Source organism: Aeromonas sp. MR19 (genome assembly GCF_963899305.1).
GTDB classification, from domain to species: Bacteria; Pseudomonadota; Gammaproteobacteria; order Enterobacterales; family Aeromonadaceae; genus Aeromonas; species Aeromonas bestiarum.
In genome coordinates this window covers 1-57,671 of sequence record NZ_CAWQWZ010000011.1, presented here as the reverse complement: position 1 = coordinate 57,671, position 57,671 = coordinate 1, and the positions used below count along the sequence as shown (strand labels likewise).

General features: G+C 53.1%; 56 protein-coding genes (1 of these 56 running past the window's edge). 39 read left to right on the top strand and 17 right to left on the bottom strand.

Annotation, left to right across the window (positions count from 1 at the left end; all coding sequences use genetic code 11):
- From AACQ95_RS06060 to AACQ95_RS06015, 10 genes are all read right to left on the bottom strand, one after another.
- Positions 1–1,119, bottom strand: the 5' portion of a protein-coding gene (locus tag AACQ95_RS06060) for an Arm DNA-binding domain-containing protein (protein ID WP_241278058.1). The gene continues 135 nt to the left of window position 1, outside the view; the window shows 1,119 of its 1,254 coding nt (coding positions 1–1,119); the start codon lies at positions 1,117–1,119; its stop codon lies beyond the left edge, outside the window.
- A 142-nt stretch (positions 1,120–1,261) separates the two neighbouring features.
- A complete protein-coding gene (locus AACQ95_RS06055; RefSeq protein WP_241278057.1) occupies positions 1,262–1,660 on the bottom strand; it encodes a hypothetical protein in 399 nt (132 codons plus the stop codon).
- A gap of 557 nt (positions 1,661–2,217) precedes the next feature.
- Positions 2,218–3,380 (bottom strand): IS3 family transposase gene (locus AACQ95_RS06050; RefSeq protein WP_241278056.1). Its coding sequence is split into 2 segments (ribosomal slippage): positions 2,218–3,125 and positions 3,125–3,380, totalling 1,164 coding nucleotides; the frame shifts between segments, so codons are not numbered across the junction.
- Positions 3,381–3,652: 272 nt separating this feature from the next.
- Positions 3,653–4,732: a PDDEXK-like family protein gene (locus AACQ95_RS06045; protein WP_241278055.1), complete on the bottom strand. Its 1,080-nt coding sequence runs from the start codon at positions 4,730–4,732 to the stop codon at positions 3,653–3,655.
- Between the two features lie 266 nt (positions 4,733–4,998).
- Positions 4,999–6,063 (bottom strand): RecT family recombinase, encoded by a 1,065-nt coding sequence (locus tag AACQ95_RS06040; RefSeq protein WP_241278054.1) that lies wholly within the window; start codon positions 6,061–6,063, stop codon positions 4,999–5,001.
- The gene (locus tag AACQ95_RS06035; RefSeq protein WP_241278053.1) at positions 6,060–7,727 is read right to left on the bottom strand and encodes a PD-(D/E)XK nuclease-like domain-containing protein; all 1,668 of its coding nucleotides are present in this window, start codon (positions 7,725–7,727) and stop codon (positions 6,060–6,062) included. Before AACQ95_RS06035 ends, AACQ95_RS06040 begins: the two co-directional genes overlap by 4 nt.
- A 2-nt stretch (positions 7,728–7,729) precedes the next feature.
- Positions 7,730–8,020, bottom strand: coding sequence for a helix-turn-helix domain-containing protein (locus AACQ95_RS06030; protein WP_241278052.1), 291 nt, complete (start codon positions 8,018–8,020; stop codon positions 7,730–7,732).
- 323 nt (positions 8,021–8,343) lie between these two features.
- Complete coding sequence (locus AACQ95_RS06025) at positions 8,344–8,643, bottom strand: hypothetical protein (RefSeq protein WP_241278051.1); 300 nt, start codon at positions 8,641–8,643, stop codon at positions 8,344–8,346.
- Between the two features lie 179 nt (positions 8,644–8,822).
- Positions 8,823–9,065 (bottom strand): hypothetical protein, encoded by a 243-nt coding sequence (locus AACQ95_RS06020; RefSeq protein ID WP_241278050.1) that lies wholly within the window; start codon positions 9,063–9,065, stop codon positions 8,823–8,825.
- Between the two features lie 536 nt (positions 9,066–9,601).
- A complete protein-coding gene (locus AACQ95_RS06015; protein ID WP_241278049.1) occupies positions 9,602–10,282 on the bottom strand; it encodes a helix-turn-helix domain-containing protein in 681 nt (226 codons plus the stop codon).
- A 64-nt stretch (positions 10,283–10,346) separates the two neighbouring features.
- On the opposite strand from AACQ95_RS06015, the gene AACQ95_RS06010 reads away from it, so the two are divergent.
- The 3 genes from AACQ95_RS06010 to AACQ95_RS06000 all read left to right on the top strand — a co-directional run bounded on the left by AACQ95_RS06010 (position 10,347) and on the right by AACQ95_RS06000 (position 12,211).
- Positions 10,347–10,574: a hypothetical protein gene (locus AACQ95_RS06010; RefSeq protein WP_241278048.1), complete on the top strand. Its 228-nt coding sequence runs from the start codon at positions 10,347–10,349 to the stop codon at positions 10,572–10,574.
- 38 nt (positions 10,575–10,612) lie between these two features.
- A complete protein-coding gene (locus tag AACQ95_RS06005; protein WP_241278047.1) occupies positions 10,613–11,011 on the top strand; it encodes a hypothetical protein in 399 nt (132 codons plus the stop codon).
- 384 nt (positions 11,012–11,395) lie between these two features.
- A complete protein-coding gene (locus AACQ95_RS06000; protein WP_241278046.1) occupies positions 11,396–12,211 on the top strand; it encodes a helix-turn-helix domain-containing protein in 816 nt (271 codons plus the stop codon).
- Positions 12,212–12,831: 620 nt separating this feature from the next.
- Here the strand turns inward: AACQ95_RS06000 and AACQ95_RS05995 are convergent.
- From AACQ95_RS05995 to AACQ95_RS05980, 4 genes are read right to left on the bottom strand one after another with little or no spacing between them, the layout of a single operon-like run.
- On the bottom strand, positions 12,832–13,527 hold the full coding sequence (locus tag AACQ95_RS05995; RefSeq protein ID WP_241278045.1) for a hypothetical protein: 696 nt from the start codon (positions 13,525–13,527) through the stop codon (positions 12,832–12,834).
- Positions 13,528–13,535: 8 nt separating this feature from the next.
- Positions 13,536–14,693 carry a hypothetical protein gene (locus AACQ95_RS05990; protein WP_241278044.1) on the bottom strand — a complete coding sequence of 386 codons (1,158 nt, stop codon included), beginning with the start codon at positions 14,691–14,693 and terminating at the stop codon, positions 13,536–13,538.
- A 4-nt stretch (positions 14,694–14,697) separates the two neighbouring features.
- Positions 14,698–15,762: a hypothetical protein gene (locus AACQ95_RS05985; RefSeq protein WP_241278043.1), complete on the bottom strand. Its 1,065-nt coding sequence runs from the start codon at positions 15,760–15,762 to the stop codon at positions 14,698–14,700.
- A gap of 52 nt (positions 15,763–15,814) precedes the next feature.
- Positions 15,815–16,585, bottom strand: coding sequence for an abortive infection system antitoxin AbiGi family protein (locus tag AACQ95_RS05980; protein ID WP_241278042.1), 771 nt, complete (start codon positions 16,583–16,585; stop codon positions 15,815–15,817).
- Positions 16,586–17,030: 445 nt separating this feature from the next.
- Here AACQ95_RS05980 and AACQ95_RS05975 point away from each other — a divergent pair, with 445 nt between their 5' ends.
- The gene (locus tag AACQ95_RS05975; protein ID WP_339357886.1) at positions 17,031–17,246 is read left to right on the top strand and encodes a DUF3955 domain-containing protein; all 216 of its coding nucleotides are present in this window, start codon (positions 17,031–17,033) and stop codon (positions 17,244–17,246) included.
- 202 nt (positions 17,247–17,448) lie between these two features.
- On the opposite strand, the gene AACQ95_RS05970 is transcribed toward AACQ95_RS05975, so the two are convergent.
- The 3 genes from AACQ95_RS05970 to AACQ95_RS05960 form a co-directional block, all read right to left on the bottom strand.
- Positions 17,449–17,847 (bottom strand): hypothetical protein, encoded by a 399-nt coding sequence (locus AACQ95_RS05970; protein WP_241278041.1) that lies wholly within the window; start codon positions 17,845–17,847, stop codon positions 17,449–17,451.
- A 356-nt stretch (positions 17,848–18,203) separates the two neighbouring features.
- On the bottom strand, positions 18,204–19,151 hold the full coding sequence (locus AACQ95_RS05965; RefSeq protein WP_241278040.1) for an HNH endonuclease: 948 nt from the start codon (positions 19,149–19,151) through the stop codon (positions 18,204–18,206).
- 80 nt (positions 19,152–19,231) lie between these two features.
- Entirely contained in the window at positions 19,232–20,020 is a 789-nt protein-coding gene (locus AACQ95_RS05960) for a hypothetical protein (RefSeq protein WP_241278039.1), read from the bottom strand.
- A gap of 408 nt (positions 20,021–20,428) precedes the next feature.
- Here AACQ95_RS05960 and AACQ95_RS05955 point away from each other — a divergent pair, with 408 nt between their 5' ends.
- The 35 genes from AACQ95_RS05955 (at position 20,429) to AACQ95_RS05790 (ending at position 57,147) form a co-directional block, all read left to right on the top strand.
- On the top strand, positions 20,429–20,869 hold the full coding sequence (locus AACQ95_RS05955; RefSeq protein WP_241278038.1) for a recombination protein NinB: 441 nt from the start codon (positions 20,429–20,431) through the stop codon (positions 20,867–20,869).
- Positions 20,866–21,183: a Ref family recombination enhancement nuclease gene (locus AACQ95_RS05950; RefSeq protein WP_241278037.1), complete on the top strand. Its 318-nt coding sequence runs from the start codon at positions 20,866–20,868 to the stop codon at positions 21,181–21,183. Before AACQ95_RS05955 ends, AACQ95_RS05950 begins: the two co-directional genes overlap by 4 nt.
- On the top strand, positions 21,180–21,605 hold the full coding sequence (locus AACQ95_RS05945) for a hypothetical protein (RefSeq protein ID WP_241278036.1): 426 nt from the start codon (positions 21,180–21,182) through the stop codon (positions 21,603–21,605). Before AACQ95_RS05950 ends, AACQ95_RS05945 begins: the two co-directional genes overlap by 4 nt.
- Positions 21,602–21,901 carry a Rha family transcriptional regulator gene (locus AACQ95_RS05940; RefSeq protein WP_241278035.1) on the top strand — a complete coding sequence of 100 codons (300 nt, stop codon included), beginning with the start codon at positions 21,602–21,604 and terminating at the stop codon, positions 21,899–21,901. Before AACQ95_RS05945 ends, AACQ95_RS05940 begins: the two co-directional genes overlap by 4 nt.
- A 21-nt stretch (positions 21,902–21,922) precedes the next feature.
- Complete coding sequence (locus AACQ95_RS05935; RefSeq protein ID WP_241278034.1) at positions 21,923–22,621, top strand: TIGR02642 family protein; 699 nt, start codon at positions 21,923–21,925, stop codon at positions 22,619–22,621.
- A gap of 794 nt (positions 22,622–23,415) precedes the next feature.
- Positions 23,416–24,435 (top strand): tetratricopeptide repeat protein, encoded by a 1,020-nt coding sequence (locus tag AACQ95_RS05930; protein ID WP_241278033.1) that lies wholly within the window; start codon positions 23,416–23,418, stop codon positions 24,433–24,435.
- Positions 24,436–24,580: 145 nt separating this feature from the next.
- On the top strand, positions 24,581–24,991 hold the full coding sequence (locus AACQ95_RS05925) for an H-NS family histone-like protein (protein ID WP_241278032.1): 411 nt from the start codon (positions 24,581–24,583) through the stop codon (positions 24,989–24,991).
- Between the two features lie 145 nt (positions 24,992–25,136).
- Positions 25,137–25,661 (top strand): type VI secretion system PAAR protein, encoded by a 525-nt coding sequence (locus AACQ95_RS05920; protein ID WP_241278031.1) that lies wholly within the window; start codon positions 25,137–25,139, stop codon positions 25,659–25,661.
- Entirely contained in the window at positions 25,661–26,527 is an 867-nt protein-coding gene (locus AACQ95_RS05915; RefSeq protein ID WP_241278030.1) for a DUF6402 family protein, read from the top strand. The genes AACQ95_RS05920 and AACQ95_RS05915 overlap by 1 nt, the downstream gene beginning before the upstream one ends.
- Entirely contained in the window at positions 26,524–26,943 is a 420-nt protein-coding gene (locus tag AACQ95_RS22600; RefSeq protein WP_445290527.1) for a DUF6201 family protein, read from the top strand. Before AACQ95_RS05915 ends, AACQ95_RS22600 begins: the two co-directional genes overlap by 4 nt.
- A 383-nt stretch (positions 26,944–27,326) precedes the next feature.
- Positions 27,327–27,635 (top strand): hypothetical protein, encoded by a 309-nt coding sequence (locus tag AACQ95_RS05910; RefSeq protein WP_241278029.1) that lies wholly within the window; start codon positions 27,327–27,329, stop codon positions 27,633–27,635.
- 326 nt (positions 27,636–27,961) lie between these two features.
- Positions 27,962–28,453, top strand: coding sequence for a lysozyme (locus tag AACQ95_RS05905; RefSeq protein ID WP_277604267.1), 492 nt, complete (start codon positions 27,962–27,964; stop codon positions 28,451–28,453).
- Positions 28,396–29,007 (top strand): DUF2514 domain-containing protein, encoded by a 612-nt coding sequence (locus tag AACQ95_RS05900; protein WP_339357885.1) that lies wholly within the window; start codon positions 28,396–28,398, stop codon positions 29,005–29,007. Before AACQ95_RS05905 ends, AACQ95_RS05900 begins: the two co-directional genes overlap by 58 nt.
- A gap of 43 nt (positions 29,008–29,050) precedes the next feature.
- Positions 29,051–29,221, top strand: a complete 171-nt coding sequence (locus AACQ95_RS05895) for a hypothetical protein (protein WP_241278027.1) — start codon at positions 29,051–29,053, stop codon at positions 29,219–29,221.
- Complete coding sequence (locus AACQ95_RS05890) at positions 29,222–30,094, top strand: terminase (RefSeq protein ID WP_241278026.1); 873 nt, start codon at positions 29,222–29,224, stop codon at positions 30,092–30,094.
- A gap of 79 nt (positions 30,095–30,173) precedes the next feature.
- The gene (locus AACQ95_RS05885; protein WP_241278025.1) at positions 30,174–30,755 is read left to right on the top strand and encodes a hypothetical protein; all 582 of its coding nucleotides are present in this window, start codon (positions 30,174–30,176) and stop codon (positions 30,753–30,755) included.
- Between the two features lie 37 nt (positions 30,756–30,792).
- Entirely contained in the window at positions 30,793–32,490 is a 1,698-nt protein-coding gene (locus tag AACQ95_RS05880) for a terminase (protein WP_241278024.1), read from the top strand.
- Positions 32,490–34,616, top strand: a complete 2,127-nt coding sequence (locus tag AACQ95_RS05875; RefSeq protein ID WP_241278023.1) for a portal protein — start codon at positions 32,490–32,492, stop codon at positions 34,614–34,616. Before AACQ95_RS05880 ends, AACQ95_RS05875 begins: the two co-directional genes overlap by 1 nt.
- A gap of 302 nt (positions 34,617–34,918) precedes the next feature.
- Entirely contained in the window at positions 34,919–35,854 is a 936-nt protein-coding gene (locus tag AACQ95_RS05870) for a hypothetical protein (protein ID WP_241278022.1), read from the top strand.
- A 66-nt stretch (positions 35,855–35,920) separates the two neighbouring features.
- Positions 35,921–37,138 carry a phage capsid family protein gene (locus tag AACQ95_RS05865; RefSeq protein WP_241278021.1) on the top strand — a complete coding sequence of 406 codons (1,218 nt, stop codon included), beginning with the start codon at positions 35,921–35,923 and terminating at the stop codon, positions 37,136–37,138.
- A 60-nt stretch (positions 37,139–37,198) separates the two neighbouring features.
- Complete coding sequence (locus tag AACQ95_RS05860) at positions 37,199–37,588, top strand: hypothetical protein (protein ID WP_241278020.1); 390 nt, start codon at positions 37,199–37,201, stop codon at positions 37,586–37,588.
- Positions 37,589–37,654: 66 nt separating this feature from the next.
- On the top strand, positions 37,655–38,098 hold the full coding sequence (locus tag AACQ95_RS05855; protein WP_241278019.1) for a hypothetical protein: 444 nt from the start codon (positions 37,655–37,657) through the stop codon (positions 38,096–38,098).
- Positions 38,098–38,742 carry a hypothetical protein gene (locus AACQ95_RS05850; RefSeq protein ID WP_241278018.1) on the top strand — a complete coding sequence of 215 codons (645 nt, stop codon included), beginning with the start codon at positions 38,098–38,100 and terminating at the stop codon, positions 38,740–38,742. The genes AACQ95_RS05855 and AACQ95_RS05850 overlap by 1 nt, the downstream gene beginning before the upstream one ends.
- A 13-nt stretch (positions 38,743–38,755) precedes the next feature.
- Complete coding sequence (locus AACQ95_RS05845) at positions 38,756–39,421, top strand: phage adaptor protein (RefSeq protein ID WP_241278017.1); 666 nt, start codon at positions 38,756–38,758, stop codon at positions 39,419–39,421.
- Positions 39,418–41,736, top strand: a complete 2,319-nt coding sequence (locus tag AACQ95_RS05840) for a tail fiber domain-containing protein (protein WP_241278016.1) — start codon at positions 39,418–39,420, stop codon at positions 41,734–41,736. The genes AACQ95_RS05845 and AACQ95_RS05840 overlap by 4 nt, the downstream gene beginning before the upstream one ends.
- Complete coding sequence (locus tag AACQ95_RS05835; RefSeq protein ID WP_241278015.1) at positions 41,733–42,248, top strand: hypothetical protein; 516 nt, start codon at positions 41,733–41,735, stop codon at positions 42,246–42,248. Before AACQ95_RS05840 ends, AACQ95_RS05835 begins: the two co-directional genes overlap by 4 nt.
- A gap of 9 nt (positions 42,249–42,257) precedes the next feature.
- On the top strand, positions 42,258–43,868 hold the full coding sequence (locus AACQ95_RS05830) for a hypothetical protein (protein ID WP_241278014.1): 1,611 nt from the start codon (positions 42,258–42,260) through the stop codon (positions 43,866–43,868).
- Positions 43,865–45,136: a phage tail tip protein gene (locus AACQ95_RS05825; protein ID WP_339357884.1), complete on the top strand. Its 1,272-nt coding sequence runs from the start codon at positions 43,865–43,867 to the stop codon at positions 45,134–45,136. The genes AACQ95_RS05830 and AACQ95_RS05825 overlap by 4 nt, the downstream gene beginning before the upstream one ends.
- A gap of 8 nt (positions 45,137–45,144) precedes the next feature.
- A complete protein-coding gene (locus tag AACQ95_RS05820; protein WP_241278012.1) occupies positions 45,145–45,504 on the top strand; it encodes a hypothetical protein in 360 nt (119 codons plus the stop codon).
- 9 nt (positions 45,505–45,513) lie between these two features.
- Positions 45,514–46,146 (top strand): hypothetical protein, encoded by a 633-nt coding sequence (locus tag AACQ95_RS05815; protein ID WP_241278011.1) that lies wholly within the window; start codon positions 45,514–45,516, stop codon positions 46,144–46,146.
- Between the two features lie 10 nt (positions 46,147–46,156).
- Positions 46,157–46,537, top strand: a complete 381-nt coding sequence (locus tag AACQ95_RS05810) for a hypothetical protein (RefSeq protein WP_241278010.1) — start codon at positions 46,157–46,159, stop codon at positions 46,535–46,537.
- Complete coding sequence (locus tag AACQ95_RS05805) at positions 46,537–46,776, top strand: bacteriocin (protein ID WP_096119240.1); 240 nt, start codon at positions 46,537–46,539, stop codon at positions 46,774–46,776. Before AACQ95_RS05810 ends, AACQ95_RS05805 begins: the two co-directional genes overlap by 1 nt.
- An 11-nt stretch (positions 46,777–46,787) precedes the next feature.
- Positions 46,788–48,188 carry a hypothetical protein gene (locus tag AACQ95_RS05800; RefSeq protein ID WP_241278009.1) on the top strand — a complete coding sequence of 467 codons (1,401 nt, stop codon included), beginning with the start codon at positions 46,788–46,790 and terminating at the stop codon, positions 48,186–48,188.
- A 148-nt stretch (positions 48,189–48,336) separates the two neighbouring features.
- Positions 48,337–56,874, top strand: coding sequence for an LPD38 domain-containing protein (locus AACQ95_RS05795; protein WP_241278008.1), 8,538 nt, complete (start codon positions 48,337–48,339; stop codon positions 56,872–56,874).
- Positions 56,875–56,943: 69 nt separating this feature from the next.
- Entirely contained in the window at positions 56,944–57,147 is a 204-nt protein-coding gene (locus AACQ95_RS05790; RefSeq protein ID WP_241278007.1) for a hypothetical protein, read from the top strand.
- Positions 57,148–57,671 lie beyond the last annotated feature (524 nt).

Below are 57,671 nucleotides of genomic sequence, written 5' to 3'. Positions count from 1 at the left end.
GAACGCAAGATTTCCGTGAGCAGTAATATTCCAACTGGCAAAAGTATGCCGAAGTTGATAGGCACGACGATACCGAACCCCTGACTTTTTGATTGCTGCTCGCCATGGAGCCACCAGGAAAACTGCGGAGTAAAACGGTGGTCTACCTGGTACAAGCTTGGTTGGACGAAATACTGGGCGCAATGTTTGGCGCACGATCATGCCACCTGGCAAGTGCATGTCAATCTTTGCGTCCGAAAGTGCCCCAGTTATCTTCAATTGTTCCTGTAATGCGGCCAGCGCCGGCGGCATCAGATGCACTATTCGTGTGCGATTGGTCTTCGGCAGTTTGAATTGCATCTTCTGCTGAGTGATGTTGCGCCGGATGTGGAGCACGCGCCGCTCTACATCGACATCCTCCCAGCTTAGAGCGCGTAACTCACCGGGGCGGATACCGGTATAGGCCAGCACCAGCAGCATGTTCCTGAATTGCTTATTAGAGGTCACCTCCAGCAGCTTTTGAAACTCCCAGTGCTCAAAAGGGTCTGCGCTCTTTCCTGCACTTAACTTTGCAGCATGGACGCGGACATCAAATTCTCTTTCGATAAGCTCATTTCTGGCTGCCCAGTGCAGTAAGTTCCCCACATGCCCTAGGTAGGTTTTGACTGATCTTGGTTGGCAATCACTGAGCAAGTCGTTGCGCAGTCTCTCGATATGCATAGGCAACAAGTCGGCGATACGCATTTCTTGGCCAAGCAGGAGGGTCATTCTGCGAAAGGCGCTGAGGTATGAGCGTTTGGTCGAGATACCGACTGTCGGGCCTACGCTCTCGATGAACGCTGTGATGGCTTCAGACAGGGTCATCCTGGTGGTATTTTTCACACCTAGGCGTATGAAGGACTTGGAGTTGGGGAAGTGCTTGGCATAGTCGAAATTGCCCAGTGCGATCTCGTGTTTAATCGCAGCAAGTTTGTTTGCTGCGAATTTGACGTTAGCCTTGGTCAGGGGGATATTGAGGACTTCACGGCAGCGGTGGCCCTTGTAGCTGAAACACAGTCGCAGTTTGTTGCCGTGCACCTCTATCCCAGTCAGTCCTGCTACCAGGGTGATCAGGTTATCTACTGCGTTGACTCTACCCACTTGTCGTACTCCTCAATGCTGTAGCGAACCTGTCCGTCAGGGCCATATTTCCAGATCACTCCCTCTGCCCATTCACCTTTAAGGCGACGGCCCTCGGCAGCCTTTTCTGTCATTCCTGTGAGTGCTTCGAATAGGCGCGGTCTTATCCATCGAGCGCAGGGGTAGATGTAGTTGTGTCGCATGTGGTCCTCGATTTAAGCATCTCCGCGAGCCGGTAACGCCCGCGGGTGTTGTAGTAGAAGGTTTGAACTTGTTTGCGTGAGTGTGACGCTTGGTCAAGGCGGAACTCTCCAAACTCCGGAGTTTTCAACTTGTGCAGGTTGGCGAGCCGGCCGATAGCTTGTGCGCTGACCCCCAGCTCGGTGGCGCTCCAGAGCTGGCCGGCAATCCGGGGCGCTTCGATAGGCAGATCGAAGTGAGCCAGGATGCGGCCGATCTCGGCGAGCTTGGCCGATCGGGAAAGGGTGGGGGAGCGTACGGTGCTGACCAGATCATTGAGCAGCTGGCTGTCTTGGTCGATGGTTAGTTGCAGTTGTTGCATGGCGTGGCCCTCCTGTTCTTGAGGATGGGGCGCCAATTGGATTGAAGGAAGGGCCGTCATTTGAGCTCCTGGAAATTTGGGAACTCAAAGCTGGTTCTCTAGCTATGCCCTCCAGCCGCGGTACCCGATATAACCAGGATCCCGCACTCGCCGAAATGGTAGGACAGGGAGATGGGCAATCAGGATCTTTAGCTGGGGGTTATCTGGCTGGCTGTCGATAGTGACTTTGGCTCCGGGGTTGATGCGCATGTATCGTTCCCGTACATCTGTAGCTTCTTCTCGGGTCAACCCAGGTGGGATGATGGGCTTTCTGTAGCGCATGGCTCACCTCCGAAGCCTTTGGTGGCTCTGTGTTTGCAGGAAGTGAATCTTGCAGGCCGCGGCTTCGGCGGTTTGCCGATCGCATATCGTGCCTCCTGGGAGGACGAACATGTCGGGCTGCTTGGGGTGAGGCATGACGACGCCAAACCCAATAACTACTGCACCGCAGTAGGGGCTTTCTGTCTTTTGCATGAGAGTCCTATGAGTTATCCACTGTTTCTGTGTGGCTGTAGTGGTCAACTAAATCCGGACACACAGTTAAGCCGATTCTCGGCCTCTGCTGGCGGTATCCCATCATTGTGTTGATGTGGACGCCGCCAGTTATAGTAATCCATCAGGTAGGAACTGATATCCCGCTTCGCTTCCCGCAGGCTCATGTACCCCGTGGTCGGAAGCCATTCCGTCTTAAGGCTCCTGAACAGCCGCTCCATCGGCGCGTTATCCCAGCAGTTGCCACGCCGACTCATGCTCTGGGTCATGCGATAGCGCCACAGCCGTTGCCGAAATACCCGACTGCCGTATTGGCTCCCCTGGTCGGAGTGAAACAGCACACCGGACGGACAACCTCGTTGCTGATACGCCATCTCGAGCGCTTTCACGGCCAAGTCAGCATCAGGTCTGTCAGACATTGACCAGCTCACGACCCGCCGGGTATGGAGGTCGAGCACCACCGCCAAGTATTGCCAGCGACCGCCGGCCCACACGTAAGTGATATCGCCACACCACACCTGATTGGGCTGTGGGACAGCAAATTCACGCACCAGCAGATTCGGGATGTCCGGTCGTTCAGCCCGGGCGACCTTGTAGGCATGAGAGCCGGGTTGCTTGGAGGTCAGCCCGGCTTCCTTCATCAGACGACGCACCTTGAACCGGCCAATCTGATGCCCCAGCTCCCGCATCATCGACATCAAGGCCCGGCTGCCAGCTGAGCCTCTGCTCTCGTTGAACAGGCGCCGCAACTCACTTCTTTGTTGCACCCGCTCACGGTCAATTGTGCGCCTGCGAGCCAGATAGTCGTAAAAACAGGCGGTTGGGATACCGAAAGCGCAACAGACCAGCGTGGTGGGGGCTTGCTCCCTTAATCGGTCTATCAGCGCGTACGTTCGAGCTCGTCCGCCATCAAGAGAGCCGTAGCCTTTTTTAAAATGGCCTTTTCACGTTCAAGCCGGTTGATGCGGGCTTCCAGCTCCTGGATTTTCTGCTGCTCTGGGGTCAGAGCCTTGCTGATAGGGGTTGTGCCAATTCGTTCGGATTGAAGTTGCTGAATCCATCGGCGAAGCACGGTTTCGCCGACATCCAGTGAACGGCTGGCTTCGGGGACGGAATAGCCTTGGTCGAGCACCAGGGATGCGGCTTCCAGCTTGAACTCGGCAGTGAATGAGCGACGTAATCTTGTCATTGAACACCTCTGGTCATGGTGGCGACTGTACCACCTAAAACGGTGTCCGGGATGATTAGACCACTACAGGCTATCGGTGGATTGTTTGGGGGGATCAGGCTACAACGCTGATGGGCTCTGCTCCGGCAAGTAGCAGGGTTGATTCACTGGGGTTGAGAGTAGTGGTAATGGGTTGGTCTTCGGTTGCTGAAAATAAAAAAACCGGCACGAGGGCCGGGGTTAAGTGGAATGGTCAGCAATTAATGACAGTGCAAATCATAGGCTTCTGGGGGTTATGCCCACTTTGAGCGAATCTTTGATTCAAAGATATCTAGCATTGCTAGGTGTCGAGCCACCTCGACAAACATGGCTTCTGGGGTAATGTCATTGAGTAGCAACTTGAAGCAAGCAACGGTATTGGCACGCTCTTGCCACTGTTCGCTGCATTCGACTTGATATAATGCTTCATAAGCTGCTTGATGCTGTATATCTCCCTTCAAGTCACAGGCATAGTAGTTGATGGCAAAACGATGTCCTTCACGACCATCGAGAAACAACACCACATCAGAGTCACTTACCCAGTGTTTAAAGCCGAATCGTAAAGCGGGGTAACCACTCCAAGTGTGAATTTTTGTACCGACATCAAGTTCTTGTTCGCTGAAGTGTTGTTCCAGATAACGTACACATTGAGCTTGCAGATCCTTGACCACACTGTTCTTCAGATCCTGTATCTGCTGAATCTCGTTGAGATGGGAGAGAACAAAATTCGTGGTAGGCGTTGGGATATCGGATACGGCCATCAATGACTCCAGATGCAATAGAAACTCGCGCAGTAGGATAAGCCACTTGTTAAACGGGGTGGTTACGAAGGCTTGTCCTAGCTTGGGAGATAGGCGGTTTAGAAAATCGTGGTAGGCAACACCATACCAACCGATGGGTGATTTGCCTGAGGGAGATAGCACCAATAGCAGCTTCCGTTTGTCTCTGTAGTGCTTCGCAAGAAACGCCTCATAGTCGGAAAATGGGTTATTTTGGTGATGCCATATCTTGTTCTCAAGTGCCATGACCCATTCTTCAGATTCGAGCAGCAGGTCCAGCCTGCTGTTGGTATGGGTCGTGACCTCCCGTTGGGGTTCATTGATCAGTGATGCCGATAATTGCGCCCCTTCAGGTAGGCATTCCAGCAGGGTTTCAAGCATTAGGCTATCTAGATTGTGATCCGCATTCGGGCATAAGAAAAAGGCGAGCAGGTCACTGATTGGATTTTCATAGTGTCCTCTAGCCCCAATGGAAAAGAGATTAGGTTCTCGTTTAACGGGGGCAGGCACCATGCTAAGTTCGTCAAGCAACGAACGAAGGCGTTCTAATTTCATGGCTACTGTGTAAAAAATGAATGGGTGGCGTTAATGTAACCCTCATCATTAATGAATACGAGAGAACCATCTTCGCACAAGCATCGCTATCCGGTACCAAGTTGGTTGTCTTGTCCTAAATTTCCTCAAGTAGGGTATAGGGCTACGGCGGTTGTGGGTTCGATAACAACCAGCTGGACTTGAACGCTGTTGCTTTTGGCTTGTTTGGTCATGTTGGGTTCTTGTTTAAAACAAAGCCCGCTGCTTAGCGGGCTGATATAGAGGGGTTATGCAGCTTTCTTGGTGCTGAGCCCCAGACGGTCAACGTTTTTCTGGTAGATACCAGATGCAGACTTCTTCTGCTCATTGGTTAGCCGGGGGCCGAGCTGGCTGACTTCGGCGACAAGTGCTTTCATCTCAAACCCCGACTGAGCGAGATCCATCTTGAATAGGATATCGGCGAGTAGGTCTTCTGCTTCGAGATCCTTCGGCTCATCATCTTGTTCGCTTTGACCGCGTGCTCCCTCTGTGGAGTTAGCCGTTGGCTCATGCTCGGTGGTGACCACCTGCGCCTCTCCTTCGATCACTTGTCCCTTCTGTTGTTGGGCACGCCGTTCCGCTGCTCTGCGTGCGAGGTCAGCTTTCGCATCTGCACCACCTTGTGGGCCTTCACCTCGAGGTGTTACGTCGATCTCTTCCAGCTCATCGACCGAGTAGACCCCCAGGATAACGTCTGGCGTGTAGAGACGCGCCCACCGCTTCACACCTAAATAGGCAAGTTGCTGTTTTGGGTCATCCGCCCAAAGGGTGGAGTTCCGGGTTCGTGCCTGCTGTAACAGCAGCGTCACCTCGCGCGTCTGACCGCTGGCAAGATGCGCAATGACCTTAACTCCGCACCCTGCCTCATCCGCAAAGGTCCAGTCAGGTACGCGATACTCAACCGGTTTCCCATCCTTCTCTTTTCGGATGACCTTGAATTTGCCGATCACTCGTTCCCACGGCCCGAAAAACTCGTAGTCAAAGCGCCCCTTGATCGCACCAGAGTTGACCACCACGGCGTTGACTAACTGCGCCTCATAGCCAAGTGTGCCATTAACCAGGTGGGTTTTCTGGGCGACAGGGAAAGGGTTCATTCCCCATTGGATTGCCTGCAGGCAAATGGCGAAGCAGTCAGCCTGGTTGCCGCGTAAATGCTGGGGAACGGTTGTCTTACCGCTTGCCATCATTGTGGCCATCTTGTCGATACTCGCCATGAAGTCGACGTTCATCATCAGGCTGAGCATGTTGGCTTGGCCACGCTCATTGGCCAACACGGGGTTGGTTTCTTGGTGTGCTACTTGGTTGCTCATCATGCTGCCTCGCTACCAAAGAGATTGTCTGGGAGGGCGTCAAGCGGTTGTTCCACCTCTGGGACTTGAGTTGGAGAAAGACCACTTTCATCCTCATTGAGGGTGCTGCGCTCGGCATTGGCTTGGTATGTCGGGACTATGATTTCGCCCATACCATCATGACCTGGCCAGTAGTTGTCTTGGCTCCAGCGCACAACGTTTCGTACTGCCATATCGCGCAACTCAATTGCACGGCGCTGGTCATCTTGGCCGTAGTAGTAAACGCCGACCAAGATGGGTTTGAACACGTCCCGACCCAGGGGGCCGTCTTTCTCGACTGCGACAAATACAAAGCTCGGCTTGTGGCCAGTCAGGGTTTCATAGCCATCACAGTAGTGAGCGTCCTGTATGTGGTAGTTGTGGGCGCTGCCATCACGGGCGAAACCGCTGGGGCTGGCATTGCGTACAAACTTCAGATCAACCAGAACGTGATCGGGGCGCATCCAGTCTGGCCGGCACTTGAGCAGAGCTTTGGTTTCGGGGTGATGCCAGTAGAGGCTTGACTCAGCTACCCCTTCATCCAGCAGCACCGCAGCTTCAGGATGAGCCAAGACTGCCTCGCGATAACGCAGGGCGTGCTGATACTCATTGGCCGTCAATACCTCGCGGCCGCCAGCCTCTTGCATGAATTGCTCTTTGAGCTCTTCAAGGAGAACTGCGTCGGGGCTGAAGGTACGGATCCGCTCAGTCATTTCAGCCTTGGTGCCATTCAGAGGCAGAGGGGTGGGCAGGGCATGGATATGGGCCGCACGCTCTGCTTGCTGGATGCCCAGCAGGGCATAGTTCTCGAGCACCGCTTGATAGCCACCTGATGTTTTAATGGGCTTGGGCAGGCTGTCGTTGTGAGCTTTGATGCAGGCTTTGAGCGCGGTGGCTGTTCGTTTGTCATCTTCTCCCAGGGTTTGGAATGCTTCGGGCAACACTTCATAGGCTGCTTCGTATTCCCCCATGCTTTTGCCTGCGTCAATGGGCTTTGGCAGTTTGGCGTTGTGTTCCTCGATCGCCTGGATCAGTTCCTCGACTGCAGGCTTCTGCTCGAGGTCATCGTTGTAGGCCTGAATGATGGCCTTCATCTGTTCGGCACCACTTATGGCATCTTCTGGCCACTCAGGTTCAACAACGAATTCGCTATGGAAGTCCTCAAACTCCAGCACGACCTTGTGCAGGATCCGACCTTCACGTAGTGCTGCAGTGAGCTTCTGGTCGTTACCTTCTACTTGGTAGTAGTGATAGTGCTGGCCAGATACCAAAGCCCAATCCAAGCCGCTCTTAGATAAACCTGGCCCACCGTGGTAGGCCTCGCCGGGGATCCCGGGGTAAATGCCAGGGCCCGCAGGCTCGAACTTGGTAACAACAGCTTCGGCAATCTGGGTTTTCTGGTTGATGTTTTCCATGGTTGGTCCTCGTTTGTTAAATAGTGCGTCCATGGCAGCCAGCGCCTTATCCATAGCGTTCGCTTTAGCTGTGTCCATGCGAGCCCTGAATTCGGTGATGATGCGAAATTGACGTTGGTTGATGATGTGGAGCGGAATGGGTGGCCCAACGAGCACAGGCTTTGGAACGTCGCCTGACATCGGTTCAGGCTCTGGCCCTCGCTCGGAATAGCGATATTCGATGCCAAGGGACATGGCTAAGACTCCGTTGATCCATCTACTGGGAGTTGCTCCGCCACTTGGCCGGTCGTCAGCCAGATGAAGTGGCTAGAGAGCTCAGGGTGCTGTGCGATCAACAGCAAGGTGCCTCCGCCAATCTCCCGGTAGTTCAGCTCGTAGTTCTTGAGCGTGGTGGCTGGAATGCCCAGCATGTCGGCGAACTTCGGCCGGCTCAGCCCTAAGCGCTCCCGCAGTTGGCGCAGGCGTTTGCGGCATTCGTCATTGAGTTGGGGGATTGTCGGGTTGTTCAGTTCGGTATGCTTTTTCATGGTTGGGTCCTTTGGTGATTATCCGAAGGCGGCCACAGCTTCAACGCTATGGTGTTGCAAGCTCCACTGGAGCCGCCTTGGGATACCGGCTCGCAAGCCGGTGCCCTGTCACCTTCCTGCCCCACATTCCGGTTTGAACGGGTTAGCGGGGATCTGCCGGGCCAGCAGATTACGAGCGGTGACTGCCCAATCCTGGTTGTTAAAGAGCGAGCTCAGCCGAATTTGGCGTGAGCGAAGCCAAAGCATCCTTGCGGTGCTTGAGAAAGAGGCTTTGGCTACGGCGCTATCAGGGAAGCGCCAGGCCCGGATTCTGTGAGTGAGGCCTATGTGTAGGCTGCACCTGGGATGGGGTAATGCTGTTCAAGTTCATTCTCTTTGGGATCAACGTTGCAAAGCTCGCCTTCCCAAGATGCAATTTTTTCCAGACGGTTTAGTAATGTTGACTTGATCTCATTTAGGTCTGAAGCACCTTCGATTTTGTTTATAACCGCATTCAGGCCCATGAATACACGCTGTTTGGGAGTGTAAAACGCGATGAAAGAACGCCCATCTGTTGGCCCTGGTGACTGGATCACCGTCATGCCTGACTCGATCGATTGTGTTGTTTGCTCTGTCTTTGCCACCGGAACGTCCCCCTATGATTGTGAAGTCGTAAAGAACCCTAATAAGCCTGGAAATGTGGAGGTCGTTTGGAAAGATGGTGCTTGGTATTTCCATGACCCTGATGATTTCGGTGGCTATGCAGAGCGGTATTCACGCCTGGCTCCTTTTGTTTCGATATTGAAGTCCGGCCGTCGCTGAATCAGACGGCGTTGCGGTGGAACTCGGCGCGCCAGTGGAGGAGGGCGCAGTGCTTGGGTATGCCAGTGCGTTTCTGGGCAGCTCGGGCGGCAACGATGTGGTGTTGCTCGGCGGCCAACATCGCCAGGTGCAGACGCTGCTTAAGTGCACGACGGCGGCCGGCATTACCGTTGAACCGGTCCGCAATGCTGGTAATGATCTGGTCGGCGCGATGCGCGGCTCTGGAAAAAATGCTCTTGGTCATGGTACATTTGCTCCTGTTGACGAGTTGGTCCTCGTTAACTCCAGCCCGCTTTGGCGTGGTTGGGTCCTGTTGCTGGGGTTGGTCCCCTGGCGATATGACTAGGGGTGGTACCCTGGTCCTTCGAAGCCCGCCTTGTGCGGGCTTTGTCGTTCTTACGCGCTGGTCAGGCGCTGCCCTGGTGAAAGGGCTGGTCCTGCTGCTGGTGGTCTAAATTTTGTTGGAGCGACAGGGGTTGAACCTGTAACGCCCCCATCTCAATGAGGTGGCATGCTGCATGCCGTATCTCCAATGCTGCTGGTTACGTCTCCCGTCCGGGCTCTCATCTTTCGTGTTGCATTTCCCAAGGCTGGCCGCCTTCCTCGTTGCACTGGTTTTGGTTGCTCATCGGAATCGAAATTCTCAAGTGGTTGTCAATCAGGAACAAATCCATTGTTGCCAAAAGACAACTAGATGTCAATGGTGACTCCAAAAGGAAACTGTTTTTTTTAGGCAACAAAAAGCCCGCTCGAGGCGGGCTTGTTTTCAATGGGGGATGATTATCTGCGGACTTCTACGACCTTGCCGAGTGTTATCAGCTCTTTAGCTGTAAGACTGCCGACTCTTGGGTCATCAACGCCATATCTCCAGCAGTCCAAGCCCTTAATGGCTCGTAGCAGGCGGAACTGGTCACTGGATAGTATCTTTACCAGCATGATGTCGTTGTGCTCTGGGGTTGTGTCACCTAGATCAACAAGGCAGGTAACGCCATTGATGATGCCTGAATCTTTCAGCTGATCATCATCTGCCTCAAGGGCAAAAATGTGACCATCACGCTCTGTAGCCAGCGACTTTCCTGTGTTGGCATGCGGCCAGGCATCGCTTATATGGTCTCTTTGCAAGGCCGCCATGGTCCAGACCGGCACAAGTCCAGGTCCTGTCTCAATGTCACTGATCAAGCTATCTGCTGAGCGTCCCAAGAACAGCCACACCGGGTCTATCCTGAGTGCTTTTCCAATGGACATAAGGCTGCTGGCTCTTATCTCGCGCCCGGGCTCGTTCAGCATGCGACTGATAACCGCCTTGCTAACCCCACTCTTTCTGCTGAGATCGGCAGGGGTAACCCCCATCTCCTTCATCCGAGCCTCAAGGCGTTCAGCAAAATTCTTCATTACTTCACCAACGTTGCTTTCATGCACCAAGTCTAACGCGGTGCTGATTGTCAAAGGGTCACCGTTCATCTTGACTTTAATTTCCTTTTGGCAACAAAATGAGGTTCAAAACACCAACCATGAGGACCAAGCTATGCGCATTGAAGATGTCGAAAATTTTTTCGGCAATGCTGCCAAGGCCTGCGAAGCGATTGGTATTGACCGCTGCAACTTCTCCAAGTGGAAAAAGCAGAACAAGGGCATCGTGCCCGCCAACCATGCCGTTAGTTTTGTCATCGCCAGCCATGGTGAGCTGCGTCTTGGATTGGAGGATTACCCCCTGGACAAAGAGCTGCAACTGCCTACTCAACAGGCCGCCTGACCACCGGCTTTTATGACCACACCAAAAGGACCTGACCAATGGGACGACCAGCACTGCCTGATCACGCAAAAATGGACTCTATTTCTCCGCTACGACTACGCGGCAACCCAGCGCAACGCTGTGTATGGCAAGAAGTCGGGGCCGAATTTGGCATGACTGAGACCGCCTTCGCGCGTACCTCACTTCTGATCTTGCTCAATTCCATATCGAAACATGAACCCCTGATCTTGGCGAGAGCCGTCAAACGGGCCAATCGGAGCCTTATCGAGCAGGGGTTTCCACCTGTGACCGTCGAAGAGATCCTGAACGGTACTGGCCTTCCTGAGCGGGGATTGCTGATCTTTTTACCCTCTGACGAAATCACCTATGACGAGGAGCGCCCTAAGAAGCCGCTCCAAAAGCTCGTTGGCCTGATCAACTTCATTCTTGGGAGATAACAGCATGCCCATTTTTACCCGACCGCCACGTCCGGCATCAGAACGCGTCAACGAACGAGACAACATCGTGTTGAAAGCGGTTATGCATGAGCTGGCATTAGCGATTGATGAACCTTTGCTCTCAACGGCCCAGGCTGCAGGGACTGACCGGCAGGCTCTTCGCTTGGCGCGAGAGCTCCAGGCCCGCGCCGTTGAGCGTGAAGCGGGACAACCTAGCGCGTAACCAATCTGCCCGGCTCACCACCGGGCACTCTGACCGTCATAACAGGATCCAGACCATGACCAAACCAACTTGGCCAATGGGGTTTGCCCCATGCTGCATGCTTTTAAAAACGACACCGGTATTGAAGAACAGGCTTCCGAGAGTTTGGGGGGAGTGCAAGAATGAACATCAACTTTCTTGACCGTCCAATCGCCTTTCATCGCCCATTCGTAGCGATCACCGGTTCAGTCACCGCCGCTCTATTTCTATCGCAGGCCCTCTATTGGGCAAAGCGCTGCAAAGAGCATGAAGATGGCTGCTCATGGTTCTATAAGACCCAGGCGGACTGGGAGGAAGAGACGGGGCTGACTCGCTACGAACAGGAAGGGGCGCGTAAGGCGTTACGCAATCTTGGGGTGTTGAAAGAAAAGCGGGTAGGTTTACCAGCGCAGCTCTATTTCTGCATCGATCTGGTAGCACTCGAAGCTGTCATGAATGCATGTGATTTCATGCAACCTAGTATGCGGAAAACCAGCAAACAGGCTAGGGGAAAACCAGCAATCAGTAGTGCTGGAAACCAGCTATCTATTACAGAGATTACTACAGAGACTACTACAGAGATCCAAGATCCCCCTTTGGTCCCCCAGGGGAAAATGCGCCCTGAAAGCGAAACCACTCGGCGAGGTACCCGCTTGCCGAACGACTGGGGACTACCGGCAGAGTGGGGGAGATGGGCTATTCAGGAGACAGGACTCCCTAGAGAGCGGATCTTGATGGAGGCGGCTACGTTCGCAGATTACTGGCAAGCCTTGCCCGGAGCCAAAGCGGTGAAGCTGGATTGGGAGAAGACCTGGCGCAACTGGATTCGCCGGGCGGCCAGCTCGTTTCGAACCGCTGCCCAGCGCAAGCCATTGGCCAACATCCAGGCGGCCCAGCAGGCCGCACAAGCTCTGAGAGAGTCGGGGAGGGGGGACTATGACGACAGCACTCCGCTCTAACCAGGCAACCGCCCTGAGCGCTCCAGGGGACGCACTGCAGGTCAGTGCTCGCATGTCGGTATTCTTGGCCGAGGAGCTGCTGCCGCTGATGGCAGGGCTCTGGCCAGCCAGTTCAAACCAGCTGGACGGCAATGCCCGCGGCGTAGCGCTGGCTTGGGGGAGCCTGCTCAGGGGCTTCAATGCGCAGCAGATCCGGGAGGCGGTGCTACAGCTTGGGGAGGATGCCGATCGACAGTTTGCTCCGCGGCCGGCGGAGGTGCGAGCTGCCATCCTGCAGCGAAGCCCGGCTTTCCGGTATGCCCCGGCTGGCTGCCAGGTGTCGATGAGGGCGTGTGAGATGGAGGCCGTTGTGCGGGTGTTTCTCCGTGATCGATCAGTGCCTGCCGATGCTGTAGCCAGAGCGCTTGAGCAGGTACTAGCGGAGAAGCATCAAAGTTGTGTTGAGGTGACTCAGATGGAAACATGCTCAGAGACAGCGTAAAAATAGTCCCAGACAGGAAAGAGGGGGAAAGCTTCGGAGAGCTCTTGAAGAAGAGAGGATATATGCTGTTTAATTATATTTTTATATAATAGTAAGTCAAAGGCCGCGATAGCGGCCACTGATTATACTGTGAAAACTATCAGAATTTTTTGTCTTTGGTTATTGCTGTCATGACTAGTGTTGAAACATCACAGTTTGGGGTATTTATATAAATCACACCAGATTTGGATGCTTCAAAGTTTATGATGTTTTCATCAAGTGTTGTGCTACCTGCAATTCTATCAATTGAGGCTATTTCTTGTTTGGTATACTCGTTTAAATCTTTGATGGCGTCGTGCCTGGATGTTATCTCTATATTTGCAATAGAGTCCTTGTTGATTATTAATCCACTAGTCTTCACTTTTGTTATTTTGGTTAATGAAAAATGCTCTGAGATAGCTATGTTTTTTATGAAGTTTGATATGGATATTTCGATTGCGCTAATGCTTGACTGTGAATGAATTTCGCCACAGAAATTATTAATGAACTTTTTAATGTTTCTGGGCGGGTCAAAAACACACATAATAAATGAATTGTTTTCCAGCTTTTGTAACATGAATTTGAAATTGTTATAAACAGTTATTGTTTGTTCGTATGATTCACCTAAAGGGTCCATTAATTGTTGCTGGACAGTCTCCATTTCTATGTAAGTAGCAGATAGTTTTTCATTAGCCATATCGACATCTAAAAAGCCGAAAAGCAAACCGCTCTCATATCGACAACGTATTAAAATACTGTAAAGTGAATTTATTTCTAAGTTGGTTTTTAGCGTTAATAGTTTTAGACGTAAAGACATAACCACTCCTAAGACTTATCTATTGATATGATTGTGTCAGATGGGATTGTTGTTGGGTTATTAATTATTGAATATGCTGCATGTTCAATTAAACGGCATAGCTTCAAATCTTCTGATTTAGTTAGAGGAACAAAGTTTTTCGTGTGCTCCCCTTGGTTTCTGTATCTTTTCACACCTTTAGTTACATAAGAAAAACCAGAGCACTCCTCTTGATTATTAAATTGTGCCTCTAGTTCATATATATCATGATCATACGTTTTTTCTTTAATTCTCCATCGGATTTTACATATATAAAATCCCCTTTCATAAAGCTGTCTTAATTCCTCTGATTTTAATACACCTTCGCCCTTTAACGATGCTTTACTAATATGTACACCAATTTCAATGTCATCTCCATCTCCATCTCCATCTCCATCTCCATCTCCATCTCCATCTCCATCTCCATCTCCATCAAGTGTGGTTATGCTTGATGGTTTAGGATGGTATACATATGCATCCGTGACATCATCAAATTCATAACCATTGAGCTCTTTTAGCAATTTTATAAAAAAATTAGTTCTGGCAACTGCTGATGGAAGGTTTATTAATGTAACTTCGGAGATTGTTAAGGAGGGTGCTTCAGGCAGTAAGCTCTTTACATTAGTTTCAATTTTTTTCAGTAATGAAGTTTCATACTCTTCAAGTTGATCGTTATCAGGTCTTCTGATTGTTATTTTTCCATTGTCACATTCTAATTCTAACGTGGCTTCTTTATTTACAACTTGTCTAAAATCACTTTTAGTATAGTCAGTTGTGAGATATTTTATATTTATATAAATAGTATTGTCAATTTTCCTGACAGAACAATAGTCATCATGGGATTCAATCTCTTTCTTTAAGAGGTTTGCGGACTTGAGAATGTCATCTGGATTGATTTCTTGATGAATTATCTTAGACGTTACACGCTCTTTTCTAGCGTGCACACCAAGCTGCGCAGCTATTGTTTGATGGTCATAGTAGTCATGATAAAATCTCGAAAAGTATCTCGCAAGCTCTTTTCTTTCAGTTGTCCTAGATATTAAGATCCCTCTACTTAAAAATAACTCAGATAATTCACTCGAGGTTATTTTAGACTGACTCAATGCATCAGATATTGCCTTGTCAGTAACGCTATGTAGATTCTTCACTTAGTTACTCCCAGGATAATGCCTCAGATGAATAAAAACTCTTGACGGTAGGTACCAAAAATAGTTCGATATTATCTAAGTATTGTTTTGCATCTGAATCATAACCCCACTCATGTGCGTATTTTTCTACAGCGCGCTTATAATTTGATACAATAGTTGAGCTTCTATAGAATGATGCGATTCTAATTTTTATTTTATTCTTGAAATTTAAGATCTGATAGTTTGCTAATAGTTCAAATAGATACATGAACTCTAAATCTGTTTCGCCATTTCTATTGTAGTATACAATATAGCCCTCTGGGTTTTTCGACTCAACAGTCATTGTCTTAATATTGACTCCCATTACTTCATCATGCTTGATAATTAGGAATGGTGATGTTAATAGTTCAATAGTAGCTGGAAGGTGTTGCTCATTAACAAGTATCTTGTGGTATGTTAACTGAGGGTAGAAAAAACCATAGCCACCTTCACTAGGGAACTCACTCTTTGCAATTAAACTATCCATGTCAGACAGTAACGTCATTATATAATTAATAATACCAGGTTCAATAATGTGAATCTGCTGGTTTTCTTGGATATTAATTCGACTTGTGTTTATGGAGTTTGGTCTGCGAGCTTTACCGTCGGGTTTGGGGGGATTAAAGAAATGGTAAAAATTGTGTGTGAATTCATTATCGTGATTATAAATAAATAATAATCCTCTTATATCGTAACTACCGACTTCAGTTATGTACTTATTTTCCCAAAAATCACTATATCTTGCACAATCGATAGTGTTTGCAAGTGATATCAAAGCATCTTCTATTTTTTTTACTGTTATTGTTTTTTTAGAGTAACTTTTTAAATCTGTATTTAAGTAAATTATCTTATTAAGATATGGATCCTTATAGCAAAAAACGACGTCTACCGGGTGTGTATGTGTTTGTTCTTTATCTTTTGGTTTGTGTTCTGCTTCATTTACACAATGGAAGTCTTGATCTCCTGGTCCAACTCTTTTCCAAAGGAATCTATCGAATATTTCCTTTGATATGATTTTAGCTAGTTCTTCTATAGGTCCATTTTCAGCCATCACATAACCCTATTTATTCTATATAATATAAATTTATAGTTTCTTGATATTGCTACATATCACTTTCTATTTGCTCTGCTGTAAGAATTCGACTAGAGAGCCTCTCAATTACTGAAGAGTCAAAATGAATTTTTGCTTGGCGTAAATGTGCAATTAATTCATTTATTTCATTATCATTCTCTACAATTAAATACTTGATGTCATTAGGTTGAAAGTGTAATTTGTGATCGCTAATGAGGTGGTTGAATTGCTGTTTTTTCTGAGATGTATCTATTCTACTTTTAGCTATGAACGGAGGAATTCCCTTTTCAGTAATTGGAGGTACATATCGCCATTCTCGTTCGTCTGCAAACCTAAATCGATCTTCGCTTATATCATCTCTTTTCAGAGAGCCTTCATAGTTTTTTATATATCTATAAGCATCAAAAATCTTCATATTTACATCTGAAATTCCTTTGAAGTGATCATTCTCGGTGAGCTTGTTAAGCTTCTTGTAAATACTGTTTAATGCATTGTTGAAGTTGTCTGTAAATGGGCAATGTTTATTGATGTACATAACAGGATTTAACCCTTGTCGATTTGCCCAGTCCTTTGTTAAACCAATCCCATATCTTCCGTACTTGCTCATGTGAAATTTCAATTCTGACAGTCTCAGATCACAAAAAGATACCATTGGCACAGCGAACTCACGAACTGTATTTTTCCCCTCGATCTTTTCTCGCGCATAAGAAATATTGAAAGTTGAGTTCAAAATATTGAAAAGCGCCGTTTTATCTTGTGTGAAGTGAAATAGAATGTCAGGGTATAAACTCTTATTATTCATATTTTAAAGCCTGTCAAGAATGCTAATTAGACTATTGGTGGCATATGAGATAGATAAGGGAGGGGGGTATCACCAAAAAAAGAGGATTTTCTACACCAAAATTTATATTTCTTGAGCTGCTTTATAGATAGAAGACAGGCAAGCTACCGCCCTTAGGTTACAGTTCCCATATCCTGCTTTTGACCAGTGTTCAGATGACAGTTCCTTGTCATGGGTAGGCCTTGCGTGGAGCTTGGATACCTTAGGGGAATCGTAACTCATATGGTTCCGATTGTTGAGCAAAATGAGCACTGAATCAGGAGGGGATCACAGATTTTGTATGGTGGGCCTGAGGCATGGTGGACCGGTGTTGCGGAGGAATGTAGCTCTGAACGCGAACTTCATACTCGCTTCACTCTGACATGTGAGTCTGCCCTCTCTTCAAATACCACTAGAGGTCATTGTGATGGTACGGATTGGCGCGGTGTTCATGGTGCTAGGGCTTGCATGCTACATGGCATTCAACATGATCGGTTCCACAGTCGATGAAGCCGGTGTGCTGCATGAGGCGTTTGGCCTGCTACCTATAGGCTTCGGCCTACTTCTCATCGGTGTGTTGGTTGTGCTCTTTGGCTGGCTCAGGACATGCATCAGGCGTCGCCGGGCTGGAGTGGGGGGATAATCCGTCCAAACTATTGCACCAGGTTGCGACTGAAGAGGTGCTATGTGACGAGGGGTTTCCGACTCAGGAAGGGGGCAAAAAGGTAAGGGGAAGACACCGGTCTGGGGCCGGTGTCAGATAATAACTAGATCTATATACTCAGTAAATTTTATGTTGATGTGTCATGAATACTATTATCTATCATTCGGAATAGTTTAATGTGTTAAGTCAATTCTTCTTTTGTCGTTTCTGACCAAGGATGACCACAGCTTGAACACCGATAGTCATTTCGTATCTTTGCAAAAGTTGTAGTTACATGCCGGTCAGCGTACGTATCTTTCCCGACTTTTTCACGAACTTTTTTAGAGCCTACCCATCTGTCAATCTCCTCGGACCCTTCATATGAGTATTCATAATCTTGGCAACGTGGACAGCGACGACGAACAAATACATTCCAGAATGCGAAGATGAACCAAACTATTGAAATCGCATAAAACCACATTTCCCAATTTTGGAAAGTCTTTATTTGAAGAAAATTGACTCCATTTGTTGTTGCAATATAATATCTGATTAATGCAGATATTATAATAGCTATGAAGCCAAAATTATAAAACTTACTCATTTTTCGTCCTCATTAAAGTTATTGGCAATGTGGCTTATGGGAGCAATGTATACTCGATAGTTCATTGTCATATATTGTCTTTCAGTTTTCATGTGCTTTAGTCTGTAGACTTTTTGCTTCTTCCTCGGAGTTACAGTCCCCAGTTTGCTGCTTTTGACCTGTCATCAGATGACAGGTCCTTGTCATGGGTAGGCCTTACATGGAACTTGTCTACCTAGTTTGGAGTGTATCCCAAATGGTTCTGTTTGTTGAGCGAAATGAGAGGTAAGTCAGGAGGGGATCACAGATTCTGTGGGGTTGCTGTAGGGGAGGAGGTAGGTTGTGGAGCAGGGAACTAGTTCCTGCTCCAGGGGGTATCAATCACACATGACAGGGTCAGCCCTGAAAATCTCATCACGATGATCGGCGAGGAACTCAGCCTGTTTGGGGTTGAACGGGCCGACGTTCAGAGGTAGCTCAACGCCCCACTGCTGCAGGGCCTGCTCGATGCTGGGCTCGGCACACAGCAGGTCACCAGAGTCAGTGAAGGTAATCCAGCCCCGGTCGAACAGCTTGTCGATGTGAGGGGAGAGTAGAAGGCCGTTGTGTCCATCAAGGCGCTCGGCGTTGTTATCACACTTTGACCAGGGCTTGATGTGGCTGGCAATGAGCAGGGCCTTGTTGGTAACGCCGGTGACTCGGCAGGCGGGCTCTATCTGCTCGAGCCGACTACGGAAGAGGCCCTGGCCACGGCGAGCTTTGGTGAGTTGCAGCTTCTCTGTGTTCTCAAGGGCCGAGGCCTTGATGACCGCCTCAATGGCATCGCCTTCCAGTTCTGCCTGGTGCTGCTCAATGGTATCAGCAAAGAAAGGATTCACGTCATTGGCCAACGACAGCACCAGGTTGCCGAGCTCGTCGCTGATGCTGGCAAGGTAGCATCCCTGGTTACCGTTCCCAGTGACCTGCAAAGGCGAATTCTTCGAGGGGAGCAGGGGAGCAATCAACACCAGGTGGTCCTTCGGACGGATTGGCTTTGCGAGCACCTCCCAGTTGATGAGAACCTCCCAGCCAGCATCAGACCAAGCATCGCCGGCGCTACCAAACTCAGAGGGTTTGGATTTCTCACTGCAAGGTGCTGAAACCAGACCAATGGCTTTGATAAGCCCGCCAGCGTAGGAGATAACAATGTCTCCCGGCCGGGTCAGCGTGAGGTTAATATAGGTCTGATTCTTCGAGCCGTTGCGGTTCGCCTTGGGCGACCAGATGTAGCCGCCCCCGACTTCCGCACTGTACGTTTGCTTATGGTTTACCCACCAGAATGCCACTGTGAATTCCCCCTAGAGACTGATAAAAATGACTCTTGTATGATGCTAATTAATTTACAGATGGAGATACATGCGTATTTTTATTTGTATAACATAAATTTATTTCCGTTCTTACGTTGAAATCTTGGGGCCGTGTTTGACCAAAATGATGGATGCGTTGTTTTCTCTATTCTATAAGAAGGAGAGTAAACATTGTTAATGACACTCATGACCATTCCTGCTAAGTCAATGCTGCCATACATCTCTATTACATTTTGATAAGTATTGTTATGATGTATTTTGTAGCCAATTTCATTTTCTATTAATTTTAAAAAATGCATTTCAAAAGTGTTTCTTTTGCCCTGCTGAAAAGCACTTTCACCATTATTTATATAGAAATCTCCAACTGTACAAGCGTTAATGGTCAGAATAGGCTCTATGTTACTCAGTCTATTTATCAATATGCTTATTTTTGTTGGCCAGTCAGCGATGAAGTTTTTCGTTCTATGAAGTTTAGTATCCACTCCCAAAGAGCATTGCTCTTGTATTGCATTTATAACAATGACTGGATAGCGTCCTGTTTCTAGGGTGATATTTTCTTGTTTAAGTAGTTCTAATAAATGGTTCATGATATTTTGGCCGGTTGCACCATTTACTGGTCTTGAATTTACTGGCACACCACTTGTAAAGTCAATTATATTAATGTTGTTAAACTCTTCAATGTGAGGGCTTTCTGTAACTATAACTACAGGCGCGCTGTATTTATCTTTATGTAAATGATAAGAGTCTAAACCAACAAAGTGTGTATTATAGTTGAAAGTCCTTCTTATCCTCCAAGTAGTTTTACTAACTTCCAAGACGGCTATTACTTCATCATTGCAACTATTCACTATTATTCCCCGCTTCAACTGTTGGATTGCCTGAAGGCTGAAGATTCATTTTGAGGTTGCCAGCTCGACAGGATTAAACTTTCGTTTGTATATTATACGCATAACCCCAAATGGAGCTCAATGTGGTTTGCGCACCTACGGTATTTATATGGAGTCAAAAATACATTTGTTTGTTATGTAGCTTCATGGCTGCATGCTGCTGCGTGACATTGCTCGAACTTTGGCCGTAACATGGTCATGCCGGACCTAGACCACCCGGCTGTGTATGACCAAAAGGACCCAGACCATGACCAAACCACATACCCGAGATCTATCTGCAGTACGCCCACGCGGCTGTGCCGGCATCCACAGCATCAAGTCTATCCCCCCTCAGTTCAGCTCCGAGAAGCTGGTAGGGGAAGGCGTAGCTTGAGCGCCTATCCCAAGTATTTCCTCCGCAGTCCTGAAATCCGGTCCCGAGCTTGCCAGTTGGTCGCTGGCCTGCCGGTTGACCAGGACAAGCCGCTGGTTATCGAAATTAAGGAAATGACCCGGAGCCTGGCTCAAAACGCCCTGTTCTGGGCAGTCATGACTGACATCGCCGAGCAGGTGAACTGGCACGGCCGCAAGCTCGCCAAGGAGGATTGGAAGCACGTTTTCAGCGCGGCCCTTTACCAGCAGGACGTGGTACCGAACATCGATGGTACCGGCTTCGTGGTGCTGGGTAAGTCCACTTCCAAGATGACCGTGCGCGAGATGCGCGACCTCATCGAGTTGGCCCAGGCCTTCGGTGCTCAGCAAGGCGTGAAGTTCGGGGATGAATCCCGCCGCGGCTTCGACTGGGTGGCCGCCTACGGGAGGGCTGCATGAGCAAGACCAAGGCTGATAAGCAGTGGTTGGACGATGTGAGCTCTCTGTGCTGCATTGCTTGCCGGAATGCAGGCCTGGGGTCGAGCCTCGCGGAAATTCACCATGTGCGCTCTGGCGTCGGGATGGCGCAGCGCGCCGCTCACACCCGGGTGTTGCCTCTTTGCCCGCGGCATCATCGGGCTTGCTATCCCACAGGCTTCCATGCCGCACCCAAGAGCTGGCAGCAGGAGCACGGTAGCGAGGAGACCCTGCTTGCCCAGGTGGACAGAGAGATCATCGTACTGCGCAAGAACACCATCGGGAGGGCGGCATGATCCATCTTTCCGCCCTCGATGCTGCCCGTCTGCTGGGTAACAGCCCCAAGGTCAAGAATGCTGCCGGCCAAGTACGCAAGGCCCAACAAGTCACCAGCCTGCACGACAAGGTGCAGGCCCAGCTTGTCGGCTTCCCTGACCCGGTTACAGAGCTGCTGTTCCACCCCAAGCGCAAGTGGCGGTTCGACTATGCCTGGGAGGAGCAGATGATCGCCCTCGAGATCCATGGCGGGATCCACTCCGGCGGCCGGCACACCCGGGGGAGGGGGTTCGTAGAGGACCGGGCCAAGATGAACGAGGCCGCCCTGCTTGGGTGGACTGTATTGGAGGTTACCCCCGAGCACATTAAGACCAGCCAGCTGCGTGCCTGGCTGCTGAAAGCATTTGACCAGACCAATAACCAACCAAGGACCCGACCATGAACTTGACCACCACAACTAACACCTCGCTGACCATGACTAGCATCGAGATTGCTGAGCTCGTGGGGAAACGTCATGACAATGTCATGCGCGACATCCGGGCTATGTTGTTTGAGCTCCACGGAGCTGGGGGTGACCTCAGATTTGAGGTGACCCACCAGAACAAACAAAGCGAGAAGCCCTACGAGATCAATGGCTGGACTCGTCTTGCTTTCTCTCCAACGATCACCGGCAAAGGGCAGCAATGGTTGACCCACAAGCTTCTCGCTGCCGGCCACCTGCAAGCTCACGCTGCCTAGCCATCCTGAGGAGGACTGATTATGAGTAAGTCATTGGAAATGGCGTTGCGCCTTTTCTCACCTAAGGGGGCGCTCCATGAGCCATCACTCGGTAACGTCAGCAATCTGGGGCGTGACGAGTTTCTCGGTGCCCTGCAAGTGGCCGCCAAGAACAATCCTCAGGGGTATCAGTATCTGATGGCCGATCACCTGTTGGACATGGAGGCTTCTCAGGGGTTGCTGGCTCATTTCAACGAGACCCTGGGTAGTAGCGAGGTTGCGAGCATGGCTATGGCTATCCTGCTGCGCCGCCCGCTGCCAGAGCAGTTGGATAGACTGGTGCTGTCTCACCCGCACTATGACAAAGAGCGCCGCCGGGCCGCCGTGGTAATGGAGAAGGCCAAGCGGGCGCACCGTGCTGGGAATGACCATGAGTACCAGCGCCTGCGGGATGAGCGGAACGGGATCCTGGGCCTTGCCCGTGATAACTGTGTGGCGGAGATGATGCAGTCTGGGCGGTGCCCACACTGCAATGGGACAGGGCTGCGCCCGCGCAAGGCGGATGAGTGCCCGAAGTGCCACGGTACCGGGCGAGTGGTTCCTGATGCTGAGCTGGTGTCTCTCCGGTTCGGTGTGCAGATGGGGCAGTCAGTGGAGCATGCGGTGGATGAGGTGATTCATCAGGCGTCAGATCTGGCTAGGGTGATGGACCGGCAGGTGAGGGAGATGCGGGTTGCTTGAGTAAATGGTTGAAGCAATGCTATTCATTGTTGTGGCGTCACAACGCAGCTCGGTGAGGGGGAAATGGATAGTAGGCTGAAACCAATGGCTTTACAGGTCGCCGGATGGGGTTTGCTCTATGGCGACTTTTTCGATCTGCATTCAATCTCCGGTCTGCTTGGCGTATCGGATAGGGTAGCCGGCGAAGTATTGATCTACCTCCGCCGTCTTTGCTACGTGGATACAGTTGCCGAGACCAGGAGCTGCAAACGAGAGCCGGGCAAGCGAAGCCCCCGTAGGGTTTTCATCAAGGTGATAGCCATTCACCTTGAGCCGCTTCCTGAATTACAGTCCTTCAGGCTAAATGTGTTGCGGTCGAAGCTGGCCCGCCTTTCTAAGGCTATGCCTTCGCCGCGGGGAGCTCGCTGATGCTTGCTGTGTAGAGCGGGCTGAGCTTCTCTCACGTCATCATCTATTCCGTAGTGTCCCGGCCCCGGGTTGCAAAGTAGACCTTCCCCAGCCGTCCCTGATTAATCCTGTCGATCACCTGCATCAGCGCCTCGCTGCACGGGGATTGCTGTTCTGCGGCTAACAGGTCGCCCTGCTGCATGAATGTATAATGGCGAAATGGCGATGCCCATAATGAAGAGCATCTTGGATCGATAGGCTCCTTGCCCTGGTGCTGATGGGGTGGGCCCCGACTATGCTGGCGACACAGACTGTCACTTAGGAACTGACGGTGTCTGCAATAGACTCAAGTTGACGACTGTTAATGTGGCACAATTGAGGCTTTATTTGATCGTGTGGGCATAGGGATGAATAAGAAACTAGCGGTTTGCTTAGGTGCATTTCTGGCGTCGTGGCTGAATATCAGTCATGCCGATGAGGGCTTGGGGAAAGCCAAGGAGCTGATTGAAACGGGACAAGAACAGAATGATATCGCTCTATTACGAGAGGCCGTCGCCTTACTCGAACCAGCAGTGAAAAGGGGGGACACCAGCGCGCAGTTTGAGCTCGGTAGATTGTATGCCGATGGGCGTTATGACACTCGCAACGGGCCGGAAGCGCTCTCGTTGCTCACCGCAGCGGCTGAACACGGTAATGCAGATGCTCAGCTCTATCTTGGGCAAACCTATTCAGGGATTTCTCAAGGGATCATTGAGGTTGAGCGTGATAGTGGGGTCGGGCTGAAGTGGTATGAAAAATCAGCTGCCCAAGGCAACCAGCATGCCCAGTATGTATTGGGAGTCGAATACTCGAATGATTACGAACCCATTCATAACGATGAGACCGCTCTAAAGTGGTATCTCCGTTCGGCTGAGCAAGGATACGTGTACTCTCAAGAAGCTTTAGGCAAAGTTTATCTATTTGGTCGTCTAGGACAGAAGATAGATAGAAACAAAGCAGAACATTATTTGAAACTTGCTGCAGCCCAGGGTTCACAGGACGCGGAAGGAAAACTGAGGGTGTTACGTTGTTTGGATGGTGCAGGTCCCGATGGTGACATTAAAGCCTTAATGCCATTATGTGAAAATGAGGATGCAGATCGAGGGATCGAACTGTGGATCGGAATGAATTGTCCTGCGGCTGAGATTGATAGCTCTGTATCCGTCGATACCTGTTTAAATAAGAAGCCAAAAGAGGACCCAGAAGCTAATTTTATTCGCGCGTTTGTTTTTGCATTTGGCTACGGGCGTCCTGTAGACTTGGCTGCATCACATGCCTGCTTCTCATTGGCTGAATCTATACCAGGTGAGGAAGGGGAGCTTGCAACGACATATCGGCAAGCCATAGAGAAAGCTATATCCCCAACAAGGCTGTCAAAAGCCAAGTAATGGTTCAAGAAATACGCCTCAACTGGTCTTCGAGTCTGTGGGATGGGGGGCTGGGGAGATGTATGGCTTTCTTGGTGTCATATATTGACGTACGTATAGATGTTCCAATCAATTACTGAGCTCACTTCTAGATTAGGAAATGAAAATGGATGAATTTATCAAAGTATTCTTGAATCAACGTAGCCTACGCGCTGCTTTGCGTGAGCTGAGTTTTGAACAGCTCACAGAAGCAAAGGAGAAGCTGGACATGCTTTTCAAAGAGCGTGAGGAAGCAGAACTGAAGGTCATGGAAGAGCAGAAAGAGCGCCAAGCTAAACTGGCCGAGTTCCAAGCTATGCTGCAACAAGCTGGAATTGATCCAAGTGAACTGCTGGGTAATGGAGAAAGCAAAGGCGCCAAAGAATCAGCTGCTAAACGTACTCGTGCTCCCCGTCCAGCCAAGTACAAGTACACCGAAGATGGTGTTGAAAAAACATGGACTGGCCAGGGTCGTATGCCAAAGGCCATCGCTAAGGCAGTAGAAGGCGGTACCGCACTTGAGAGCTTCCTGATTTGATCCATTCCGTCTGAAGGCCAAGACTCATTCCTTGGCCTTTATATTTTATTGTGCGTCACACTATGTCATAGACAAGCGGTCTGGATGCTTCAAAAGTGAGCACCTTTCTTGTATGGTGATTTCCATTTGAGGCAGGAGATACCTAATGTCCAAGCATGCAGCCAAGGTCGGTAACATTGGCACTGACCATGATGGCTTTTACCCCACGCCCATCACTGCAGGTTCACCTGACGTTTTCATCGATGGTATCCCTGCTGCCAGGGTGGGAGATCCCCTCGCGCCGCATGACAAGCCGAACCACCCGCCACACCCTCGTAAGATAGCGTCAGGTTCATCAACTGTGCTCGTTAATGGTAAGCCACTTGCTATGACGGGTAGTGCCGTTGACTGTGGTGGGGTGATCATCGGTGCGGGAACGGTGATTGTTGGGGACATTGCTCCTCCTGTTACTACCCCATTAAACATCGCGGGTTTGTTTGATGAGCACTTTTGTATCATGGATAGCGGGACAGGCACTCCGTTTAAACATCTAGCCTATGGTATGACGTCTTCAACAGGAATGATTGAAGGTGTTGTAGATGCAAGTGGTAAGACTTCAAAAGTGAGAGGTAAAGCTGAAGAAGATTTAACCCTCGATTATGTATTCCAGATAAAGGTAGGACTTCGTTAATGACGGTCGCCAACACAAAGTTGTCACCCAGTGATAATACCAAAGGCCAAGAAGTAAAGGTTGATATATTTCATATTGATCAAATTCCCGATGCAATGGAAAACATGGGTTGGAAGATAGCCCCTCAGCTTATGCGTCATTGGTTTAGTTTAAAACCATCATACAAATTTACAGAAGATACAAAAAGAGTGCTACTGCGTAGTGATGCGAGAACGATCCCAAATGATCGATTCAATGACACAATAGTTAAAATGGAATGGGCTCGACCATTCATTAAGGACAAATTGCAGGAGCGAATGAAAAATTGGAACTCTCCTGCTGGTATCGCTGAACTACGCAATAGATTGAAATCTGCAGGGCATTCTCCAAATATGTGTGTACCATTAGGCATGAGCGATAGTGCTAGGGTGTTAGATGCCACAGCACATGTGAATACGATTAGTGTTGGTGGTCTATTAGATACCATTGATGACTGGTATGGTGCTATTGGGAATGCGAACTTGAAATATGCAGTGAGTGGTTACTCTGGAACTCATCAAAATCGGTCTGCTTTTTTTGTTGATCGAGTAGGTGTATATATAAAAGATACGTATGACTTTGTGGATGGTAATAGGGTTGCATCTGAGCCATTGGGCGTGTGGAGTAAAGACCGCGTACTTACTAAGGCAGAAAGCTCGGCGTACTTATCTTCTTACGGTGCAGGTCTTTTCGGGATCTTAGCACGTAAATGGAGTGGGTTTGTCCCTGTGTATAATAGTGATTTTAGAGAGTGGCAAGATAAACATAATGCGGGAGGTGACTTCATTGTTTTCTCCGATGTGCTTTGGTTACACCCGCTCCCTCATCAGAGAATTATATATTTATGAAGATCTTAGCTAAACTGATGGCGATGCTTTTTTTAGCATATTGGCTACTGCTTGCACATGTCTCGTTGACCTTTTCAGACAAGAGTGCTCCCATTAGTGAGGTCTCGAAAGATGGTCAGTACAAGGTCTTCTTGAAAGACATGTCTCCAATAAACCCAATAGGGCTGTATTGTCTGCTAACTACAGAGTCGCCAATATACTTTGCCTTATATAATGCCAATGGAGATTATATAGGGCAATCATCCCCCTTTACATGTTATGGGAAGTGGAATGATGTCCCTTTCCGATTCCCAGGGGAGGAGTTTACAACTGATAAAAATAGCTTTGTCGTTTTTGATGACGAGTATAATGGCGAGTTGAATATAAGCACGGTAAATAAAAGGTGGTGGAGTGTCTTGCTTTCACCATTCTATTAAAAGAGCAGTAAGATCCTAGATGTAATGGAGGGGTGACATTATGAGGTGAGCGCGATGCTTGTCTGATAATGGTATATAGTATGCGAACTTGGTGGAGAGTGATTTTTGATAAATTGATAGGGAAAAAGGGAGTATCTAGCCCTCTGGACATGGAATCAATCTTCAAGGGTTCTGGTGCCACTGCAGTGCAGGCTCAGGCGTACCGTGGGTACCCAGCCTCCCTGCCACTAGATGATGGAGTAGAGGCTTACCTAGTGCGCTTCTTGGTATCCGAAGGCTGCATAGAGAGGCTGACACTAGCACTTTCTCAGATAGGATATCTGGTGAGTCCTGGGCTGAATACGCAGGTCATAGAGCGATCAGATGATCCTTTGGATAGGAAGATGGTGCTATTCCTGCATCCTTCCTTTGCTGGAACGGTAGTCTCGTTTGCCAGTGATGACCTCGATGTGCTTGAAACGCTCCAGCAGACCAAGTTAGAGCCTCCTCTCCCCGCAGATTCATTCCCATGGATTGATCCCGAAGGCTTGGGATCACTGCAGGGCGACGTGGAATACTGGTGGATGCATCTTTGGCTGCCATTCTGGGTGTCATTGAACCAAGAAGAGCAATTAGCCTTGGATCTTGAACCCGAATGGCGTGAGTTCATAGCGATTCATCATCCCTCTGCTCCCTCGTCATCCGCTGGTTGAATCCCCGCCGCGCCAGCGTTAGTATTGCTTAAAGATGGCCAGAGTCCCCGTGACCCTGGCCGTTTTCATTTCTGGCCCGCCTCGTGCGGGCTTTGTCGTTTCTGGAGGGGAGGGTGCATGGCCAAAGAGGAAGGGTTCGCGACGGCTGCCGCAGCTGCAGGGGTGGCCAAGACGGTTCCGCCTGTCGTCGTGTCAGGTATGACATTGGCAGGGTACTCGCTTAATGACTGGGTTCTGGCCGCCACACTGACGTGGATTGCGGTTCAGATGGGGTGGTTCTTGTGGCAAAACATCATTCGGCCTCGGTGTCGGTTGGACGGTGAGTGATGAGCAAGGCCCGCATTGCGATCGCAGTTCTCACGCTGAGCGCCGCCGGCTTTGTGGGGATCTTGAATCGAGAGGGGTATGAGCCAGTGGCTTACCCCGACCCGGTACACGGCACCAAGCTTCCCACCATCGGTTTCGGGAGCACAGAAGGGGTTAGGATGGGCGACACCATAACACCAGTCGCCGCGGTGAATCGGAGCCTGCGGGAGGTGCGGATGTTCGAGGATTCCCTCAAGGCCTGCATCCAGGCTCCCCTCCATCAGTATGAGTTCGATGCCTATGTCGAGCTCTCCCACAACATCGGCCCTGGGGCCTTCTGCCGCTCCACCATCGTGAAGCGCCTGAACGTTGGTGACTATCCCGGGGCATGTGAGGCAATCCTGCTGTTCAAGAGAGCCGGTAATCAAGACTGCTCCGCGCCGGGTAACCGGGTATGTCCTGGGCTCTGGAAAGACCGGCTGCGCCTCAATGCCAAGTGCAAGGGGGAGTGATGGACCTGTTTCCACAAAGCAGAGCCTTGCCATTCCTGGCCGGCGCATTACTCATTGCAGGGATGGTCGGTGGAGGAATTGCTCTCTACCAGTCAGGTCACTCAGAAGGTGAGGACGGGGAGCGCAAGACCTGGCAAGCGAAGTGGGATGCTGAGACATCTCGCCTCGCCACTGTCAGGACCAAGGCAGAGCAGGAAGCCAGGACGGAAGAGAAACGCCGGCAGGCTGAAATTGATGAGGTGAGAGACAATGCACAGGAAAAAATCGACCAGGCACAAGCTGATGCCACTGCTGCTGGTATTGAGTCTGGCCGGTTGCACGAGCAAGCCCGCCGCTTGGCAGCCCGAGCAAGTCAGTGCGCCAGCTATTCCGGCACTGCCCAAGGAGGCCAGGCAGCCGGACAACCTGCAGTGGTGCTCGCCGACCTGCTCAGCCGGGCTGATGAAAGAGCGGGTGAGCTGGCAGCAGCGTATGACAGAGCTCGAGTATCAGGACTAGCCTGCGAACGAGCCTATGACTCCCTACGCACCGCGCCCATGAAACCCCGCCCATAACGGCGGGGTTTGTCTTTCTGTGGATGAGGAGAAGGAAATGCAGATGAACTGGCGTGGAAACGGTATCGATGTAACTGGGGTAATCGCCAGCGTAGAACATTACGACGGAGGTCAGGCCCTGGTTGTTCTTTCCTCCGGTGTTTCCGTTGTGGTTCTGGCTACTCATGAGCCGGCACCTGGTGACACCATCGTTGAAGGCGAGCTATCTCTCTAAATGGCAAAGACCGACTGGGCAGAGCTCAATGCAGAATTCCTGCTGGAGCATGAAGCGACCGGCATCAGTGCGAAAGACTGGTGCGATAGCCGAGGCCTTAACTACAACTCGGCGCGTCGCTATTTGAAATCTCGTGGGCAATCCCCTGCGCAACCCGATAAATCTCGCGTAGCTGCGCAAACTGCGCATCCCGAAGTGCGCAAAACTGCGCAATCTGCGCAAAGTGCGCAAGCAAAGAGGAATGAAGCCAAGGGCAGAGGGGGAGAGAGGAGAGGGGGAAGGTCATCGACATCACTGCAAACTTCGGCTGACTCCAGTCAGAACTCCGACTACAACGGCCGAGACCAGAAGGGGCGCTTCATTGAGGGCAATGCCGGCAACCCCAACCCGCCATCGAACATCAAGCCTGGCATGCAGCTGACCAAGACCCATGGCGGTTACGCCCAGTTCCTCGATGCTGATGAGCTGTTCGACCAAGCCGAAGCGCTACAGCTTAGGGATGAGCTGCTATTCACCCGGGCGCGAGTACTCTCTGTCACCAAAACCATGAAGTCCCTACAGCAAGATCTGGTTGAGGCAAAAGAGGTGACCGACCGGATCGCGCTTTATGACAAGATTTTGCGCGCTGAGCAGGCCCTCGACCGTAACATCCAGCGCATTGAGTCGATCGAGCGCACCTTGAGTGCCCTGCGCATCGATGAGGTGAGCGCCCCGAAGATTGAGGCCGACACCAAGCGCATTCAGGCCGCGACCCGCAAGCTTACCGCCGAGGCTGACCTTCTCGAAAAGGATGGCGGCAGTGATACCACCCCAGTGAGCGAGATGCTCTCGGAGCTCCACGGAATGGGGACTGGCGGACTCATGGCACGGTAGTTAGAATAATTAATTTTTAGGGAGGTACTCCGTGGAGTCCGCGTCTTCAAACGTAGAAGAAAGCTATAGAAAAAACCTAATGATTGTTGCTACCATCATCTCAATATACTCTATCGCAGGAGGTGGCTTCGATTCAGAATTAGCGATTGCAGGCGCTAAACTTAAGTTTAGTAACCCACAGTACTTAGAATATGCATCCATCGTTGTACTTTTGTTTTTTTTGTGGAGACATTGGTTAGTTAGTGTCGAACTGCGAGATGAGTTTAATGATCATGTCAATCGTCAGGTCCCCATCCCTAACTCCATTGTTCGGTCAATAGAAAAACTTGCCTACGGTGAGGATGTAAAACCATTTGATATAATTTCAGGTCAGCATTGGAATACTTTTCCTGAAATAGAAAGCGCATCATTTACAGAGATGTGTTTTTCACACTTTACGTATTCTCTTGCCCATGTGGATGACGAAGGTCGAAACAGGACTTATACGTATAAGTTCAGTTTTAAAAGTAATCCCAATAAGTTTTTGTTAGTGAATTATTTATATCGCAAATCCTGGTTGAAAGGTGTATTGCTAAACACCTGTTTTGGTGACGCTATACTCCCATCAATAATTGCACTTGTTGCGATAGCAACATACGCCATTAACTTTATAACAAGATAACCCGCTTCGGCGGGTTTTTTATTGCCTGAGATCCACGATGACCGAACCCGATATCTCCCTCATGACTGAGCCGGAGCAGATTGCCTACATCCGTTCGAAGCTCAGCGATAAGTGGTGGCGGATGAACAACCTCTACAAGGTGGAGAATGAGCAGGGTGAGCTGGTGCAATTCAGGTTGCGCCCAGCGCAAGAGCTGCTGTTCAAGACCATGTGGTGGCTCAACATCGTGTTGAAGGCACGCCAGATAGGCTTCTCCACCGCCATCGATATCTATTTGCTGGATGAGGCGCTGTTCAACAAGAGCATCAAGTGCGGGATCATCGCCCAAGACCTGACGGCCGCCGGCGAGATCTACCGCACCAAGATTGAAGTCCCATTCGATAACTTGCCGACCTGGCTCAAGGCCTGCTTCCCGGTGGCCTCTCGCCGCGGTGGAGCCAACGGTGGTTACATTCTGTTTCGTCATGGCTCCAGCATCCAGGTGGCCACCTCATTTCGATCCGGTACCGTCCAGCGCCTGCATGTGTCAGAGCACGGGAAGATCTGCGCCAAGTACCCGGAGAAGGCCAAGGAGGTGCGAACCGGTACCCTCAACGCTATTCACCCGGGTTGTGTGGCTTTCATCGAATCAACAGCTGAAGGGGTGGGCGGCGATTTCCATAGCATGAGCATGAAGTCTCTGGAGCTGGCGCGAGCTTCTGGTGAGCTGAGCCAGCTCGACTGGAAGTTTCACTTCTTCGCCTGGTGGCAAGACCCCAAGTATCGTGCCGATGTTCCCGCATCAGGCGTGGTGATGAGCAAGGCTCAGGCCGAGTATTTTGCCGCCGTCGAGAAGGCGATGGATTGCACCATCAGTGACGAGCAGCGTCAGTGGTACGTACTCAAGGAGGCGAACCAAGGCGCAGAGATGAAGCAGGAGTTCCCCAGCACGCCGCTGGAGGCCTTCTTGACCTCAGGGCGTAGGGTATTTGACCCCATCGTTACGATGGAGGCAGAGGGCGACTGCATGGCCCCGCTCATCGTCTATGACATGGACCCGGTTACCGGCAGAAGGGAGAAAGCGCACAAACCCGACAAGTTGGATAAGCAGGGTCAGCGTTCAGTCGAAAATATGCTGCTGGTCTGGGAGCTGCCAGACCCTGACGAGGATTACGCCATTGGCGCGGACGTGGCAGAGGGCCTTGAGCATGGTGACCGGTCCAGCTTTGATGTGGTTGCCAAGAGCGATGGCCGGCAGGTAGCCCACTGGTACGGGCACCTTGACCCGGGTCTCTTCGCCCAGCTGTTGGCTCATGTCGGCAAGTGGTATGGGACCGAGGAGTATGGCCCGGCTTATATCGGCCCCGAGCGTAACAACCATGGCCATGCGGTGCTGCTTGTCCTGCGAGATCACTACCCGGTGCGCCGAATCTACGCCCAGGAATACATCGACCGGGATCGGGATGATGAGACCCCGCGCCTTGGCTGGCTCACTACCCGGCAATCCAAGCCCATCTTGGTTGATGGGCTGAAAGACCTGCTGCGCGCTGGCCAGTCCGGGATCCACTGGATAGGCACAATCTTTGAGGCAACCACCTACGTCTATGACAAACGCGGCAGCATGAATGCCCAGACCGGCTGTTACGACGATCAGCTCGTCAGCTACATGATTGCCCAAGAGATGCGGGCCAGAATGCCTGCTCGCATTGTCAAATCCGGATCTACTCGTAAACCCAAGCACTGGATGGCCAACTGATGAACCAGACCCAACGCAAGGCCCCTGAACAGGGAGGCCTCGATACTGCACGCCTGCTCAACCTGATGAGCGACATCAATGGCCAGCCGGATTGGCGCTCCCTGGCCAATCGCGCCTGTGCTTACTATGACAATGACCAGCTACCGGCCAGTGTGAAGAAAGCGCTGGAAGAGCGCGGACAGCCACTCACCATCCATAACCTGATTGCCCCCACTATTGATGGGGTACTGGGCATGGAGGCCAAGAGCCGTACCGATCTGATGGTCATTGCTGATGATCACGATGATGAGCTGGAGCAGATGGCCGAGGCCGTTAATGCTGAATATGCTGACATGTGCCGCTTGGGTGGGTTAGACCGAGCACGGGGTGAAGCCTATGCCGGACAGATAAAGACCGGGATCGGTTGGGTTGAAGTACGCCGCCAAGATGATCCATTCGGTCCGCGCTACAAGTTTAGTAACGTTCATCGGGATGAGGTGTATTGGGATTGGCACAGTCGTGAGCCCGAGCTTACCGACTGCAGGTGGCTGATGCGTCGTCGCTGGGTTGATTTGGATGAGGCCAAGACCATGTTCCCGAGCAAAGCCAAGGCGTTGACGTGGGGCGTTAACGATTGGGATGGGGTTGTCAGCCTGAACGCCATCGAAGGAATGGATCCGGATCTTGTCAGTGCCTTTGAGGAGTGGAGCTCTTTTGACAGCAAACAGGTTGAGTGGTGTAGCCGAGAACGGGATCGGGTGCTGTTGCAGGTGGTGTATTACCGCACCTTCACTACACGCCAAGTGCTGATGCTTGATTCAGGGAGGGCATTGGAGTTCGACAAGAGCAACCCGTTACACATGGCCGCCATCACCATGGGACGGGCTAAACTGGAACGCCGCCCGGTGGCCGTGATCCGGGAGTCCTGGTTCGTTGGTCCCCATCATCTGGTGGATCGCCCTTGCAGCGCGCCCCACAACATGTATCCGCTCGTACCGTTCTGGGGGTATCGCAAAGACAGCTCTGGCGAGCCTTATGGTCTGATTGTCCGTGCCATGCCGGCACAGGACGAAGTGAACCTGCGCCGCATCAAGCTTACCTTCTTGTTGCAGGCCAAGCGGGTGATCATGGACAAGGATGCCACCAATATGACCCGGGAGCAGGTGCTGGAACAGGTAGAGCGTCCAGACGGTTTAGTGGAACTCAACCCAGACCGGGCGAACAAGACCAGCGTGAGTGATGCCTTCAAGGTAGAGCAGGACTTCAACGTTGCTGCCCAACAGTTCCAGGTAATGCAGGATTCAGTGAAGCTGATCCAGGACACTATGGGGGTTTATGCCGCCTTCTTGGGGCAGGGCTCCACTGGTCAATCTGGTGTGGCCATCAGCAACCTGGTTGAGCAGGGCGCTACCACACTATCCGAGATCAACGACAACTACCGGATGGGTTGCCAGCAGGTAGGCCAGCTGGCGCTCTCTTACCTGCTCGAGGACATGGCCGGCAAGCGCAACTACAAGGTGACAGTGAATCGTGACGATCCGCGCCGCCGCAAGGCGGTGGTGGTTAACGTGGAGCAGGAGGATGGCAAGCTCACCAACGATGTGACCCGCCTGCGTGCTCATATTGCCTTGGCACCGATCCAGCAGACTGCAGCGTACAAACAGCAACTGGCTGAACGGATGACCCAGGCCATGGCCCAACTACCGCCGGAGGCTGCTGCAGCGTGCTTTGATTTACTGGTTGAGCTGATGGATGTGCCACGCAAGGCTGAGTTTGTGGAGCGAGTTCGCAACGCCCTGAACATCCAGAAAGATCCAGAGGAAATGGACGACGAAGAGCGCGCCGCCGCTGAGCAGCAGGCCCAGCAACAACAGATGGAGCAGGAGATGGCCATGCGCGAGATGCAGGCCAAGTTGGCCGAGTTGGAGGGCAAGGCTGCCAAGTGGCAGGCAGAGGCTCAACGCATTACCAAGCTGACCGACTCTATCCGGTTCGAGGATGCGCTCAAGCAGGCTCAGACCGGGAAGACGTTGCAGGAGATGGAACTGCTGGTGGCAGAGCAAGAGGGGATCCAAGTCGAACAAGCTGCCCTGCAGGCTCAGCTGTTAGCCACCATTGAGCAGCAGATCGACGCCATTGCGCTCTGATAGTTGCTTTCCTAACCGCCCAGCGTTAGGATTTCCCCAACATGGCCCAGTCTCTCGAGATTGGGCCTTTTTCATTAGTAAATTTGACAGTAGAGCGATAGACGCAGTATCTGTATGGTTAATATTGAGTCTGTAGTGGACTCCCGTGCACATGTCCTTTATGCCCGCTTATTGCGGGCTTTTTTATAGACCAGCCTCGAGCTGGTTTTTTTGTGCCCAGCCCCAGCCGGGGAGTGCTTTCCCCGAGAACCTTCCCCCGCTTGGGCAGCGATACCACCCACTGAAACCCCACGAGGACAACCATGGATACGAACATCGACAACCTGACCGGGACTGAAACCCTGGAGGAACTGGAGGCCATGCTGGCGGAGATCGAGCAAGAAAGCGATCTCGAGCAAGAGCATGGCACTGCTACTGAGAAAACGGACGTAGAACCCGCGCCGTCGGCGGTCGAAGTCGCAGCCAGTACCGAGCCAGCTAAGGCCGAACAGGACGGTGGAGTGGCTGAGGTGCCTGAGAAGGTGATCTTGGCCAAGAGCGGTCAACACATCATCCCGTATGACGTGCTGGAGCAGGCGCGCCTTGATAACAAGGCCCTGCGTGAGCAGTTGAACCTGTCTCAACAGGCTCAGGCACAACGGGACACGCTGCAGGCGCTACTGGAAAAGCACGGAATTAATCCCGATGCAGATCCAGACCAGCTCAACCAGGATGAAGTCGAGCAACTGGCGAAGGACTTCCCGGAGATCGGGAAGGCAATGGCCGCTATGGCTCGGAAAATCCAGCAGCTGGAACAGCCTGTAGTGGTGCAACCGGTTCAACCTGTCGCCGATCCGGTGCAGGCCGCTCTGCAGGCGGTACCTGACCTGATTGACTGGCGGGACAAGGACCAAGACCGCTTCGACTTCGCCATCATCGTTGATGAGAAGCTTCAGGTAGACCCTGCGTGGCAAGGGAAGTCACTGGATGAGCGATTTGCGGAGGCGGCTCGGCGTACCAAGCTGGCCTTTGGTGATGTGGTGGAGACTGTGCCACCGCCTGCCAAGGCACCCAGCAAGGAAGCAGAGACGTCCGCCGACTTCATTCCGTCCAGTCCCTCGGCCCTCGGCCAAACCCATCAAGCTCCCGAAACCGGTGTTGCCCGTTATGGCGCCATGTCTCAGGCCGATCTGACGGCCGAGATGGGCGCAATGACGGATGCCCAACTCGAGGCATTGCTGGAGCAAGCCGGGTTTTAACCCACCCGTTTAAAGGCCAACCCCGACCACTGTGTCGGGGTTTTTGTTTTTATGTAGGAGAGGATCATGACCCAAGTCACCTCGGCGCAAGCCAATAAGATTCTGCAGGTTGCGCTGTTTACCTCAGCCAACCGCTCACATTCCCTGGTCAATATGCTGACCGAAGAGGCACCCAAGGGAGCCAAGGTTAACGGTGGTAAGCAAACCAGCGCTGGTGCGCCAGTCGTGCGTATCACGGATTTGTCCAAGAGTGCGGGCAATGAAGTTGATATGCAGTTGTTTCACCAACTGTCTGGTCGTCCCACCATGGGTGACAAGAAGATTGCCGGTCGTCTTGAAAGCCTGGCGTTTGCCGACTTTGGGCTCACTATCAACCAGACCCGTCATGGTGTGGATGCTGGTGGCAAGATGAGCCAGAAGCGTACCAAGCACGATCTGATCAAGACCGCGCGCGTGCTGTTGGCGGATGGCTACTATGGTCGCCTGACCGATCAGCGTGGCATGGTGCAACTGGCAGGGGCCCGTGGTGATTATACTGCGACGGATATCATCCTGCCGTTACTGGATGATCCTGAGTTTGCTGAGATCATGATCAACCCCATCACGGCACCGACTTATGAACGGCATTTCTTTGGTGGCGATGCCACCTCCTTTGAAGGCATTGATGCGGCCGACCGTTTCAACCTGGGCTGCGTGGACAATATGGCGCTGTTCCTGGCTGAGATGGCTAACCCTATCCAACCCATCCGCATGGTTTCGGATCCGTCCGGTGGTGAGCCGCTCTATGTGCTCTACGTCACCCCGCGTCAGTGGCATGACTTTTACACCTCCAGCTCTGGTAAGGATTGGCAGGCAATGCTGCTCGCTGCCACGGTGCGCGGCAATGGCTGGAAGCATCCCATCTTCCGTGGCGAAGGCGCTATGTGGCGCAAGATCCTCGTTAAGCCCTACGAGGGAATGCCGATCCGCTTCAACCAGGGCAGCACAGTGAAGGTGTGCGCGGCCAACTCGGCAACCAGTGTGGAAGCAGACAAAGTAGCCGGTACTACCATCGACCGGGCCATCATGCTGGGTGGCCAGGCGCTGGCCAATGCGTTCGGCTCTGGTGAGCAGGGTGGTTCCTTCGGTATGCACGAAGAGAAAACCGACCACGGTAATGCCACCGAGATGTCTATTAGATGGATGAGTGGCTTGCAGAAGATCCGCTTCAAGCAGAAGAACGGCAATCTGCAGGATCATGGTTGTATGGCATTGGATACTGCAGTCAGCCCGGTAGGCCGCTAATCAAGGTGAGCCCTGTGCTTGAGGCTCCCTTCCATCCCCATTTGAAAGAAGGACCATATCATGGCCAAGATTAACCTCATTGCCACTGCTCGCCGCTGGTTTGTCGGCGCGTTCGGCAACCTCTCCATCTCCCCAACCTTTATCGCCAAGCTGGCAGCCGTGCCGGCTGGTGATGTGGTCGTGTTTGGCGACAAAGTGGAACCGAACCTCAAGGTGGTGGGAGTATCCCTGATCACCGGGGCGCTGGGAGCAAGCACCACGCTTACCGTGAAGGTAGGTACCACCACCATTGTGAATGCGGAGAACACGGTCGCAGCCGCGACCAGGTACATTCCGGTGGATGACGTTGTGACCGAGGAGGGGCAGGAGCTCACCCTCATTGTCGGCGGTGGTGTCGCAACGGGGGCCGCCAAACTCAAACTGCATTACGAGGTGGTTGGCAACCTCTAAGCCTGTCCATCACCGCGTGCCCGGCCAAGTGCCGGGCTTTTCTTTTTCAGGATTGGAGTGACAACCGTGAGCGACAAGATTGCTGTGGTTTACATCGGCAACAAGCCGAGCAAGAAAGATACCGTCACCGGTTCCCGCCTGGTGTTTCCACGCCATGTGCCGGTAGATGTGGAAAGTGATCTCGCGATGCAATTGCTGGAGTTCCCCAGTGTCTGGATCCGCGCCGAAGCCTTGGCTGGTGAGATAGAGCGCCAGGAGGCCATCGCCAAGCTGGCTGTTGAGCAGGCCGAGCACCAAGCCAAAGAGGCCGCCTACCTTGCCGAAGAGCAGAGCATGGTGGCCGGTGATCGGGATCTGACCAAGCTGACTTCGGCACAGCTTGCGACCCTGGTCGAAGGGGACGATCTGAATATCGCCCCGCAAGGCCCGCAGGAGAAGGTTGGCGACTTTCGGGGGCGGGTACGTGACGCGCTGAAAGCCAAGTTGGCTGCTGAGCAAGGTGATGAGTAATGGTGCCGGTGCAAGATTGCCGGTTGGTTAGTACCTCTACCCTGATCCCGCTGGTACGCCAGCGGGTTCTCCACTTGCCGCACACGGAAGGTGCTGACGCATTAGTGCATAGCTACCTCATCGAGGCGGCCATCATTTTCTGTAAAGAAAGCGCATTGATTCATATGGAGCGCCATTTTGATGAGGTACTTGAGGGGCAAACAGTTAGCTTTGCCAGAGCCAGCAGTATCAATCGTCAGGCGAGACAGGATGTGCAAGAGCCGCAGGTGACCGGATCGGTGCTTCATCGCATCACCGCAGGCGGCATCATTCTGACGCCTGGCATGCACTATCACGCACAGTCTGCCGAGTCCATCCGCTTCCTAGCGAAGCTGAACAGTGTGTGCATCGTAGGGGCCATTGAGCCTCTGCCGGCCGCAACACTCATTCCTTTCGCGCTGGTTGAGGACTACGCACACGAACTGGCGTGTGGGGCGGCTTATCTCATGCAGCAGCTTCAAGCCAAGGCGTGGACAAATCATGAGCTGGCGCAGCTCAATCGCCGCAAGTTTTATGACGGGATCCGTGCTGCGTACCGATTCCGCATAGAGCAAACCGAAAGCGCAAGGGTTCACAACCCAGTCCGAAAACGAAACTTCTTCTGATTTGAGGTGAGCCATGCTGGTCAGTGAAATGTTGAATAGAGCATCTATTGAGTTAACGGATACGCAGCGGATCAGCTGGGGTCTGGATGATTTGCTCTCCTACTACAACAGCGCCATATCCGCTATCGCCAGCGCCAGACCGGACATCTTCATTAAGACGCAGCTCTTTGCTTGCGCCGCCGGCACTCGACAAACCGCCCCCGCGGGAACCATCAAATTGATAGATGTTGAGCGCAACACGCTGACCGGCAAGACGATCCGTTATGTGTCCCGCGCCGATCTGGAGAGCTTAATCCCGAGCTGGGCCAGCAGTACGGGTGGGGTAGAGACGGAGCTTTATGTCCACGAACCAACCAATATCACCGCTTTCTGGCTATACCCCGGAGTGCAGGCGGGGGTGAATGTTGATCTCGTGCTGAGCATTCTCCCTGCCACTGTAACCAAGGCGACGGTCGAGTCTGGCGTCAATGTCCAGGTCGATGACCGATATATCACCCCCTGTCTGGATTGGATCATGTACCGCGCGTTCATGCGTGACTCGGAGGTGACGGCCAATGCGTCAAGAGGACAGCTCCACCTTCAATCCTTCAAACAGGCGTTGTCCGTTAGCACTGAAACTGATGCCACCATGCTGGCGATGAGGGACGGTCAGGCCAGTACCAACGGGCGGCGTCAATGATCCAGATCCACGGTGTGATCACCGACCCGGCTGGCAAGCCTGTACCGGGTGCCATCATTGAGCTGCGAGCCTTAAGCACTACCGACGAAGTGTTAATGGGGTCGGTACTGACGTTCAAATGCGACCTGGCTGGTGGTTACCAATTTCAACTGGCTGCCGGTGCCTACGATACATATGCCCAGAACGATCTGTGTGGCGACATGGATTACATGGGGACCGGGCTAGTGACGGCGCAGAGCGTTGATGGCACGTTGAACAGTATCCTGGTCGATAGTGGCATCAGTTTGACGCCTCCGCTGCTGGATAAGGCGTTGGATGCCATGCACAGAGCGGAGTCTGCTGCTGATGCAACCGAGCGTGATCAACAGAAAACCGGTAGCGATGTGATCGCGGCCGAACTGGCAAACCAGTTGGCATCTGGGCAGGCTGCAGCCGCATCTGTATCCGCCGTGGCGGCTGGTAGTAAAGCGAGTGATGCGGCGACCAGTGCGACTGCGGCCGCAGGCTCTGACTCCCGTGCTCAGAAATGGGCAGAAAATCCAGTGGATGTGGCGGTGGTGACGGGGAAGCACTCCGCACTGCACCACGCAACCAAGGCGAACAGCTCTGCCGCTGCGGCAGTAGCGAGTGTCTCGACCTCTGCGGCCAGTGCCGCAACAGCCGTTGCCCAGGCTACGAATGCTAGCACGAGCGCGGCGACAGCTACCATCAAGGCGAGTGAGGCCACGACCAGCGCAAGCACGGCCACTTCTCAAGCGAATGCTGCCAGTCTCGCCAAGGCCGCTGCTGCTACGTCTGCAACCCATGCGCAGACCCATGCCAGCAATGCAGATCTGGCTGCTCAAGCGTCTGAGCGTGCCAAGGTGATCACGATTGAGCATGCTGGAAGGGTTACCACATTGGCCCTGCAGGTATCAGCAGATGGCGCTTTGGTTCAAGCGCAGACGGGGCAGGTTGCCGCCTATGCCGCGACTGTGGCGGGACAGAGTAAGGAGGTCAGCACAAATACCTCATCTGTGGCATTGGCGAAGACCGCTGTCCAGGGGATGCGGGATGTAGTGGTAGCGAAAACGGCTCTGGCGCTTGCTGCCGCAGACACCGCCAGTGATAAAGCAAGTCAGGCGGCGCAGGATCAAGCATTGGCGAATAGCAGTGCTCAACGAGCTAGCCAGGCAGAACTCATGGCCGAATCTTGGGCCAAAAACCCGGAAGGGAGCGACATCAACGGGTGCCCCGGGGAGTTTTCTGCTCTGCACTGGGCATTGCAGGCCCAGAAGTGGGCACAGGCCATCACATCACAGCTGGTGTGGGTCGGCCCGTGGAATGCTGCCGCTGGGGCACCAGTCATGCCTGCTGCGAATCAAGGCGTTCCGTTCTATCGGATATCTCATCCAGGGGTAATCTCGAACGTCACCTATGTTGCTGGTGATTACCTGCACTGGGATCCCGCTACTCGAACGTGGTTCAAAATTGATGGCTCGGATGCGGTGATCTCGGTCAATAGCATGACAGGGGCCGTTGTGCTCAGTGCGGCGGATGTCGGTGCTCGGCCGGCCAGCTGGGTGCCCGGGTGGACCGATATCACCAGTAAGCCGGTGACCATGCCGCCATCCGAGCACGGCCACCCATGGTCCCAGCTCTCCAACATCCCTGTTTACGCCACGCGGTGGCCGACGTTGCCAGAGGTTGGTGCGGCTGCAGCTAGTCACACTCACCCTTGGACGCAGCTGACAGGGATCCCCACCTATGCAGCGCGCTGGCCCAGCTATGCCGAGGTGACTGGCAAACCAGATTTTGCTGCTGCCAACCATAGCCACTCCTACATGGGGGATGGAGGAACTTATGGCACGCTTTACCTGAGCAGTTGGTTCCGTTCTACCGGAAACACTGGCTGGTATAGCCAGACCCATGGGGGCGGGATCTACATGGAGGACGCTACGTGGGTACGCACGTATAACGGCAAGAAATTCTATGTCGCCAATACCGAGGGTGATGCATTGAACACTGCGGGTGGTGTTTATGCTGCAGGCAATGGAAATTTCAACGATGTGTATATCCGCTCTGACCGTCGCCTCAAATCCAACATAGAGCCAATTCAGAATGCCTTGGCCAAGGTTAAGTGCCTCTCTGGCAATCTGTATGAAAAGGCCGGTCAGCGTGAAGCAGGTCTGATTGCACAGGAATTGGCTGAGGTACAACCAGAGTCAGTCTTCTTGAACGCCGATGCCACCTTGTCGATTGCGCATGCCGGGGTGTTGGCGCTGCTAGTTGAAGCGGTCAAAGCCCTTAATGAGAAGGTGGAGGCGTTGCAATGACCATCCCAGCCAAACCTCTCTGGCTTTCTGCTGCTTATAGCGAGTTTGGCGGCAATCGTTGGATGAGTGACACCGCCAATCGCGGTGGTCTACCGGCTCCTTGCTGGTTGGGTGAGCTGGCGGGGCGAAGCGCTTCAACGCATCGGCTCACTATTGGGTCATACAGTAATGGTGATGTGCTGCTTTGTGGTTTTTATGGTTCACAAGGCAGCATGGGGCCAACTAACCCGATAGGAAGCGTAGACCCTTCCTCATTTGATGGAAAAGCACTTGTCAGAATTTCAACCTCCAACAGGCTACCAGATAACATCTTTGTTGAGTGTCAGGGGAAGTTTGTCGCTGGACGTCGAGTACGTATTGTTGTGCTTGGGTTAGGCAGCGTAGAGGTAGGTGCCCTCAATTATGGCAACAATTATTGTTCGCTCCAGTTGGCCAAAATTGCTGGGGTTCATGGTTGGTTTGCTGCCCGAGTTGGCCAAACAGTGCCAATAGATCTTGTTGTGATCGCATAAGAGCTTCCTATGACATTACTCGATATCGTAACCATGCGCGGGATGGTACCGCGGGTGGCGGACCATCTATTGCCTGATGAGGTTGCTACCCTGGCGCAGGACTGCCATTTTGATCGCGGTGTCGTAGCCCCATTGATGGGGGACAAGCTTGTTGGCATGGCACTGCCTCTGGTACCCAAGACCTTGTTTCACTATTACGGGGATCACTGGTTTGCCTGGAACAAGTTGGTTGAAGTGATGCGTTCGCCGATCGCACAGGATCAGTACAATCGGATCTATTACACCGACGGCGAATACCCCAAGCTGACCTACGATGCGATTGCCACAGCGGGTACTCAAAAGCCCACGGCCTGGTTCCGTCTCGGTGTTCCTGCACCGGAGACACCGCCGAATATGCAGTCCATCACCCCGCCGGCGGGTGGGAAAGACGATGACCCTACCGATGATGAAACGCGGTTCTATGTTGAAACCTATGTAAGCGGTTTGGGGGAGGAGGGGGCACCAGGGGCTGCCAGTGTGAAAGTCACTATTACCATCCCGAACTCCACCGTGCTGGTGGGGTTGTCTCCAGCCCCAACCAGCAACAGCAATATCACCCGTCGTCGCCTCTACCGGTCTGTTTCTGGTGGCGGGATGGCGGATTACCTGCTGGTTGCCGATCTTCCCATTGCGACCGTGACCCACAGCGACAGCAAGAAGGATGGTGAGTTGGGGCCAGTGCTTGAGACCTATGGCTACACCATGCCGCCAGACGCCATGCGGGGTATTTGTCAGATGGCCAACGGTATCTGCGCTGGATTCACCGGCAATGCTGTGCTGTTTTCTGAGCCCTTCCTGCCCTATGCCTGGCCCGATAAGTACAAATTGACCACAGAGCACGACATCGTGGCGATCGCCGCTATTGATACCGCTCTGGTGGTCGGGACCAAAGGCTATCCCTACCTGTTTCAGGGCGCGTCCCCCTCAGCCATTACTGGGCAAAAGCTCTCATCGGTCCAACAGGCCTGTGTCAGTGCGAGATCTATGGTGGCGCTGGATGGCATGGTTCTCTACGCGTCGCCAGATGGTCTGATTGGGGTAGGTTCCGATGGTGGTGTCTTGGTTACCGAGGGCATCATCACCCGTGAGCAGTGGCAGGTGATGAAGCCTGAAACGCTGCGAGCCTGGTACAGCGAAGGCAAGTATGTCGCCCTGACAGACAGCCATGCGTTTGTGTTTGACCCGAAATCGGGAGACTTACGTTGGCTATCGGGTCGCTGGGATACCGCGGTGCCTGACATGCAACTCGATGCTCTGATGTTGGCCAAGGGCCTTGAGCTTTATCAGTGGCGGGGTGGGACGACTGCCTTGCCGATGATCTGGCGCTCTAAAGTGTTTGCACTGCCACCCGGCACCAGGCTTGGTTGTGCCAGGGTGATAAGTGATGTGATTAGTCAATGTCGCTTCGCGCTGATCATAGATGGGGTGCGGGTGTTTTCCCTCACCGAAGGCCAGGTACCTGCTGGCGTATTCCGCTTGCCTCCTTTGCGTGGCCGGCGGTGGCAGATTGAGGTAGCCGGGATCTCGGTGATAGAACGCATTACCTTGGGCAGCAGTATTGCAGAGGTCGCGGCGCAATGACTAAGAGCTCCTTTCGTGCCAGCGGTACTCAGCAAGGACTGACCGAGAACATGCAGATCCTGACCGGCCAGAAAGGGGATCGGCTGGACAAGGCGCTCACTTTGCGGGAAGCCGCGAGTCTCGGGATGGTGAGCTTACGCCGTAACAGTAGCGGGGCGGTCGTGCCGGAGTTGCCACCGGATAAGTCAACAGACCCTGAGTGGTCAGGCGTGCACCCCCCCGTTGCCCCGACGAATGTCACCGCTGATGGCGCCTTTCAGACCATTACCCTGACCTGGGATATCCCTGGTTACAAAGGACACGCTTATGCCGAAGTGCTGCGTGCAGAGGTCGATAACCCGGCCATCTCTGTAGCGATCGGCACCACCCTGGCAAATGTCTACTCAGACTCAGTGGGTAAGGGATTCACCGCCTATTACTGGGTGCGTTTCATCAACAAGAATGGGCTGGCAGGCCCACTTCATAGCACGGCAGGGTTGAAGGCCAAGACCAGTCCTAACGTCGATGAAATCATCGCATCAGCCACACACTTTGCTATCTATAACCCAGCAAGGCCTGACCAAAAAGAGATCATCTTTGGTGTCACGGATGATGGCCGGGTAGCCATCAAAGAAGCGGTTATCAAGGCTGCCACCATCCAGATCCTGCACTCAGAGAAGATCACTGCCGATTATATCAAGGCAGGGGTCAGTATCAGTGCGCCCTTGATCACCGGTGGTCAGTTCGATATGGGCAATGCCTTCATGGCAGGCGGCTCTGCAGGGTTTGGCAAGGGGGGGCCCTATGCGGCGTGGGGCTGGGGTTGGTACACCATGATCTACTCCGATGGCAGTCTGTTCACCAACCGTCTAAGGGCAGAGGGTGGGTATGTCAAAAATATGAGCCTGGGTAACTGCACGATTGAGCAGGACTGTGTGGTGAAGGGGACAATCTATGCAGAGAAGATTGTGGGCGACATTGTCAGAACATATGCCCTGAATCCTGCATCGGCAGTTCAGCTACCAGCAATGCCATTTGCCAGAAAATGTACCTTCATGGTTACGGTGTCGAGCGGCACATCGACGGTGACGGCAACGGTCTACGTGAATGGGGTTGCCATAGGGTCATTAACCGCCCGAGATTATGGACTTGGCCAGGGTTCGACCATGAATCAGAATTTCGAATACCTGCTGGCTGCCAACCGGACCCACACGATCAGCTATGACAGAGACAATAAGGACTATCCCTACGCCTCGAGTTCCTGTTTATCAATAGTGTGTTTGGCATGACGAGCATGGTGCTAAGTTCCATTAACCGGATTGTTACCGATACCGGCAACCCCGGTCTACCTGCCGAACTACAAGACGCCATCCGTAACCGGGTGGCGTTTTTGTTTGTGCGAGGTGCTGACGGCTTTGTGCTGAAGCCGATAGTCGAGCAGGGGATCACCGGTGTGCTGGTATGGGTCGGCTGGGGTGATAGCGGCGCACCGGAACACCATCTGCCGGAGGTGAAGCGTTTAGCCAGGATGATAGGGGCCCGCTGGTTGCGCTTTCACTCGGTACGCAAGGGGTGGCTCAAGGCGGCACCCAAGATGGGGTGGGAGCGTCGGCTCGACGATGCTGACGGCCTGTATGTATTTCAAATCAACCTGTGAGGTGGGGCTATGGGTAAGGGCGGCTCGAACGAAATCAAAGAGACTGAGGCACAAAAGGCCGCAGCCGGCGTGGCATCGGAGCAGTGGGACCTCTACAAGAGTGACTTGCAGCAGTACGAAGACATCTTCATGGACAAGGTGGATAACCTCAACAGCGAGCAGGAATACGACAAGTTGGCCGGTACTGCCGCGTTGGGTACCGCGCAAGCTTTCGGCGAGGTGCGCTCAGGGTTGGCTGACAACTTGGCTACTGGCGGGGTGGATCCGACGAGCGGCAAGTACCAGGGGGCTATGGGAGCACTGGAAACTGACCAGGCTCTGAGCCAGACCGATACTGCCAACCGCGCCCAGTCCAGCCAGCAGGATCGCTATGTGGCGGGGCTTAAGGATGTGGTGAGCATTGGTGCCGGCCAAAAAGCAGAGTCGCTGGCCGGCATGGGGGATGTGGCCAGCACGAGCCTGCGCAAGGCGGTGAGCGATGCCCAAACCTCATTCCAGGATAAGCAGGCAACGGCAGGTCTGGTGGGTACGTTAGCTGGGGGGGCAACCGCTTATGGACTTGGGCAAGTGAAAGTCCCCGTGGCCGCAGGTAGCAAGAAGATCAGCCCGACAGCATCTGTGCTGCAAAACAAAGGCTATTAAGGAGTAAGCAATGGGATATGCCGCTGACACTTACGCAAAAATTACCCGGGAGCAGTATCAGGACTGGAAGACCCGCTTTTACCCCAAACAGAAAGAGTTGATGGCGTTAGCCACCAACGGACAACTGCTCCAAGACCAGTTGGGGAGGGTTGACGGGAACAGTGTTAATGCCCTTCGCTCAGCTCAACAGGCAACGGGTAATCGCAATGCCCGTATGGGCGTCAGCGCAAATGAGAACGTCCATGACAATAGCCAGGGGCTGCGCTCGGCGCTGATGACTGCGGGGACTGAAAACGGGTTACGAGAGCAAGAGCAGTCCCGCCAGATGGGGATCTTGACGGGTGCTGATGCTGGTCTGCGTGACGCAATAAAGGCAGGGGGTAAGGCCTGATGGGATACGGGATTCTGGATATTGGTGCTCAGACGCGTCAGCAGGGGATGGCTGGACTGCGGGATGCGGCCAATCGCGAGGGGGAGATGGAAGCCGCCAATAAAAGTCTCAAGTCTGCTCGTAAAGCCCAGACCATGAGCGCAGTCGGAACGGGTGCCGCAGTCGGCACCATGGTCATGCCTGGCATCGGTACCGCGATTGGTGCGGGCGTGGGTTTTCTGGCAGACAGTCTGTTTTAAGGGGATAGGTGATGGCTATATCAGGATTAGCAGAAGGCTTTCTGGCTGGCTTCAGTACGATGGACCGGTATCAGCGTGGTCAGAAAGACGACGAGCGCATGGATAAATCAATGAGTCTGCGCGACGCACAGTGGCAGAACGAGCAGGGCCGGCAGGAGGTCGCAGATCAGCGGTATCAAGAGAGTGTCGATTATGCCAAGCAACGCGATAACCTTGGTGATTCTCGCTATGAGAAAGAATTTGCTCAAAATGAGCGGCAAGTAAAATCGGCTGAAGCACGGGCAAATGCTTATGAGCGTCGTGCAGCCTCCAGCGAAGCCCGTCAGCAGCAGGAGTATCAATGGCAGGGTGAACAGCGTGAGAAGCAGCTCTTCCAGCAGGAAAACATGCCAATCATCCAGTCTGGCTGGGAGGCGGTTGCAGAGGGGAAAGATCCCGGTGAGCAGTTCTGGGGGGTTGTGCGAGATAAGCGGGCGGGATCCTACAACCCTGAGCGCTATCTGCAGCAAGGTTATGCCGAGGCAGGCAAGACTTTCGTCACCTATGCAGGCAACCTGATGCGCCAGGCGGAGGGTGGCAAGTTGGATCCATCAACCCCTGAGGGGCATGCGCTCATCAATGATCCGAAGTTCATAAAGGCGGCTGGGACTATCTATCAGGATGAGGTCAATAAAGGGGTGGGGGACATAGACCCGGATAGCGGCAAGACCATCACCGCCAAGCAGCTCAACAATATCATGGTGAGCCCAGATGGACGTGGAGTAGTACTGGGGGTGGAGGTTACCTATGACGATGGCAGCAAGGATGTGCGACCGGTCACCAATAATCGCACCTCTTCCCCGGATGATCCCCCCAAGGTGATCCCCATCAATGACTTCTTAAAGCCTGCCTACCAGCGAGCAGCCCTTGCCAAGCATATGGTGGGTAATGCTGATCAGCTGCGTACTTCGCTTGGATTGACTGCTGGCCCAGACCGGGCTGGTTACAAGAAGGCAGTGACTGACCTTGAGAAGCAGCATGGCCAGAACCGGGCGCGGATCTCTTCCAGTAATGCAGAGGACAAAGACATTCAGTTGGAGGCACTAGATGCCCAACTTGATTCAAGTAAGGCCGCTGCAGCTGGTACTTATGGCATGACCAGCAAGCGTGATGAGTCAGCTACCAGCGCCCCCATCAAAGAGTGGACTGGCGGGGATCCCGAGCGACTGCAGTTCATCAAAGAGGCAAACCAACACGGCAAACTCAACAGTTTGCTCGAGAACCCCACAAGAATGAGCACAGCTTTTGAGATGTGGCGCCAGCAGGCCATATCACAGAAGAAGGCAGAACAAGCAACGGTGACCGCCACCCGGCTGCGTGATATGAAGACGGACGCCTATAAGGCGATGAGTTTGGCACAAGCCCGCCAGTAGTTGCCTTCCCCCCCTCCCAGCGTTAGCATCTCCCCATAGTCGGCCAGTCTGTTTATTGGCCCGCACCTCCAAATTCAAGCCCTGAATGGTTCGCTGTTCGGGGCTTTTCTTTTGCCCGAAAGCCGAGGACACCATGGATAAGCCTAGATTGCGTGACGCCCTGCCACAGCCGCAACAATCCGATACCCGCAATGACCCATTCTGGAGCAATCTGGATAGCAGTCTGTCTGCAGCTTCTGTCACCCCGATCCTCTCCACTGCAGCTACTGTTCGTAATCTTGATGTGGGGCTTGGTGATCTTGCCCGTGGCGTCGGTGCGGGCGCGTTGGATCTGGTCGGTGGGATCGGCGAGTTGGCCGGCCAAGCTAGCGAGTTTGGCAAAGCGAATGCTGGCAAGTCAGGCGGTGATTATCTGGAACAGTCGCGCGCCAACATGGCCAGCAAACTTAGCCCTGCACTGGACTTTGTCGCCGGGGCCGGTGATCTGGCCAAATCTGGAGCTGAGTCGCTGACCGAAGGCATGAGCCCTGATGCCAAAGAAGCTATGAACCGTCGCCTTGTTGATGAAACGCCGGAGGGTCGCCTAACTATGGGGGATGGGGCGGGTGACATCGATGTTTGGGCCATGAAGATGGCGCAAGGGGTTGGCTCTCTGGTACCCACACTGCTTGCCGGCGGGGTGACTGGGGTTGCAGCCAAGGCAACCCTGGGCCGCGCAGTGACAGCATCCATGATCAAGCGTGGTGCAACACAGGCGGTTGCAGAGGCGGTGGCCGTCAAAGCAGTCTCCAGGCTTGCCACTGGCGCCGCCATCACAACTGGGGCGACCGGTTCAGTTGGTAGTGCTGGTATGAATACAAAAGAATCAGTACTCGGCATGAGCTATGACGAACTTGCCATGAGTGACACTTTCCGCCAGGCCTTCACCCGAATCGACCAGGATCAGCAGACCCAGCACCTCACGGACGATGAGAAGTTGGCACGGGCGCGGGAAGAGACTGCCAATCTGGCCAGTCGCGCGACCATGAGTGATGCCAAGACCTGGGGTGCTGCCGCTATGGGGTCCATGATGGGCGATGCCATGCTGTTCAAGATGCTAGCAGGCAAGGCTGCAGCGGGTGGCATGCTGAAAGGGGCGGCCAAGGGGGCTGCTGGGGAAGGGGTTGGTGAAACCCTTGAGGAGGGTGTCCAGCAGTATGTTGTGAACGAATCTCTCAACGAGGTAGCTGGTGCCGATATCGACCCCATGAAGGGGGTGGTATCTAGCGCATTGGAAGGTGGCCTGATCGGCATGGGTACTGGTGGCGCTGTGGGGGCAGTCGGTGGCCTACGCGGTGGCCCGCATTCCGTAGAGGCAGAAACGGCACAAGCGACAGCCGATCCACTTACCGAACCCGCTCAGCCGGTTACCGATGAAACGGATACTCAGTTCTCCGAGCAAGCTCCAGATCTCGAGACAGAGATGGGCGGGGCCCCTGATTTGGCCGCTGCGGTTGATGAGCTGGCTGAACCTCTGCAAGAGGTTGGTGGGCAAAACCCACTAGGTCCTAGCCAAAGCCAGTTTGATGAAATGAGGGATGTGCCTGCATACCTGCGCCAAGACGATACTACTGAGCGATACCAAGGTATGGCTGAAGATACGGAGGTACAGCGCGCCCTGTCTGGTGAATCAGGCAAGTCGGTAGAAGAGTTGGTCGCAGCCCAGATCAAGGATGGAGAGCAGGGGCAAAGCCTCTACGAGCGAGCTCAGTCAGGCGATCTTGGTGTAGATCCCTTTGCGGGTAACAAAAGTGCCCTCGAGGTTGCCGCAGACGGATATAAACCGAAAGCGCTGAGGGCACCAACTGAGCAAGAGCGCGAGATTGATGGGTATCGGCAGGCGGCCGAGCAGAAGCAAAAAGAGACGATCGCTCAACGTGAGGCGTTACAGGGTGCCACGTTTGAGCCGGGTATTGAGTCGCAGTATGCTGCAGAGGTTGCTACACAGGTTCGTGATCAAGTGATCGCGCGAGCTGGAACTGAAACAGATTCTGTCTTTGGCCCGCTCGAAACCTTACGCATTACTCGCAAAGGCAAGCCATTTGCCAGCGAGAAAGAAGCCCAGCTTGCTAGTCGTAAGGGTAAGGAGACCCCGGTACCGCTTAATGGTGGCGGTTTTGGGGTCGCCGAGATTGCTGAGGTGGAGCAAGCAAGTGCCACGAAACTCGACGATACCGTTACCAGTCAACCACAAGCAGAGGTGAGCAATGAGCCCGTTACCCCAGTACCTGCAATCAGCAGTGAGCGACAAGGTGATCAGCCAGGAGCAGGCCAACCAGTTGCAGCAGGTACTGAACCAACCACTGCCGAACTTGCCGGACGAACTGGAACTGGAAATCCGGCAGACCTCTCTCCTGCTCTACCTACACCTGATGGACCATCACGAGATGACCCAACACTGACAACCGCCCCGGCCACTGATGCCGGGGTTGTTGTTTCTGGGGCGACCACATCGACACCTGCGCCGTGGACTGAGGCCATCAACAACTCTGACGGCACCATCACCCTGAAAGGTGATCTACCCATGATCAAGAGCTGGGCTAAGGACCGTGGCGTGAAGGTGCTCCCTGGCAAAGGTGGGTTGGTTGTCGCTAAGTCATCGACTGCCAAGGTGCGAGAGATTTCCAGCCCTGCTGCCAGTAAGCCAGTGCAGCAGATTGAAGCTGCCCGGGTTGAGGTGGCGTCGGAGCCGACGGAGGCACAGAAGGAGGCGGGTAACTACAAGAAGGGACATATCACGCTGCAGGGGCTGGATATCGCACTCGAGAACCCCAAGGGCTCCACCCGCTCTGGTACCGATCAGGACGGCAAGACGTGGCAATCGACCATGGCTCACGACTACGGCTACATCAAGCGCACCCTGGGTGCTGACGGCGATCACGTCGATGTGTTCATCGGTGACCAGCCGGATAGCGAAACGGTCTATGTGGTGGATCAGGTGGACCCCAAGACCGGCAAGTTTGACGAGCACAAGGTGATGATGGGCTTTGCAGATGAAGCTGCCGCCCGCGTTGGCTACCTGGCCAATTATGAGAAGGGATGGAAGGGGCTGGGCGCCATCAAGGCCATGCCAGTCGAGGCGTTTAAGCGTTGGCTCAGTGACGGTGATACCACCAAGCCGGCGGTGGCTGGCAAGGCCGATCCACAGAGTAAGATCGCAGATTTTGGCGAGAAGATCGGTGGGGCGCGCAAGGATACTTGGACGGTGTACCGCGACACAGTCGAAGGAGAGACGGCCGAGCAGATCAGGGCTCTGCCTCTCTCCAAGGCATGGCCGGCACCAGACTACGACAAGCTGATTGAGTCAGGGGTAGATCGCCATGCAGTTGCCATTGCCAGGGCTGCTCGTGACGCTATCCCTGCCAAGCCAAGGGTCAGTTATAAGGTCGGTAATTGGGCGCAGGTGGTGAAGTCGCTGCGCGACCTATCTCTAGGCCTAATGGATGGCACCATTGATGCCGACACGGTGAAACGAGTGGTGTCGAGCACCAGCCTGCGAAGTGCCCATGGCATTCATAGCAGAGCAGAGCTTTACCTGGCTGTCGGTCACCAACGAAGCCTGGCAGATCTCGAGCTCAACCTGGGCAGTTACAGCCTCTACGAGGGAGTGAAATACGCTCCTCCCAAGGGGATCTGGACCCTGAGCCGAGAGAGCAAGTCGAGTGTCTTCGGCAACTGGCCGCGAACCATTGCATCAGGGTCGAGCAAGGCAGAAGTGATTGCTGCGTTCAAGCATCGCTATGACCAATTGACGCAAGCGGGCAGTAAACCCAAAGCCATCTCGTTCGCCATCTACAGCCGCCGTAATGGCCAAGGCTGGATCGTCGGGAAGAAGGTGGGCCGCAACCACCTGGACCTGACAGCGGCATTCGATAACGTCAGTGATGCCAGAAAGTACCGGGATGAGCACTATGACGAGCTGGTCCGCAAGCTGGAAAAGGCCAAAGAGATCCCCCATGAACGCCGTGACATCAACCTGCCTCGTGTGGGTGAGGACATGCGCGGCGGGGCCGACGTTACCCCTGATCTGTTTGGTGAGGCATTTGGCTTTCGCGGAGTGGAGTTTGGTAACTGGGTGGAGCAGGGCCGTCGTCAGCGGGACTTGAACAATGCCTACGATGCGTTGATGGATATGGCGGCGGTGCTGGGGATCTCGCCCAGTGCTCTATCACTCAATGGTGAGTTGGGGCTGGCGTTCGGCGCCAGGGGATCTGGTGGGGTTAATCCTGCAGCTGCACATTACGAGCATGGCAAGGTGGTGATTAACCTCACCAAGATGAATGGGGCAGGTTCGTTAGGGCATGAGTGGTGGCATGCGCTTGATGGCTACTTTGCCAGAACCCGAGGCCAGCCAGGTGACATGATGACCGAGGCACTGGATGTGTCTTTGGCTGCTCGGGATAGCCGATTCACCCATCGTGGCGCGGTTCGTAAAGAGATGATCGAGGCCTTCGGTGCCGTCAACCGGGCAATCAAGCAGACAGCCCTAAAGGAGCGGTCGCGCAAACTGGATGACAAGCGCAGTAAGGCGTACTGGACCACCGCCCGTGAGCTGAGCGCCCGGGCATTCGAGTCGTATCTGATTGCCAAGTTGCAAGACCAGAATGCCAGTAACGATTACCTGGCCAATATCGTCAGCGAAGCGTCCTGGGATGCAGAAGCTTCGTTGGGTATGCAGCTTGATGGGAGTTATCCCTACCCGACAGCCGGGGAGGTTCCTGCCATCCGGACTGGCTTTGATCAGTTCTTTGACACCATTGAAGAACGGGAGGAGGGGGATCGCCGGATCCTGTTTTCCAAGCAAGCCATGGCCCAGGGCGACAAGCCAGCCAAACATCTGACCAGAAAAGAAGCTGAGCTGGTTACCAAGATATGGTTCAAGCAGTACCAGGGGGCGAATGGCATTGATGTGCAGATCCACGCCACACAGGCTGACCTGGAGCGTGCGTTGGGGCTTGATGCTAAAGAGGGCTTGATCCGGCGAGCCGCGTTCGATGACGGTTCCAGTACTCTACATGTGGCTGCCGACACGATTGCCAATCCTACCCGGATGCGTGAGATCTTACGCCATGAGGTGCTAGCGCACTATGGATTAGCCAATGTGCTTGGCGGTGGTGAATACACCAAGCTGATGAGCCGCCTGATCCAGTCCAAGAAAAACCCTAGCATGAAGGCTGTTTGGGACTGGGTTGATACTCACTATGCCGACGAGGATATCGGCGTGCAGGCCGAAGAAGTTGTTGCTCATTTGGCTGAGTTAGAACCAAGCGCTTGGCGCAGTGGCTGGGATCGGGTCGTTGCCTGGGTCACCAAAGCCCTGCGCTCAGTTGGTTTCGTGCCTGACGGTATAACTGCTGCTGAGACCCGGACCCTGATCGAGGGGCTGGGCAAGAAACTGAAGCGCAGGGAGCAGGATGGTGATGGCCCTGACGGTGGAAAAAAGTTCAGCCAAGAGGCTGATCAACACAACGATCCATTCACGCCAAGTCGAGGAGAGTCAGATAGATACCGCCAGCAACTTGAAAAAGCGATGTCATCGCCGAAAAGCGGGGAGATTGTTATAGAGATAGGGCGTACTCCGCCTGTCCTTCAACGTGTCGGCGCGCCAGACCTTCCTCTCCGCATTACTAGGGACATCGTTCGTAAGGCCACAAACGGGGTCAAACATGATGTGCCAATGTCGGTAATCGAGAGTATGTCTGAGCTGCTACATGACCCGATAGCTGTGTTCGACTCGAAAACAGAACTTGGAGCAAAGACCATATTGGTTGATGCCGTTGATGTATCAGGCAGGCCAGTCATTACCGCAATTCATCTCAATGCCAAGGCCGGTCGTGTTGAGATCAATCGTATAGCCAGCGTTTACGGGAAGGACAGTGGTAGCAGTGCAATGATGAGGTGGGTCGATGACGGGTTGTTGAGGTATGCCAGGGAAAAACAAAACCCGCTCGGTACGACCCAAGGGCTCCAATTGCCCAAGCGTGGTTCACCAGAACGGGTTCTAGATCCCAATATACTCACCCGAGATGATATTCGCAAGGCAGCAACCAATCCTGGTGGCATCAAGATGAGCCAGTCCAATACCGTCGCCGACAAGGCGATGGAAAAGCTCAATTTGGGCCCCAAACCTGACATCATCGATAACACCAAAGCCAACCTTGCCAAGCTGAGATCAATCGATCGCAGCGTGGTGCAGTCATGGGTTGACCGCTTCATCAAGAAAGCCAACACCGAAGTGCTCGATGCCTTGGCTCCCATCAAGTATGCAGAGCAAGCCGCAGGTATTACGGACGCTGCCGACTCTGGCTATATCGCTGCACGGATGGCCACCGGCGCTGCCTCCACCATGCAGGCGACCATGCTATATGGCCTGCCGGAGTGGAAAGATGGGGTGATCCAGCGCAAAACCGGAACCGGGGAGAAGGATGCGTTGCTGGGGATCTTCTCTGACCTGGGGGCCGACCTGCATAACTGGTTGGGCTGGATGGCCGGTCACCGGGCTGAAATCCTGCTGGGGCAGGGGCGTGAGAACCTGCTCGATGCCAATGACATTGCTGCGCTGAAAGGCGTTGGCAAGGGCAAAGAGGCCAAGTTTATCGAGGCAAAGTCCCGTTGGAACCGGCTCAATGCCGCCACACTGGATCTGGCGCAAGAGGCTGGGCTCTTTACCGCTGAGGCGCGGGCTGAGTTTGAGAGCGAGTGGTATATCCCCTTCTTCCGTGAATCTGAGGATGGTGACGTGATCGCCCCCTTTAAGCCAAAGGGGATCGCCAACCAGAACGCCGGTATCAAGAAGCTCAAGGGGGGTGAGGCCAACACCAACGATCTGCTCGAGAACATCTTCACCTCTACCTCCAAGCTGATCGACGCCTCCATGAAGAACATGGCAGCTCAGAAGACCGTCTGGAACCTGGCTGATACAGGCATTATTGAGGTTATTCCCAAGCCCAACAAAATGGACTATCAGGCCCTCGCCAATGGTAAAGACCGGATCATGCTCAAACTTGAAGGGGAGGAATACATGATCAAGGTGGAGGATCCGGATCTCTATCGCGCCATGACCTTCTTCGACCGTAAGCCATTTGGCTCAATGATTAATGTCGCCGCTAAGGCCAAGCGCCTGCTGACAGCCGGTGTGACTGCCTCTCCCGAGTTTATGCTGCGCAACTTCTTGCGCGACTCACTTTCGAGCTGGGCGATCAGCAAAGACGGCTTCAAGCCAGTGATTGACTCTATCAAGGGGGTGAGGAAAACCCTGGCCATGGATGGCAGCACCATCGACGTGATGTTCAGCGGGGCCAGCTTCTTGGGTGGCTACGTCAACGGCAATGACCCGGGAGCGATGGCTGACACAGTGCGCAAGTCACTACGCCGCAAAGGGATGACGCCAGAGCAAATCGCCAGGTATGAGAAGTCCATCATCCGCAATGCAGCTCATGCCAAGGGCATCGTGGCTAACGTGTGGGAGAAGTACAACCGATACGGTGAAGCCTTTGAGAACGGCAACCGTGAGGCTGTCTATGACGCGGCGATCAAGGCAGGCAAGAGCCATGCTCAGGCGGCCTTTGAGTCGAAGGACTTGATGGACTTTTCCATGCTGGGGGCGGCCCACTCTATCCAGGGGGCCGCCATGGTGTTGCCGTTCTTCAATGCTAGGCTCCAAGGTTTGGGTAAGCTGACCCGGGAGCTTCGCGACAACCCGCGCGAAATTGCGAAACGCGCCGGCATGATCACCGCGATGTCATTGGGGTTGTTGGCTGCGAACTGGGACGATGAGCGGTATGAGGCGTTACCTGACTGGGATAAGGATACAAACTGGCACTTCTTTGTGGGCGATCAGCACTGGCGGATCCCCAAGCCGTTCGAGATCGGGGTGATATTTGGCACAATCCCGGAGCGAATGATGCGTGCCCTGGGTGACAAAGACACCGGCGCCCAGTTCGGCAAGGCGGTTGCCCGGGCGATCGGCGATACCTTCGCCCTCAACCCGACCCCGCAGATCGTCAAGCCGATGGTGGAGGCTGCATTCAACTATGACAGCTTTCGCGGTGGGCCCATTGATGGCCCCCAGGATCTGGCTGTACGCGCTGAGGCCCGTTACAACGAGCAGACCAGCCTGTTGATGCGCGAACTTGGCGAGATGTCAGGCTTATCTCCTAAGCAGCTGGAACATATGTTAATCGGCTACACCGGCACGATGGGCAGCTACGTGATGGCTGCGGCTGATGGGTTGATCCGAGCAAGCCGTCCAGGGGAGGCAGCGAGCTGGCGAGCGGATGAGGTCCCACTGGTCAAAGCTGTATACCGCGGTACTGGCCCTGCGAAATCTACCCAACACATGGAAGAGTTTTACCGGATGCTGAATGAGGTGAATCAACTCAAGCGCACTGTGGATCAGTATCGCAGCGAAGGGCTGACCGATAAGGCCAGCGAGTTGTTAGAGGAGCAGGGCGGGATCTTAAAATCACGCCGTAACCTGAGCCGAACCCAGCAGCAAGTGAGGGTCGTCCGTAACAAGATAGAGTTAATCCAGCGCGACAAAATTCTGGGGGCAGAAGAGAAACGCCGGCGTATCGATGAGCTGTTGTCCCGCCGTAATGATCTGGTGTTTCAGGCGGTAAACCGTAATCGGCAGAACTGGGAGTAGCGTAATAGCGGCCCTGGCTTGGCTTCATTGGAGGGATAACATGAAGCCTTTGTCTGGGAGTGTTCGACAATGTGGCTACTGCTTGCAATTGGTTTTATGGTACTGGCTCTGAAAGCGTTTAGTTTCAGCTTTACGCTGGGTCTGATCCCCGCCGCGATCGGGTGTTGGTGTTTCAGCAAATCCGATCGGGAGAGCCTGGATAGCTTCATGGCCTTCGGCTTCTTCCTGATCCTAATTGGCTTTATTGTGCTTATTACCATTAGCCTCTGGTGATATTTAGCTCACGGTTTTAGCAAGGGGAGAGGGCTTACGAGGTAGGTTGGCCAGTTTTAATACACTAATGGAGTGAAAAGTGATAGCGTCACCCTTTGTGCTGTATATGCATACAGTGCTTTCACAATCGAGAGATTGAGAAAAACCAGCGGGGACCACGGGATGGAATTAATACTGGCGGAACTTGAAGAGTATCTTGGGGGTGTAGATTTGACACTGCAGGATTGGGATGCAATCGCGCGTATTTTGGAAAGACTTCGCGATGAAGCTACCGCATCATGACATGAAGGGATTCAAAGTTAGCCCGCCACTGTGCGGGCTTTTTTATGCGAGTTAATGGGATAACTAGGGAGATGCTGGGCTGTCTTTGGGGCAAATTTTGGGGCAAAACGAGAGGGAAACTGCGGGATAATGGGGGGGTAAAAGTGAAAATACACATTGTTAAAATTCTGCGACAACCCTTTGGTGGCAAGGTTTTAGGGGGGGGTAGCAGACACAATGATATTGTTGCTGCTTAACAAAGG

Coding starts and splice junctions, on each gene's coding strand:
- AACQ95_RS06030 (WP_241278052.1), bottom strand. CDS start 8,020: ATGAAAAAGCATACCGAACTGAACAACCCGACAATCCCCCAACTCAAT.
- AACQ95_RS06000 (WP_241278046.1), top strand. CDS start 11,396: ATGAACATCAACTTTCTTGACCGTCCAATCGCCTTTCATCGCCCATTC.
- AACQ95_RS05805 (WP_096119240.1), top strand. CDS start 46,537: ATGGGATACGGGATTCTGGATATTGGTGCTCAGACGCGTCAGCAGGGG.
- AACQ95_RS05810 (WP_241278010.1), top strand. CDS start 46,157: ATGGGATATGCCGCTGACACTTACGCAAAAATTACCCGGGAGCAGTAT.
- AACQ95_RS05815 (WP_241278011.1), top strand. CDS start 45,514: ATGGGTAAGGGCGGCTCGAACGAAATCAAAGAGACTGAGGCACAAAAG.
- AACQ95_RS05790 (WP_241278007.1), top strand. CDS start 56,944: ATGTGGCTACTGCTTGCAATTGGTTTTATGGTACTGGCTCTGAAAGCG.
- AACQ95_RS05925 (WP_241278032.1), top strand. CDS start 24,581: ATGGATGAATTTATCAAAGTATTCTTGAATCAACGTAGCCTACGCGCT.
- AACQ95_RS06035 (WP_241278053.1), bottom strand. CDS start 7,727: ATGTCCCTTGGCATCGAATATCGCTATTCCGAGCGAGGGCCAGAGCCT.
- AACQ95_RS05835 (WP_241278015.1), top strand. CDS start 41,733: ATGACCATCCCAGCCAAACCTCTCTGGCTTTCTGCTGCTTATAGCGAG.
- AACQ95_RS06015 (WP_241278049.1), bottom strand. CDS start 10,282: ATGAACGGTGACCCTTTGACAATCAGCACCGCGTTAGACTTGGTGCAT.
- AACQ95_RS05910 (WP_241278029.1), top strand. CDS start 27,327: ATGGTGCTATTCCTGCATCCTTCCTTTGCTGGAACGGTAGTCTCGTTT.
- AACQ95_RS05905 (WP_277604267.1), top strand. CDS start 27,962: ATGAGCAAGGCCCGCATTGCGATCGCAGTTCTCACGCTGAGCGCCGCC.
- AACQ95_RS05920 (WP_241278031.1), top strand. CDS start 25,137: ATGTCCAAGCATGCAGCCAAGGTCGGTAACATTGGCACTGACCATGAT.
- AACQ95_RS22600 (WP_445290527.1), top strand. CDS start 26,524: ATGAAGATCTTAGCTAAACTGATGGCGATGCTTTTTTTAGCATATTGG.
- AACQ95_RS06040 (WP_241278054.1), bottom strand. CDS start 6,063: ATGATGAGCAACCAAGTAGCACACCAAGAAACCAACCCCGTGTTGGCC.
- AACQ95_RS06055 (WP_241278057.1), bottom strand. CDS start 1,660: ATGCAACAACTGCAACTAACCATCGACCAAGACAGCCAGCTGCTCAAT.
- AACQ95_RS05980 (WP_241278042.1), bottom strand. CDS start 16,585: ATGAATAATAAGAGTTTATACCCTGACATTCTATTTCACTTCACACAA.
- AACQ95_RS06005 (WP_241278047.1), top strand. CDS start 10,613: ATGGGACGACCAGCACTGCCTGATCACGCAAAAATGGACTCTATTTCT.
- AACQ95_RS05840 (WP_241278016.1), top strand. CDS start 39,418: ATGATCCAGATCCACGGTGTGATCACCGACCCGGCTGGCAAGCCTGTA.
- AACQ95_RS05825 (WP_339357884.1), top strand. CDS start 43,865: ATGACTAAGAGCTCCTTTCGTGCCAGCGGTACTCAGCAAGGACTGACC.
- AACQ95_RS05900 (WP_339357885.1), top strand. CDS start 28,396: ATGTCCTGGGCTCTGGAAAGACCGGCTGCGCCTCAATGCCAAGTGCAA.
- AACQ95_RS05850 (WP_241278018.1), top strand. CDS start 38,098: ATGGTGCCGGTGCAAGATTGCCGGTTGGTTAGTACCTCTACCCTGATC.
- AACQ95_RS05895 (WP_241278027.1), top strand. CDS start 29,051: ATGAACTGGCGTGGAAACGGTATCGATGTAACTGGGGTAATCGCCAGC.
- AACQ95_RS06020 (WP_241278050.1), bottom strand. CDS start 9,065: ATGACCAAGAGCATTTTTTCCAGAGCCGCGCATCGCGCCGACCAGATC.
- AACQ95_RS05860 (WP_241278020.1), top strand. CDS start 37,199: ATGGCCAAGATTAACCTCATTGCCACTGCTCGCCGCTGGTTTGTCGGC.
- AACQ95_RS05950 (WP_241278037.1), top strand. CDS start 20,866: ATGAGCAAGACCAAGGCTGATAAGCAGTGGTTGGACGATGTGAGCTCT.
- AACQ95_RS05875 (WP_241278023.1), top strand. CDS start 32,490: ATGAACCAGACCCAACGCAAGGCCCCTGAACAGGGAGGCCTCGATACT.
- AACQ95_RS05970 (WP_241278041.1), bottom strand. CDS start 17,847: ATGAGTAAGTTTTATAATTTTGGCTTCATAGCTATTATAATATCTGCA.
- AACQ95_RS05880 (WP_241278024.1), top strand. CDS start 30,793: ATGACCGAACCCGATATCTCCCTCATGACTGAGCCGGAGCAGATTGCC.
- AACQ95_RS06045 (WP_241278055.1), bottom strand. CDS start 4,732: ATGAAATTAGAACGCCTTCGTTCGTTGCTTGACGAACTTAGCATGGTG.
- AACQ95_RS05935 (WP_241278034.1), top strand. CDS start 21,923: ATGAGTAAGTCATTGGAAATGGCGTTGCGCCTTTTCTCACCTAAGGGG.
- AACQ95_RS05865 (WP_241278021.1), top strand. CDS start 35,921: ATGACCCAAGTCACCTCGGCGCAAGCCAATAAGATTCTGCAGGTTGCG.
- AACQ95_RS05930 (WP_241278033.1), top strand. CDS start 23,416: ATGAATAAGAAACTAGCGGTTTGCTTAGGTGCATTTCTGGCGTCGTGG.
- AACQ95_RS05885 (WP_241278025.1), top strand. CDS start 30,174: ATGATTGTTGCTACCATCATCTCAATATACTCTATCGCAGGAGGTGGC.
- AACQ95_RS05830 (WP_241278014.1), top strand. CDS start 42,258: ATGACATTACTCGATATCGTAACCATGCGCGGGATGGTACCGCGGGTG.
- AACQ95_RS06010 (WP_241278048.1), top strand. CDS start 10,347: ATGCGCATTGAAGATGTCGAAAATTTTTTCGGCAATGCTGCCAAGGCC.
- AACQ95_RS05870 (WP_241278022.1), top strand. CDS start 34,919: ATGGATACGAACATCGACAACCTGACCGGGACTGAAACCCTGGAGGAA.
- AACQ95_RS05890 (WP_241278026.1), top strand. CDS start 29,222: ATGGCAAAGACCGACTGGGCAGAGCTCAATGCAGAATTCCTGCTGGAG.
- AACQ95_RS05995 (WP_241278045.1), bottom strand. CDS start 13,527: ATGTCTTTACGTCTAAAACTATTAACGCTAAAAACCAACTTAGAAATA.
- AACQ95_RS05915 (WP_241278030.1), top strand. CDS start 25,661: ATGACGGTCGCCAACACAAAGTTGTCACCCAGTGATAATACCAAAGGC.
- AACQ95_RS05845 (WP_241278017.1), top strand. CDS start 38,756: ATGCTGGTCAGTGAAATGTTGAATAGAGCATCTATTGAGTTAACGGAT.
- AACQ95_RS05985 (WP_241278043.1), bottom strand. CDS start 15,762: ATGGCTGAAAATGGACCTATAGAAGAACTAGCTAAAATCATATCAAAG.
- AACQ95_RS05975 (WP_339357886.1), top strand. CDS start 17,031: ATGGTACGGATTGGCGCGGTGTTCATGGTGCTAGGGCTTGCATGCTAC.
- AACQ95_RS05800 (WP_241278009.1), top strand. CDS start 46,788: ATGGCTATATCAGGATTAGCAGAAGGCTTTCTGGCTGGCTTCAGTACG.
- AACQ95_RS05940 (WP_241278035.1), top strand. CDS start 21,602: ATGAACTTGACCACCACAACTAACACCTCGCTGACCATGACTAGCATC.
- AACQ95_RS05945 (WP_241278036.1), top strand. CDS start 21,180: ATGATCCATCTTTCCGCCCTCGATGCTGCCCGTCTGCTGGGTAACAGC.